This is a genomic window from Leptothrix ochracea (assembly GCF_041083635.1).
Classification (GTDB): domain Bacteria; phylum Pseudomonadota; class Gammaproteobacteria; order Burkholderiales; family Burkholderiaceae_C; genus Sphaerotilus; species Sphaerotilus ochraceus.
Map to the genome: position 1 here is coordinate 1 of NZ_JBFPHB010000010.1, position 55,477 is coordinate 55,477.

At 61.0% G+C, this 55,477-nt stretch carries 61 protein-coding genes and 1 tRNA gene (1 of these 62 cut by a window edge); 34 read left to right on the forward strand and 28 right to left on the reverse strand.

Features of this window, described 5'->3' with window-relative positions; all coding sequences use genetic code 11:
- Positions 1-30: 30 nt before the first annotated feature.
- Entirely contained in the window at positions 31-1,110 is a 1,080-nt protein-coding gene (locus AB3X39_RS04885; protein ID WP_369416243.1) for a pilus assembly protein PilM, read from the reverse strand.
- 307 nt (positions 1,111-1,417) lie between these two features.
- Here AB3X39_RS04885 and AB3X39_RS04890 point away from each other — a divergent pair, with 307 nt between their 5' ends.
- Positions 1,418-3,790: a penicillin-binding protein 1A gene (locus tag AB3X39_RS04890; RefSeq protein WP_473964889.1), complete on the forward strand. Its 2,373-nt coding sequence runs from the start codon at positions 1,418-1,420 to the stop codon at positions 3,788-3,790.
- Here the strand turns inward: AB3X39_RS04890 and cyaY are convergent.
- Positions 3,777-4,130, reverse strand: a complete 354-nt coding sequence (gene cyaY / locus AB3X39_RS04895) for an iron donor protein CyaY (RefSeq protein ID WP_369416244.1) — start codon at positions 4,128-4,130, stop codon at positions 3,777-3,779. The genes AB3X39_RS04890 and cyaY overlap by 14 nt on opposite strands.
- Before the next feature lie 234 nt (positions 4,131-4,364).
- On the opposite strand from cyaY, the gene lysA reads away from it, so the two are divergent.
- Positions 4,365-5,642 (forward strand): diaminopimelate decarboxylase, encoded by a 1,278-nt coding sequence (gene lysA / locus AB3X39_RS04900; protein WP_369416245.1) that lies wholly within the window; start codon positions 4,365-4,367, stop codon positions 5,640-5,642.
- 25 nt (positions 5,643-5,667) lie between these two features.
- Here the strand turns inward: lysA and AB3X39_RS04905 are convergent, their stop codons facing one another.
- The gene (locus tag AB3X39_RS04905; protein ID WP_369416246.1) at positions 5,668-6,306 is read right to left on the reverse strand and encodes a DUF3047 domain-containing protein; all 639 of its coding nucleotides are present in this window, start codon (positions 6,304-6,306) and stop codon (positions 5,668-5,670) included.
- A gap of 158 nt (positions 6,307-6,464) precedes the next feature.
- Entirely contained in the window at positions 6,465-7,640 is a 1,176-nt protein-coding gene (locus tag AB3X39_RS04910) for a porin (RefSeq protein WP_369416247.1), read from the reverse strand.
- 258 nt (positions 7,641-7,898) lie between these two features.
- Here AB3X39_RS04910 and coq7 point away from each other — a divergent pair, with 258 nt between their 5' ends.
- Positions 7,899-8,573 carry a 2-polyprenyl-3-methyl-6-methoxy-1,4-benzoquinone monooxygenase gene (gene coq7 / locus AB3X39_RS04915; protein ID WP_369416248.1) on the forward strand — a complete coding sequence of 225 codons (675 nt, stop codon included), beginning with the start codon at positions 7,899-7,901 and terminating at the stop codon, positions 8,571-8,573.
- A 7-nt stretch (positions 8,574-8,580) separates the two neighbouring features.
- On the opposite strand, the gene AB3X39_RS04920 is transcribed toward coq7, so the two are convergent.
- Entirely contained in the window at positions 8,581-9,003 is a 423-nt protein-coding gene (locus tag AB3X39_RS04920) for an OsmC family protein (RefSeq protein WP_369416249.1), read from the reverse strand.
- A gap of 247 nt (positions 9,004-9,250) precedes the next feature.
- Between AB3X39_RS04920 and ilvA the strand changes: the two genes are divergently transcribed.
- On the forward strand, positions 9,251-10,804 hold the full coding sequence (gene ilvA / locus AB3X39_RS04925; protein WP_369416250.1) for a threonine ammonia-lyase, biosynthetic: 1,554 nt from the start codon (positions 9,251-9,253) through the stop codon (positions 10,802-10,804).
- A gap of 65 nt (positions 10,805-10,869) precedes the next feature.
- Positions 10,870-11,916 (forward strand): nicotinate-nucleotide--dimethylbenzimidazole phosphoribosyltransferase, encoded by a 1,047-nt coding sequence (locus tag AB3X39_RS04930; RefSeq protein ID WP_369416251.1) that lies wholly within the window; start codon positions 10,870-10,872, stop codon positions 11,914-11,916.
- A 12-nt stretch (positions 11,917-11,928) separates the two neighbouring features.
- Here the strand turns inward: AB3X39_RS04930 and AB3X39_RS04935 are convergent, their stop codons facing one another.
- Entirely contained in the window at positions 11,929-12,546 is a 618-nt protein-coding gene (locus AB3X39_RS04935) for a hypothetical protein (RefSeq protein ID WP_369416252.1), read from the reverse strand.
- Between the two features lie 79 nt (positions 12,547-12,625).
- Between AB3X39_RS04935 and gspG the strand changes: the two genes are divergently transcribed.
- The 12 genes from gspG to AB3X39_RS04995 all read left to right on the forward strand — a co-directional run bounded on the left by gspG (position 12,626) and on the right by AB3X39_RS04995 (position 24,202).
- Positions 12,626-13,066 (forward strand): type II secretion system major pseudopilin GspG, encoded by a 441-nt coding sequence (gene gspG / locus AB3X39_RS04940; RefSeq protein WP_369416253.1) that lies wholly within the window; start codon positions 12,626-12,628, stop codon positions 13,064-13,066.
- Positions 13,063-13,539, forward strand: coding sequence for a pilus assembly FimT family protein (locus tag AB3X39_RS04945; RefSeq protein WP_369416336.1), 477 nt, complete (start codon positions 13,063-13,065; stop codon positions 13,537-13,539). The genes gspG and AB3X39_RS04945 overlap by 4 nt, the downstream gene beginning before the upstream one ends.
- Positions 13,540-13,545: 6 nt before the next feature.
- Complete coding sequence (gene gspI / locus AB3X39_RS04950) at positions 13,546-13,908, forward strand: type II secretion system minor pseudopilin GspI (protein ID WP_369416254.1); 363 nt, start codon at positions 13,546-13,548, stop codon at positions 13,906-13,908.
- Positions 13,905-14,531 carry a PulJ/GspJ family protein gene (locus AB3X39_RS04955; protein ID WP_369416256.1) on the forward strand — a complete coding sequence of 209 codons (627 nt, stop codon included), beginning with the start codon at positions 13,905-13,907 and terminating at the stop codon, positions 14,529-14,531. The genes gspI and AB3X39_RS04955 overlap by 4 nt, the downstream gene beginning before the upstream one ends.
- Positions 14,528-15,511 carry a type II secretion system minor pseudopilin GspK gene (gene gspK / locus AB3X39_RS04960; protein WP_369416257.1) on the forward strand — a complete coding sequence of 328 codons (984 nt, stop codon included), beginning with the start codon at positions 14,528-14,530 and terminating at the stop codon, positions 15,509-15,511. Before AB3X39_RS04955 ends, gspK begins: the two co-directional genes overlap by 4 nt.
- A 69-nt stretch (positions 15,512-15,580) precedes the next feature.
- Positions 15,581-16,825: a type II secretion system protein GspL gene (gene gspL, locus AB3X39_RS04965; protein ID WP_369416258.1), complete on the forward strand. Its 1,245-nt coding sequence runs from the start codon at positions 15,581-15,583 to the stop codon at positions 16,823-16,825.
- On the forward strand, positions 16,822-17,364 hold the full coding sequence (gene gspM / locus AB3X39_RS04970) for a type II secretion system protein GspM (RefSeq protein ID WP_369416259.1): 543 nt from the start codon (positions 16,822-16,824) through the stop codon (positions 17,362-17,364). The genes gspL and gspM overlap by 4 nt, the downstream gene beginning before the upstream one ends.
- Complete coding sequence (gene gspN, locus AB3X39_RS04975; RefSeq protein WP_369416260.1) at positions 17,361-18,242, forward strand: type II secretion system protein N; 882 nt, start codon at positions 17,361-17,363, stop codon at positions 18,240-18,242. The genes gspM and gspN overlap by 4 nt, the downstream gene beginning before the upstream one ends.
- A 15-nt stretch (positions 18,243-18,257) precedes the next feature.
- Positions 18,258-20,408, forward strand: coding sequence for a type II secretion system secretin GspD (gene gspD / locus AB3X39_RS04980; RefSeq protein WP_369416261.1), 2,151 nt, complete (start codon positions 18,258-18,260; stop codon positions 20,406-20,408).
- A 27-nt stretch (positions 20,409-20,435) separates the two neighbouring features.
- Positions 20,436-21,854, forward strand: a complete 1,419-nt coding sequence (gene gspE, locus AB3X39_RS04985) for a type II secretion system ATPase GspE (protein ID WP_369416337.1) — start codon at positions 20,436-20,438, stop codon at positions 21,852-21,854.
- 25 nt (positions 21,855-21,879) lie between these two features.
- Positions 21,880-23,097: a type II secretion system inner membrane protein GspF gene (gene gspF / locus AB3X39_RS04990; protein WP_369416262.1), complete on the forward strand. Its 1,218-nt coding sequence runs from the start codon at positions 21,880-21,882 to the stop codon at positions 23,095-23,097.
- Between the two features lie 106 nt (positions 23,098-23,203).
- Complete coding sequence (locus AB3X39_RS04995; RefSeq protein WP_369416264.1) at positions 23,204-24,202, forward strand: AAA family ATPase; 999 nt, start codon at positions 23,204-23,206, stop codon at positions 24,200-24,202.
- Between the two features lie 28 nt (positions 24,203-24,230).
- Here AB3X39_RS04995 and AB3X39_RS05000 read toward each other — a convergent pair whose 3' ends face one another.
- Positions 24,231-24,458, reverse strand: a complete 228-nt coding sequence (locus tag AB3X39_RS05000) for a hypothetical protein (protein WP_369416266.1) — start codon at positions 24,456-24,458, stop codon at positions 24,231-24,233.
- A 22-nt stretch (positions 24,459-24,480) separates the two neighbouring features.
- Here AB3X39_RS05000 and AB3X39_RS05005 point away from each other — a divergent pair, with 22 nt between their 5' ends.
- Positions 24,481-24,636, forward strand: coding sequence for a hypothetical protein (locus AB3X39_RS05005; protein ID WP_369416267.1), 156 nt, complete (start codon positions 24,481-24,483; stop codon positions 24,634-24,636).
- A 22-nt stretch (positions 24,637-24,658) separates the two neighbouring features.
- Here AB3X39_RS05005 and AB3X39_RS05010 read toward each other — a convergent pair whose 3' ends face one another.
- Positions 24,659-25,078 (reverse strand): TPM domain-containing protein, encoded by a 420-nt coding sequence (locus AB3X39_RS05010; protein WP_369416269.1) that lies wholly within the window; start codon positions 25,076-25,078, stop codon positions 24,659-24,661.
- A gap of 198 nt (positions 25,079-25,276) precedes the next feature.
- On the opposite strand from AB3X39_RS05010, the gene AB3X39_RS05015 reads away from it, so the two are divergent.
- Positions 25,277-26,200 (forward strand): 5'-nucleotidase, encoded by a 924-nt coding sequence (locus AB3X39_RS05015; RefSeq protein ID WP_369416270.1) that lies wholly within the window; start codon positions 25,277-25,279, stop codon positions 26,198-26,200.
- An 81-nt stretch (positions 26,201-26,281) separates the two neighbouring features.
- Here the strand turns inward: AB3X39_RS05015 and AB3X39_RS05020 are convergent, their stop codons facing one another.
- From AB3X39_RS05020 to AB3X39_RS05035, 4 genes are all read right to left on the reverse strand, one after another.
- Complete coding sequence (locus tag AB3X39_RS05020) at positions 26,282-26,485, reverse strand: hypothetical protein (RefSeq protein WP_369416271.1); 204 nt, start codon at positions 26,483-26,485, stop codon at positions 26,282-26,284.
- Positions 26,486-27,178: 693 nt separating this feature from the next.
- Entirely contained in the window at positions 27,179-27,871 is a 693-nt protein-coding gene (locus tag AB3X39_RS05025; protein ID WP_369416272.1) for an Nmad2 family putative nucleotide modification protein, read from the reverse strand.
- Between the two features lie 13 nt (positions 27,872-27,884).
- Positions 27,885-28,739, reverse strand: coding sequence for an Nmad3 family putative nucleotide modification protein (locus tag AB3X39_RS05030; RefSeq protein WP_369416273.1), 855 nt, complete (start codon positions 28,737-28,739; stop codon positions 27,885-27,887).
- Positions 28,740-28,969: 230 nt separating this feature from the next.
- Complete coding sequence (locus AB3X39_RS05035) at positions 28,970-29,704, reverse strand: Crp/Fnr family transcriptional regulator (protein ID WP_369416274.1); 735 nt, start codon at positions 29,702-29,704, stop codon at positions 28,970-28,972.
- Positions 29,705-29,861: 157 nt separating this feature from the next.
- Here AB3X39_RS05035 and AB3X39_RS05040 point away from each other — a divergent pair, with 157 nt between their 5' ends.
- The 7 genes from AB3X39_RS05040 to AB3X39_RS05070 all read left to right on the forward strand — a co-directional run bounded on the left by AB3X39_RS05040 (position 29,862) and on the right by AB3X39_RS05070 (position 38,320).
- Positions 29,862-31,808, forward strand: coding sequence for an AMP-binding protein (locus AB3X39_RS05040; protein WP_369416275.1), 1,947 nt, complete (start codon positions 29,862-29,864; stop codon positions 31,806-31,808).
- Positions 31,809-31,914: 106 nt separating this feature from the next.
- A complete protein-coding gene (locus AB3X39_RS05045) occupies positions 31,915-32,712 on the forward strand; it encodes an ABC transporter ATP-binding protein (RefSeq protein WP_369416276.1) in 798 nt (265 codons plus the stop codon).
- Positions 32,713-32,743: 31 nt separating this feature from the next.
- Positions 32,744-33,673: a branched-chain amino acid ABC transporter permease gene (locus AB3X39_RS05050; RefSeq protein ID WP_369416277.1), complete on the forward strand. Its 930-nt coding sequence runs from the start codon at positions 32,744-32,746 to the stop codon at positions 33,671-33,673.
- Between the two features lie 10 nt (positions 33,674-33,683).
- Positions 33,684-34,748, forward strand: a complete 1,065-nt coding sequence (locus tag AB3X39_RS05055; RefSeq protein WP_369416278.1) for a branched-chain amino acid ABC transporter permease — start codon at positions 33,684-33,686, stop codon at positions 34,746-34,748.
- A gap of 41 nt (positions 34,749-34,789) precedes the next feature.
- Positions 34,790-36,121 carry an ABC transporter substrate-binding protein gene (locus AB3X39_RS05060; protein ID WP_369416279.1) on the forward strand — a complete coding sequence of 444 codons (1,332 nt, stop codon included), beginning with the start codon at positions 34,790-34,792 and terminating at the stop codon, positions 36,119-36,121.
- Between the two features lie 13 nt (positions 36,122-36,134).
- Positions 36,135-36,950, forward strand: coding sequence for an ABC transporter ATP-binding protein (locus AB3X39_RS05065; protein ID WP_009453543.1), 816 nt, complete (start codon positions 36,135-36,137; stop codon positions 36,948-36,950).
- A 59-nt stretch (positions 36,951-37,009) separates the two neighbouring features.
- The gene (locus tag AB3X39_RS05070; protein ID WP_369416280.1) at positions 37,010-38,320 is read left to right on the forward strand and encodes a phenylacetate--CoA ligase family protein; all 1,311 of its coding nucleotides are present in this window, start codon (positions 37,010-37,012) and stop codon (positions 38,318-38,320) included.
- A 146-nt stretch (positions 38,321-38,466) separates the two neighbouring features.
- On the opposite strand, the gene AB3X39_RS05075 is transcribed toward AB3X39_RS05070, so the two are convergent.
- Together AB3X39_RS05075 and AB3X39_RS05080 are read right to left on the reverse strand one after the other, a co-directional pair.
- A complete protein-coding gene (locus AB3X39_RS05075) occupies positions 38,467-39,066 on the reverse strand; it encodes a rhomboid family intramembrane serine protease (protein WP_369416281.1) in 600 nt (199 codons plus the stop codon).
- Positions 39,067-39,144: 78 nt separating this feature from the next.
- Positions 39,145-39,229 (reverse strand) — tRNA-Leu (locus tag AB3X39_RS05080).
- Positions 39,230-39,341: 112 nt separating this feature from the next.
- On the opposite strand from AB3X39_RS05080, the gene cysM reads away from it, so the two are divergent.
- The 3 genes from cysM (at position 39,342) to AB3X39_RS05095 (ending at position 41,901) form a co-directional block, all read left to right on the forward strand.
- Complete coding sequence (gene cysM, locus AB3X39_RS05085) at positions 39,342-40,247, forward strand: cysteine synthase CysM (RefSeq protein ID WP_369416282.1); 906 nt, start codon at positions 39,342-39,344, stop codon at positions 40,245-40,247.
- A gap of 144 nt (positions 40,248-40,391) precedes the next feature.
- A complete protein-coding gene (locus AB3X39_RS05090) occupies positions 40,392-41,321 on the forward strand; it encodes a CysB family HTH-type transcriptional regulator (RefSeq protein ID WP_369416283.1) in 930 nt (309 codons plus the stop codon).
- 22 nt (positions 41,322-41,343) lie between these two features.
- A complete protein-coding gene (locus AB3X39_RS05095; RefSeq protein ID WP_369416284.1) occupies positions 41,344-41,901 on the forward strand; it encodes a DUF924 family protein in 558 nt (185 codons plus the stop codon).
- A 13-nt stretch (positions 41,902-41,914) separates the two neighbouring features.
- Here the strand turns inward: AB3X39_RS05095 and AB3X39_RS05100 are convergent, their stop codons facing one another.
- Together AB3X39_RS05100 and cysK are read right to left on the reverse strand one after the other, a co-directional pair.
- Positions 41,915-42,931 (reverse strand): sulfate ABC transporter substrate-binding protein, encoded by a 1,017-nt coding sequence (locus tag AB3X39_RS05100; RefSeq protein WP_043909847.1) that lies wholly within the window; start codon positions 42,929-42,931, stop codon positions 41,915-41,917.
- 19 nt (positions 42,932-42,950) lie between these two features.
- The gene (gene cysK, locus AB3X39_RS05105) at positions 42,951-43,928 is read right to left on the reverse strand and encodes a cysteine synthase A (protein ID WP_369416285.1); all 978 of its coding nucleotides are present in this window, start codon (positions 43,926-43,928) and stop codon (positions 42,951-42,953) included.
- Between the two features lie 200 nt (positions 43,929-44,128).
- Between cysK and AB3X39_RS05110 the strand changes: the two genes are divergently transcribed.
- The 3 genes from AB3X39_RS05110 to AB3X39_RS05120 are packed head-to-tail and all read left to right on the forward strand — an operon-like array spanning position 44,129 to position 45,689.
- Positions 44,129-44,905 carry a class II glutamine amidotransferase gene (locus AB3X39_RS05110; protein WP_369416286.1) on the forward strand — a complete coding sequence of 259 codons (777 nt, stop codon included), beginning with the start codon at positions 44,129-44,131 and terminating at the stop codon, positions 44,903-44,905.
- Between the two features lie 47 nt (positions 44,906-44,952).
- Complete coding sequence (locus AB3X39_RS05115) at positions 44,953-45,312, forward strand: thioredoxin domain-containing protein (RefSeq protein ID WP_009453551.1); 360 nt, start codon at positions 44,953-44,955, stop codon at positions 45,310-45,312.
- Between the two features lie 5 nt (positions 45,313-45,317).
- Positions 45,318-45,689: an SMR family transporter gene (locus tag AB3X39_RS05120; RefSeq protein ID WP_043909853.1), complete on the forward strand. Its 372-nt coding sequence runs from the start codon at positions 45,318-45,320 to the stop codon at positions 45,687-45,689.
- A 12-nt stretch (positions 45,690-45,701) separates the two neighbouring features.
- On the opposite strand, the gene orn is transcribed toward AB3X39_RS05120, so the two are convergent.
- Entirely contained in the window at positions 45,702-46,265 is a 564-nt protein-coding gene (gene orn / locus AB3X39_RS05125; protein WP_369416287.1) for an oligoribonuclease, read from the reverse strand.
- 78 nt (positions 46,266-46,343) lie between these two features.
- On the opposite strand from orn, the gene AB3X39_RS05130 reads away from it, so the two are divergent.
- On the forward strand, positions 46,344-47,612 hold the full coding sequence (locus AB3X39_RS05130) for a M48 family metallopeptidase (protein ID WP_369416288.1): 1,269 nt from the start codon (positions 46,344-46,346) through the stop codon (positions 47,610-47,612).
- 28 nt (positions 47,613-47,640) lie between these two features.
- Entirely contained in the window at positions 47,641-48,549 is a 909-nt protein-coding gene (gene rsgA, locus AB3X39_RS05135) for a ribosome small subunit-dependent GTPase A (protein ID WP_369416289.1), read from the forward strand.
- 10 nt (positions 48,550-48,559) lie between these two features.
- Here rsgA and AB3X39_RS05140 read toward each other — a convergent pair whose 3' ends face one another.
- The 11 genes from AB3X39_RS05140 to pcnB form a co-directional block, all read right to left on the reverse strand.
- Positions 48,560-49,567, reverse strand: a complete 1,008-nt coding sequence (locus AB3X39_RS05140; protein ID WP_369416290.1) for a CobD/CbiB family protein — start codon at positions 49,565-49,567, stop codon at positions 48,560-48,562.
- A 64-nt stretch (positions 49,568-49,631) separates the two neighbouring features.
- Positions 49,632-50,312 carry a CoA pyrophosphatase gene (locus AB3X39_RS05145; RefSeq protein ID WP_369416291.1) on the reverse strand — a complete coding sequence of 227 codons (681 nt, stop codon included), beginning with the start codon at positions 50,310-50,312 and terminating at the stop codon, positions 49,632-49,634.
- 49 nt (positions 50,313-50,361) lie between these two features.
- On the reverse strand, positions 50,362-50,715 hold the full coding sequence (gene rplS / locus AB3X39_RS05150; RefSeq protein ID WP_009453627.1) for a 50S ribosomal protein L19: 354 nt from the start codon (positions 50,713-50,715) through the stop codon (positions 50,362-50,364).
- Positions 50,716-50,783: 68 nt separating this feature from the next.
- The gene (trmD, locus tag AB3X39_RS05155; RefSeq protein ID WP_369416292.1) at positions 50,784-51,563 is read right to left on the reverse strand and encodes a tRNA (guanosine(37)-N1)-methyltransferase TrmD; all 780 of its coding nucleotides are present in this window, start codon (positions 51,561-51,563) and stop codon (positions 50,784-50,786) included.
- 7 nt (positions 51,564-51,570) lie between these two features.
- Positions 51,571-52,143 (reverse strand): ribosome maturation factor RimM, encoded by a 573-nt coding sequence (rimM, locus tag AB3X39_RS05160; protein WP_009453625.1) that lies wholly within the window; start codon positions 52,141-52,143, stop codon positions 51,571-51,573.
- A gap of 34 nt (positions 52,144-52,177) precedes the next feature.
- Positions 52,178-52,438, reverse strand: a complete 261-nt coding sequence (rpsP, locus tag AB3X39_RS05165; RefSeq protein ID WP_009453624.1) for a 30S ribosomal protein S16 — start codon at positions 52,436-52,438, stop codon at positions 52,178-52,180.
- Between the two features lie 196 nt (positions 52,439-52,634).
- A complete protein-coding gene (locus tag AB3X39_RS05170) occupies positions 52,635-53,645 on the reverse strand; it encodes an inorganic phosphate transporter (protein WP_369416293.1) in 1,011 nt (336 codons plus the stop codon).
- A 24-nt stretch (positions 53,646-53,669) separates the two neighbouring features.
- Positions 53,670-54,314 carry a DUF47 domain-containing protein gene (locus AB3X39_RS05175; RefSeq protein WP_369416294.1) on the reverse strand — a complete coding sequence of 215 codons (645 nt, stop codon included), beginning with the start codon at positions 54,312-54,314 and terminating at the stop codon, positions 53,670-53,672.
- Positions 54,315-54,374: 60 nt separating this feature from the next.
- Positions 54,375-54,725, reverse strand: a complete 351-nt coding sequence (locus tag AB3X39_RS05180) for a DMT family protein (RefSeq protein ID WP_369416295.1) — start codon at positions 54,723-54,725, stop codon at positions 54,375-54,377.
- Positions 54,722-55,231: a 2-amino-4-hydroxy-6-hydroxymethyldihydropteridine diphosphokinase gene (gene folK / locus AB3X39_RS05185; RefSeq protein ID WP_369416296.1), complete on the reverse strand. Its 510-nt coding sequence runs from the start codon at positions 55,229-55,231 to the stop codon at positions 54,722-54,724. The genes AB3X39_RS05180 and folK overlap by 4 nt, the downstream gene beginning before the upstream one ends.
- 13 nt (positions 55,232-55,244) lie before the next feature.
- On the reverse strand, positions 55,245-55,477 hold the 3' end of the coding sequence (gene pcnB, locus AB3X39_RS05190) for a polynucleotide adenylyltransferase PcnB (protein WP_369416297.1). Its footprint extends 1,471 nt past the window's final position; the window shows 233 of its 1,704 coding nt (coding positions 1,472-1,704); its start codon lies off the right edge, out of view — the gene reads right to left on this strand; its stop codon occupies positions 55,245-55,247.

Genomic DNA, 55,477 nt, shown 5'->3' on the forward strand with positions numbered 1-55,477 from the left:
CTTCCCGGTGAGGTAGCAGATTGATCAAAATCATTGTTTGAATCTCCGCAAGGCCAATCCACAGGCCGTCAAATACGAGGGAGCCTCACGGCGCATCTTGCTTTCGCGCACCGCACTACCCACGGCCATGCCATCAAAAGGATTGACGATCTTGGATTCAACACCCGTACTTTCACGGACCTGATCAGTCAGGCCTGGCAGAGTCGCCGTACCCCCAGCGAGCATCACGTAATGGACCCGATGATGCGGGGTGCTGGTGTAGAAATATTGAAGTGCTCGGCCAATTTCTTGGGCCATGATTTCCATAAATGGAACAAGCACATCCTGTTCGTACCCATCAGCAACATCGCCCGTGATCTTCTTCTGCTCAGCCTCTTCGAAAGACCAGCTGTACTGCCTAGAAATCATTTGTGTGAGCTGCGAGCCTCCAAATGCTTGCTCACGGTCGTACAAAATTTCTTCATTTCGAAGGACTTTAAATCCAGTCGTTTCCGTTCCAATTTCGAACAAGGCCACCAACGAATCCAGCCCCTTATTCGGCAAATTCTCAATCACGCGACTCATGGCCATACGCGACGCGTTGGACTCAATATCAAGCACCACGGGCTTGAGGCTCGATGACTCAGCGAGGCCTTGTCGATCCTCGACCCGATCCTTACGAGCCGCCGCGATCATGACGTCCACATCCCCGACGGCTTCCGAACTCGGTCCAATGACGCAAAAGTCCAGACACACCTCGTCCAAGGAAAAAGGAATGTACTGATTGGCTTCTGACTCTACTTGAATCTCAAGCTCATCATCCGTCAGACCACCGGGGAGGACGATTTTCTTGGTGATGACCGCAGACTGCGGCATCGCCATCGCGACAAACTTCGTTTTGGTACCGCTCTTTGTCACCACCCGTCGGACAGCTTCAGCGACCTCATCGAACTTTTCAATTTGCCCGTCAGTGATCCATCCTTTACCAAGAGGTTCACTGGCGAATCGCTCCACGGCGTACTCACCAGCAGGCGTCATTGATAGCTCAACCAGCTTCACACTTGAGGTGCTGACGTCCAATCCAATCAGGGGTGGGTGCCGACGGCGTAACAAACGATCAAGAATGCTCACGGGGTTCCCCTGCAGCAGGCACTGTCTGCTTCGGACTGTTAATAATTCACTTCAATCCTAGCAACAAAGCCCAGCAGACACAAAGACTTTCTGGCGCTGACGGCCCGTCACATGTTGCAACCAAGACACGCTCAGCGGTGAACCGACTTCTCCACGATCATCTGAATGATTGTGGTCGATTCGGGGTCGCCACCCTATCACATTCTGCGCAAACACCGCAGTCGCCGACTCGCAATTGACCCCCGAAATGGGTTCCTATAATCCTCCCCCAAACCCATCACGATGACCACACCGCGCCTTCGACACTATGAGTGCTACTGATCCCCTTGCCGCACCCATCGCCGAGATGCAGGAGCCGTGGGTCTTGCGGGCTAGACGATGGCTGGTGGTGACGCTGGGGCTCGTGATGGGAGGCGCCTTGGCATTGCTGCTGCTGCTCGGTATTGCCCTAGCATCAGCGTACCCTCACCTACCCGATATCAAAAGCTTGGTGGACTATCGCCCCAAGCTTCCCATGCGAATCTATTCCGCTGACGGTGTTCTCTTGGGTGAATTTGGGGAAGAACGGCGAAGTTACTTGCCGATTGCCGAAATCCCTAAGGTCATGCAAAACGCAGTTTTGGCCATTGAGGATGCCCGCTTTTATCAGCACGGCGGCGTTGACTACGTTGGTGTCATGCGGGCCGGCTTCGAAAATCTGCGCGAGGCACGTAGCCAAGGTGCATCGACCATCACCATGCAGGTGGCTCGCAATTTTTACCTTTCATCTGAAAAGACTTTCACCCGAAAAATCTATGAAATTCTGCTCTCGCTCAAAATCGAAAGCGTCTTAAGTAAAGAGAAGATTCTTGAGGTTTATATGAATCAAATCTTCTTGGGGCAGCGTGCCTACGGCTTTGCTGCGGCCAGTGAAGTTTATTTTGGCAAACCACTTAAGGACATCAGCGTGGCTGAAGCTGCCATGTTGGCCGGACTGCCTAAAGCGCCATCTGCTTATAACCCCATCGCAAATCCCAGTCGGGCGAGAGTGCGCCAGCGCCACATCATTGAGCGCATGTATGAGAACGGGTTCATCACCAACCAACAGCGAGAAGCCGCATTGGCCCAAGAGCCCAAAGTTAAGACGGCCCAAGAAGTCCCAGTGCACGCGGAATACATCGCTGAAACAGTCCGGCAGCTTGTCTTCAACCAGTATGGCAATGCCACCTATACCCGTGGCTTGAACGTCCACACCTCCATTCTGTCCGGCGATCAATCGACAGCGTATCGCGCACTGCGCCATAGCGTGCTTGAATATGAGCGCCGTCAGTTTTTCCGCGGCCCCGAGGCCCATGTGGATCTCCCCCATGATCCCAAGATCATCGACACCCGTATTGCCGAAGCCCTCGAAGATCACCCAGACAACGGCGAACTCAAGGCCGCCGTTGTGCTTGAGGCCAGTACGCGCAAGGTCGTCGCTGTCCTCCAAAATGGCGAAAACCTGACCGTCAGCGGTGATGGTCTTAAACCGGTGGCATCGGGCTTGGCGGACAAAGCCGCACCCAATATTCAGATTCGTCGGGGTTCGATCATTCGTGTTCTCAAGGGACCCAAGGGCGACTGGACCATCACTCAACAACCAGAAGTTGAGGGCTGCTTCGTCGCCATGGACCCCAAGACAGGTGATATTCGTGCGCTGGTTGGCGGTTTCGACTACAACAAAAACAAGTTCAATCACGTTCTCCAAGCTTGGCGCCAACCTGGATCAAGCTTCAAGCCATTCATCTACTCAGCCGCCCTAGAGAAGGGATTCACGCCTTCGACCGTCATTGATGACGCTCCCTTGTTTTTTGACGCAGGCACCACGGGTAGCCAACCATGGGAACCGAAAAACTACGATGGCAAATTTGAAGGCCCGATGCCCTTGCGCAAAGGTCTGGCCAAATCGAAAAACATGATTTCGATTCGCGTGCTTAACGCGATCGGTCCCAAATACGCTCAAGGCTGGGTCAGTCGCTTTGGTTTTGACCCTGAGAAACATCCTGCTTATCTGACCATGGCGCTGGGTGCGGGTTCGGTCACACCGATGCAAATGGCTGTCGCGTATTCGGTCTTTGCCAACGGCGGCTACCGTGTCAACCCCTCCTTGATCACCCATATCACCGATTCATCGGGCCGACCCATCTTGCAAACCAAATCGCATCCGCTGAATGAGTCGATGCGAGCCATTGAGCCGCGCAATGCTTTTTTGATGACAAGTCTCCTCCAAGAAGTCACCCGCAGTGGCACGGCAGCCCGTGCCCAAGCCATGCTCAAGCGGCCGGACATTTACGGTAAGACGGGGACCACGAACGACTCGATGGACGCGTGGTTTGCTGGCTACAACCCCAACCTGACCGCTGTTGTCTGGATTGGCTACGACACGCCCAAGAAGTTGGGCGACAAGGAAACCGGCGGCGGTCTGGCCCTGCCCGTCTGGATCGATTACATGAGCTATGCCCTACGCAGTATTCCAATCCGAGAACCCGAGCCCCCTGAAGGGATCGTCAATCTCGGCAACGAGTGGTATTTTGAAGAGTTCACGCACAGTCACCACGCGCCCCTCGCTGAAGAAGGGACGGCGGCTGACAGTCCAGGCATTCCAGCCGTGCCGCCTGCCGAAGAGCGTAAAGGGCTGCTGGATCTGTTCAAAACAAACTGAGTGGCGGCCACGCCAGCGGTTGCCCTGCTTGGCGGCTCGCTTGTTGCGATAGCACGGCGAAGAACTCAGCACCTGTTCGGGTATCACACCAGCGACCATCGGCATATTTGTAGTGCGACCCCCCAGCTTGGGCCGCCAACCAGAGCTCATGCAAGGGTGGCTGCATGTTCAGAACCATCTTGCTACCGTTGGGAAAAGACAACTCCAACAAGCCACCCGTGCGATGCGTATCGATATCAATCACATCTGCATCAAGCCACGCATCGATGGTGGCCTCCACATGAGTCAGCGTCTTGGTTGCAAGCGCAAGGTATTCGGCATCACTGAGATTCGTCGTCATCGTCATCCTCGATAATTCATCCATGTCTATTCGATTCAGTGTATCCAGCCGAGGGCTGGTCGTGCTTGGCGGGCTTGTATGCCTGACCATGCTTCTCCCCAACCTGAGCGGCTGTGGTCAAAAGGGTGCTTTGATGCTTCCGAGCGCCATCAAAGTCGCCCCCAACATGACACCCGCGTCATCAACGACAGCGACGTCGGCGCCAGCCGCCATCCGCGCCACGGAGGCGCATTGATGTTGCCCGGCAGCCCTTTTCTCCATCGCGATGCAGCCGGCAGCCTCCATCTCGAAGCGCTTGAACTGAACGAGCTGGCCAGCCGCTTTGGCACGCCGCTCTATGTCTACTCCCGTAGCGCCATGCAAGCTGCGGTGGCCGCCTACCAACGTGCCTTGGCTGGGCGTCAGCATCTGATCTGCTACGCCATGAAGGCCAATGCCAACTTGGCGGTGTTGCAGACCTTCGCCCAAGCGGGCTGTGGTTTCGACATCGTCTCAGGCGGTGAGTTAGCCCGTGTGCTGGCAGCAGGTGGCTCGGCCGACAAGGTGGTGTTCTCGGGCGTCGGCAAAACCCGCGCCGAGATGGCCCAAGCCTTGGAAGCTGGCGTGCGCTGCTTCAACGTTGAGAGCATTCCTGAGTTGGCGGTGCTGGACGAAGTCGCCCGCGCCCACGGCGTGCGCGCCCCAGTCAGCCTGCGCGTCAACCCAGACGTGGACCCAAAGACGCACCCCTACATCTCGACCGGTTTGAAGGGCAACAAGTTCGGCATCGCCCACAGCGAAGCTCTGGTCACGTATCAGCGGGCCGCTGAGCTGCAAAGCTTGCACATCACCGGCATCGACTGCCACATTGGCTCGCAGATCACCGAGGTCTCACCCTACCAAGACGCCCTGGACCGGGTCTTGGATCTGGTCGAAGCGCTCGAAGCGCAGGGCCTCTCGATCCATCATCTCGATTTGGGTGGTGGCTTGGGTATCACCTACACCGATGAAACCCCACCCACGCCTGAGCAACTGCTGGCGCCCTTGCTGGCGCGGATCGATGCGCGCGGCCACAGCCAGCGTGAGATCGTGCTGGAGCCGGGGCGCTCACTTGTGGGCAACGCGGGGGTGATGCTCACCGAAGTGCTGTTCCTCAAGCCCGGCGAGCAAAAGAGCTTCTGCATCGTCGATGCGGGCATGAACGACCTGATGCGCCCGGCCATGTACGAGGCCACCATGGGCATCGTGGCGTGCCAAACCAACACCGAAAAAGCCAAGACCGCGCACACATGGGACGTTGTGGGCCCGGTCTGCGAATCAGGCGACTGGCTGGGACGAGACCGCGACTTGGCTGTGGCCCCCGGCGACCGTCTGGCGGTCTTGTCCGCTGGCGCTTACGGCATGAGCATGGCCAGCAACTACAACGCCCGAGGCCGCGCCGCTGAGGTCATGGTCGAAGGCGATCAAGCACGCTTGATTCGTGAACGCGAATCGGTCTCTGACCTTTATCGCCTCGAAAAGCGCTGGGACTGAAGCCCCGCTCCTCTGAGTGCACCGCTTAGCGCAGCACCAAATCGACATCCCGGTACAAGGCTTGGGCTTGTGTACCGGTGTTGTCGCTGTCGGTCATGATGGCCAGCCCGATCAAGCGCCCGGGCTCTTCGCCAAACACCCGGCGGTAATCGGCCGCCACATCACGCTCGTAGCTGAGCCAGCGCCCCAAGCGGGCCGTGCCGCTTTCCACCACCAGATCACGGATCCGGTCAGTGCGAGGATTCACGACCACGCTGTCCGTGGCGGCCTTGTGATCCCAGACATACATCAAGGTGGCATAGGGCGGACGCTCACCCGACATCAACTCAGCCATCTCAAACAACGCTTGGTTGCGCATCGACAGCTTGGCATGGTCGCCATCGAAGGCGAGGATGACACGCACCGACGCATCTTCTAAATCCGACTGACTCACGTCCGCCAACAAGTTGGCTTGATCCAAACGCCAAGAAAAGCGTACCTTGGCCTCACCGCAAGCATCGATCTTCAAGGTGCGGCGCAGCATGCTGGCCGACTTGTCCGCGGTGGCCTCAATGACGCGCGCGCCGTTCTGATCCATCCAGCGGTACGTGGTCGGGCGCTTGCCCGGCAAGTTCACCGGCACCCAAGCTTGCTCCGCCGACAACGAGGTTTCTGTTGAAGTCACCGTTGACACAGATGATGCTTGGTAAGCACAACCTGCCAACGATAGGCATGCGATGGCTATCGATCCCAAACGCCGAAACATCATTTGAAAAACCCATGAAAAAACCCTGCCGCAAGCGGCAGGGTTTCGATCAGACAGAAAAACCGTCGCGTCAGGACTTAGAACGTGTGTGCCACGCCAAAGCCGACATCGGTCTTATCCTTGGCCGAATCGCCATTCTTGTAAGTACCGTAGTTGCCATACAGCGACGTACGAGCGCTCAGCTTGTGCTGATAGCCCAAGCCCAAGACGGACACGTTCGACGGCACGGTTGCACCGCCTGTTGTATCGATGTAGGTGCTGGCTTCAGCAGCTGTACCGATATGTGCCCAAATCGAACCAGCCGCGCCAATCGGTGCGCGCAGACCAACGAGGTAAGCACTGGTCTTCGTTGCCGCTGCAGAAGCACGCACTTGACCATTCTCAAAGTTCGCAAACAGCTTGACGGCACCCAGATCCACCGAAGCACTCAAGAGCACCAAATCCTTGTCTTTGCCCAAACCGCGATCGACAGCGGTACGAACATCCACCGGACCGGCCACATACTTCAAACCGAAGGTATGACCATGTTCAGGCGTGGTCGTGGGGTTGGGCGTGTTGACGAAAGTTTCCGGGAAAACCACATCCAACGAAGCCGACAGGCCACCGATGCTCGGCGAGTTGTACTGCACGGTGTTACGCGAGAACACGTGTGCGCAGCTGGTCGCAGCCGCAGTGCCAGCAGCGCCCGGATCGCAAGCATCAAACGCCAGAACCTTGTAAGCATTCGAGTTGCTACCGCCCTTGGTACCGTTCGGAGTTTGGTGGTTCTTGAACGTGGTGGTGAACACTGTGCCCACATCCAAGGAACCGTAGCTGGCGTTGCTCAGGCCAACCCACGAACCAAAGTTACCAAAACCGGTACCGCCAGCAGGGGCTGCTGCGGTGTTCGGCGTGGTGGTGGTGGTGGTGGTGGTGGCAGTGATCGGCGCAGTGGTCGCTGTACCGTTGATGACCGTACCTGTTGGGATGGTGGTGGTCGATGTCGACGTCACAGCGTTGGCACCCGAGTCACCGTTGTCACCGGTAAATTCGTGCGAAAGGGTGAAACCAGCCTTCCAGCCATTGCCCAAGTCTTCCACACCCTTGAAGGTGAGGTTGCTGGTCGCCATCTTGCTGGCTGCCATTTGCAGAGCCGTTGCGGTGGACTTTTCCAGACCCACGTCGATCACGCCCGAAATGGTCACGGAAGATTGGGCCGAGGCGGCTCCAGCGATAGCGGACAGCGCAGCAAGAGCGAGCAAAGACTTTTTCATGGAATGATCTCCTAGGTTGAACAGGGGTTCAGGTAGGCTTTAGAAGCCAACGAGGGCGACCTTGACTGAACCGGTTTCTCTTGAAGAAACTGACGCAATTCCACCAGAGCGCCCCAGAATTGCAAAGCCAATTGAGACAAATCGCACAAAAACGTTGTTGTAATGCAACAAAATGCCGAAGAATCATTGATTTCATGACAAATCAGTGACATGCAATCACGGGTTTTCCCTCCCAAAATCTTGCCAACGACTTACATCATGTCGCCCACCCCATCTTCAGCCCATCGCACACCTGTTGAACCGCGTCTGTCCGGATCCGATCGGTTCTTTGAATTGCTCGATCAGAGCTTGCGCACACTCTGGGCTCGCCCACAAGCGGAGCGTCAGGCCCCGGCACCCGAGCAAGCCGATGGAGAACTCAGCGACACGGAACGCAAAACCTCAGCAGCGCTGATGCGCGTCAATCATGTGGGTGAGGTGTGTGCTCAAGCGCTCTACACCGCCCAAGCCTTCACCACGCGTGACGAGAAACTGCGTCAGCACTTGCGCCGGGCGGCTCAAGAAGAAACGGATCATTTAGCGTGGACGGAAGATCGCGTTCATGCGTTGGGTGGACGAACCTCTTTGCTCAATCCCTTGTGGTACGGCGGGGCTTTGGCCATCGGTTTGGTTGCCGGCCGTTTGGGTGATCGCACCAGCCTCGGCTTTGTCATTGAAACCGAACATCAGGTCGAACAGCACCTCAATAGCCACTTGGCACGTCTACCAGCGCAAGACCAAAGCTCGCGGGCCATCGTGCGCCAAATGCGCGATGACGAAATCGCCCACGCCGATGCAGCGCAAGCCGCAGGCGGCATCCCTTTACCGGCGCCTGTGCGCTGGCTGATGAAGACTGCGGCCAAGGTCATGACCACCACCGCCCACCGCATCTGATCCGCCTTCAGGCGGCCTTGATTTCAACACTGCTGGTGATGGATGCTGTCTTTGCCAGCATCGCCGTGGCTGAGCAGTACTTGTCAAACGACATCTGCACGGCCCGCTCAACGGGTGCCGGGCTTAAGTTGTGGCCGGTCACCACAAAGTGCAGGTTGATGCTTGTAAAGACCTTGGGCTCAGTTTCGGCTCGCTCAGCCTGAACCTTGACTTGGCAACCCGTCACGGCGTGGCGACCGCGCTTCAAAATCAGCACCACGTCATACGCTGTACAAGCGCCAGCGCCAGCCAGCAAAGTTTCCATCGGCCGAGGGGCCAAGTTACGGCCACCACCCTCGGGGGCGCCGTCCATGGTCAACAAGTGACCACTGCCGGTTTCGGCGGAAAAAGCCATGCCGGAAGCCGGCATCCAGTTGATCGTGCATTCCATCGAAGAGGATCCTCATCGCTTCAAAGTCGGGAACGGCATTGTGACGGGATCTCACCCCCAAGTCGGGGATACGGCGGAAATGCAAGTTACGTTGCAGTGCAGCAATGGCTCATCTACAATCGATCGCATTGGGCTCCGCCAAAAGCAAGCCCTGCTCCTTGTCTCCTCCACCCTCCTCAAAAAAAGGTGGATTCAGCCCGGCACCTTCTGGTTCCGGGCTTTTTTTCGGCTCCGCGATAATCAAGGCATGACTTCCTCACCCATGCCTTCGCCCGACGACCGAACCCTGATGCTGCGCGACTATCTGCAACGCATCCTCACTGCACGCGTCTATGACGTGGCCCTTGAATCGGAACTTCGACCTGCGCCCAACTTGTCGAAGCGACTCGGCAATCGAGTTTTGTTGAAGCGTGAAGATACCCAGCCTGTTTTCAGCTTCAAGCTGCGCGGGGCCTACAACAAGATGGCCCGACTCAGTCGCGATGAATTGGGGCGCGGCGTGATCTGCGCCTCCGCCGGCAATCACGCCCAAGGCGTGGCGCTCGGGGGTCAACGTTTGGGCTGTCGCGCTGTCATCGTCATGCCGACCACCACCCCTCAGCTCAAAATCGACGCGGTGCGCGCCCGAGGCGGTGAGGTGGTTCTAAGCGGCGAAAGCTATTCCGATGCCTACGACCATGCCTTGACCTTGGCGGTCCAAGAAAAAATGACCTTTGTGCACCCTTTCGATGACCCTGACGTCATCGCCGGGCAAGGCACCATCGGCATGGAAATTCTGCGACAGCACCAAGGCCCGATCGACGCCATCTTTGTGGCGATCGGCGGCGGTGGCCTGATCGCCGGGGTTGCAGCCTACATCAAGGCCGTTCGCCCAGAGATCAAGATCATCGGCGTGCAAACCACCGACTCCGACGCCATGATTCGCTCCGTCGAGGCTGGCGAGCGTGTGCGCCTCAATGATGTGGGCCTTTTTTCGGATGGCACGGCCGTGAAACAAGTCGGCGAGGAAACCTTCCGCGTCGCTCGCACCCTGGTCGATGACTTCATGCGCGTCGATACCGATGCCGTCTGCGCCGCGATGAAGGATGTCTTTCAAGACACGCGCGCCATCCTTGAGCCCGCGGGTGCCTTGGGCGTGGCCGCCATCAAACAGTACGTTGAGCGCACCGGCTGCCAAGATCAGACGCTGATTGCCATCACTTGCGGCGCCAACATGAACTTCGATCGGCTGCGCTTCGTGGCCGAACGCGCCGAGGTGGGCGAACAGCGTGAAGCTTTGTTTGCGGTCACGATTCCCGAAGAACGCGGCTCATTCAAACGCTTTTGCGAACTGATCGGCCCGCGCAGTGTCACCGAATTCAACTACCGCATCAGCCATGCACAGCAAGCTCACATCTTTGTGGGCCTGAGTCTGAGCCAGCGGGGTGAATCCGAACGCATCGCCGAGCATTTCCGCACCCAAGGCTTCGCGACAGTGGATCTGACGCGTGATGAGCTCGCCAGCTCACACCTGCGTCATATGGTCGGCGGTCGCTCAGAACTGGCACAAAACGAACGCCTGTTTCGCTTCGTTTTCCCGGAACGGCCCGGGGCGCTGATGCGCTTTTTGTCGAGCATGCATCCAAGCTGGAACATAAGCCTGTTCCACTACCGCAATCAGGGCGCGGATTACGGCCGCATCCTGATCGGTGTACAGGTGCCAGAAAACGATGGGAGTGCGTTCAAGGATTTCTTGGCCACCTTGGCGTATCCCTGCGTCGAAGAAACAGATAACCCCGTTTACCGTTTATTTCTTCGCTGATTGGGCCCAAGAACCTTGCGTCTGATGCTTGTTTGAGTCCCTGACGGCAGCCACAATCAGCGGCAATGACAACACACCCGATTGATGCACAGCCGATGGTGGTGCCCATCGCTGATGCGGCTTTAGAAGAATCGATTCGCTACCGTCTGGGGCAGCGACGCTTGGCTCACGGCACACCCGGTCCCCTGGCCCCCTTGGAAATGCTGGCTTTGCGCTTGGCACTGATCCAGAAACAGCCTCATCCACGCATCAAGCAAGCACAGTTGGTGATTTTTGGCGGCGACCACGGTTTGGCGGTGGATGTGGTGGCACCCAGTCACATTCAAGACAGCATTGGACTGATTGATGACATTCTGGCGTCCAGAGTCCCCCTGCCTGTGTTGGCGCATCAGCGTGGCATGACGACCCGGATCGTGGATTGCGGCTTGGCCACCGATCTGGCGGCTCAGCCCGGCGTGCTCGCGCGCAAGATTGCCCACGGCACCCGCAATTGCCGCATGGCCGCAGCGATGACCGTGGCCCAAGTTCAAGCCGCCATCCGTGCAGGCCAAGACATTGTTGAAACCCTGCCGGGTAATCTGCTGGCTTGTGTCGGCTTGGGGACCGGTTCGCATGCCGTGGCGGCGCTGACCCTTGCGCAGGTTGCTGGATTTCCCTTGGTGGAACTGACGCATACCGATGGCAATGCGGGCATCCAAGAGTCTCATCTGAAGAAGCTATCGCTGATTCAAAAAAACCAAAACCGTCACGGCCTGATCGAAGACCCGATAGAAGTGCTGGCCGCCTTTGGCGGTTTTGAAACAGCCATGATGGTCGGAGCCATGCTGGCCGCCGCGAAACAGCGCCACACGCTGATGGTGGAAGGTTTGAATGCCTGCGCCGCCATGCTTGTGGCTCATCGGTTGAGTGGTCATGCCATGGGTGATTACTGCTTTGTGGCCAGTCCACCCTCCCAACCCTCATGGATCGAAACCCTCATCGGCAAGGTGGGTGCGCAAGGCTTACCCAGCATCGGTTTGGACGGTATCGATGGCACCCAATTACCACTGACACTGCCACTGCTCGAAGCGGCATCGGCCTTGCTCAGCGACGTGCAAGACGTCGCATCCTAAAGGTCACTGCGGCTAACGCGCCGCCGGCATGGCCGCAGCGATGGGACGTCCCAACGTACTGGGCATGTTGGCCGCAGCAGGAGGCGTGGCCCCAGGCACTGCGGCGGCAGCCGGCACCGTCGTCGGCACCTTCAGCCAATCAGCCGCACGTTGAGCGGCAGCCGAGAGGGTTCCGGTTGCCGGAGGAGGCAGAGCGGGCAAGTCAAGCACCGTGATCGCTGCTTGCCCCACGGGTCCAAGCCGAACCTGTCGGGCGCTGACCGACTGCAACACCCAATCGCCATCGACCAGATCTCCGACCTCAAAGGCACGAGCGGGCTTACCGTCGATGGACAACAGCGCTAGCCCTTGACGATCTGAGGTCGGCGATGAGGCAGCAGCAGCCATGCCCACCAAGCGAAAGCGACCCACCGTCGCACTACCGCCAGCACCGGCAGAAGCCGACGAAGTCACAGAAGCCGCCGCCACAGCAAAGAGCCGCAGGGGGTCACCCTTCAACGTTTGCTCCATCGTCACCATGCGGGCATGTGCCGGCACCGGTTCCGGACGAACAAAGAGTTTCAGCCCCCAAGCGACCGCGCAGACCGCTAGGAGCGTCCAAACCATCCATGCTGTGATTCGAGCCACCATGGGGCGATTATCATGGATCCCCCTCTCCTCTTCACGGTGCTACCCGATGCATTTTTCCTGTCCATCGTTCGTCTTGCGCATGATCGACACGCGTCATGCCGCCCACCGGGCCGTGCAACGCGGTTTTACCTTGATCGAGTTGATGGTGGTGCTGGTCATCATCGGCGTCTTGGCCGCCTTGGTGGTACCCAGCGTACTGGACCGAGCCGATGACGCCCGAGTCACCGCCACGCGCACTGACATCGCCAACCTGATGCAAGCCCTGAAGCTGTACAAGCTGGACAACCAACGCTACCCCACCGCCGAGCAAGGCTTGCAAGCTTTGGTGATCAAACCTGCGGCAGGTCCAATTCCGAACAACTGGAAGCCCTATCTTGAAAAGATGCCCAACGATCCTTGGGGGCGGCCATATCTGTACGTTTACCCGGGCGTCAAGGGTGAGATTGACGTCTTCAGCTACGGCGGTGATGGTCAAGCCGGGGGTGAAGGCAAGAACGCCGATATCGGCTCTTGGCAGTGACATCCCTTCGGGGCTTCACGCTGCTGGAGTTGCTGATCGTGGTCATGCTGATCGGTGTGGCCAGCGCGGTGGCCTCCTTGGCCCTGCGCGACAGCGGCGACACCCGGCTTGAGCGTGAAGCTCTGCGGCTGGCCTCTTTGTTTGAATCCGCACGAGCCCAAGCCCGAGGCTTTGGCACCGTGGTGCGCTGGCAGCCCCGCAGCACCAAACCCGAGGCAGATTTCGAATTCACCGGTTTGCCCGAGATCGCCAAGTTACCCGAGCGCTGGCTGGAAGACGAAACCCGAACCAGTGTGCAGATCTGGCTCGACGACCGCCGCGAAACGGTGGTACTCGGCCCTGAGCCAGTGATTCCCGCCCAAGCGGTCATCTTGGCCGATGAACATCACCGCATCATCTTGCGAACCGACGGTTTGGGGCCCTTCCTGATCAGCCATGAGATGGCTGATCCTGCGGCTTCAGCAGCGAAGTAGTCCAGCATGCACAAGCAGCGTGGCATGACGCTCATTGAAGTGATGGTGGCCTTGACCATCGTCGCCATCGGTCTGACCGCTGGCCTGAAGGCCGCGAGCGCCTTGGCGCGCAACACCGAACGTCTGGCTGATGTGCTGGCTGGGCAGTGGTGTGCTGACAATCAGCTCACCGGCCTGCGCATGACCAAGCAGTTTCCCCCTGTGGGTGACAGCGATGTGAGTTGCGTCCAAGCGGACCACACCTATCGCATCCATCTGATCGTGCGTCCGACCCCCAATCCGAACTTTCGCCGCGTCGATGCTCAAGTGCATGATGACCTCGATCAGCCGGTCCTGACGCTCTCCACCATCCTGACGAGGTTCCCTTGAGATCGCGTCGTGGTGGCTTCACCCTGATCGAGGTGCTGATCTCGCTGTTCATCATGGCGTTGATGGCGGCCATGTCTTGGCAGGGGGTGGATATGGTGATGCGCACCCGTGATACAGCGCAACATCGCCTCGACGATTTACTGCGCATGCAATCGGTGCTGGCGCAATGGGAGATCGATTTACGCAGCATTGACCTCAACGCACCTGTGCCCAATTTATCCTTTGACGGCGCTCATTTGCGATTGATCCGACATCAGCCGGATGGCATTCAAGTGGTGGTATGGAGCGTCCAAAAGGGTGAATTGCTGCGCTGGAGCGCCCCCCCCACGACCCAAGCAAATACGCTGCAAGAACATTGGTTTCGGAGCCAGCAATTACGCGGCAACGAACCCGGTACCCTGCATGCGCTTTCGGGCATCGCTTCTTGGCAATTGCAATACTTCTACGGCATCAGCAACGCATGGAGCAACGCCCAATCGACGGGTGAAGCGGAAGGGACCGACGGTGCAGCTTCTGGGACACGCCCGGCCTTGCCCGATGGCGTGCGCCTGATCCTCCTTCTCAGTCCGACCAGTGGTCGTAGCGGCAGCATCACCCGCGACATTCGCTTGATTCACCCATGATGAACGCCTCTCGGCAACGTGGTGCCGCTCTGCTCACCGCCATGGTCATCGTGACGCTGGTGACCACGGTGGCCTCAGCCATGATCTGGCAGCAGTGGCGGGCCATTCAGGTCGAAGCTGCCGAACGCACCCAAACCCAAGCGCAGTGGATTCTGAACGGTGCTTTGGATTGGGCCCGGTTGATTCTGCGTGAAGACAAGCGAGCTGCTTTCACCCAAGGGCAAATTGCCGATCATCTGGGCGAACCTTGGGCCATGCCCTTGGCGGAGGCACGTCTTTCAACCTTTTTGGCCGCCGAACGCAACACCACCGAAGATGCGGGCCCGGATGCCTTTCTCTCTGGCGCCATCAGCGATGCCCAAGCACGCTACAACCTGCGCAACTTGGTGCAAAACGGCAAGGTGGTGCCCGACGAGAAGGCCAGCGTGCTCCGCCTGTGCGAATTTGTCGGTGTCTCGACCCAAACGGGCACCCAGTTGGTTGAGGCTGTGGCGGCGGCGTTGCTCAACCAACCGCAGACCCCCGGTGGTCATGTGCCTTTGATGCCCCCCCGCGTCGAACAACTCGACTGGTTGAAGATCGATGCCAGTGCCGTCAAACGTTTAGCGCCGCATTTGATCTGGCTACCTGAGGTCACCCCCATCAATCTCAATACGGCCAGCAAAGAAGTGATTGCTGCGGTCATCCTTGGTCTGGATCTCGCCACCGCCGAACGCGTGGTTCAAAGCCGTCAACGCAAACACCTGCGCATCACCGAAGATCTCTTCCCCATCATTGGCTTCAGACCACCGTCGCTCAACATGACCCGTATTGAGACCAAAACTGATTTTTTTGAAATCGTTGGTGCCTTACGTTTAGATGAACTGATCGTCAGCCAACGCTCGTTGGTCAAACGCGTGGGTCTGGAAGTGCGTATTCTCTCGGTCGAACGCGTCGGACCAGGGGTCTTGCGGCCACCCGCCGCCGCCCCGTCTTTTTGATGGGCCCGTGTGTAACCACACCCCTACAATCGACCCCATCTTCTTGTCGGCTTTCACCACCTCGACTGCATGAGTTTGCTTGTTGTTCAACTGCCAGCACGTCTGCGCCTGCATCCCAGCATGCCGGTCGGTGTGACTGTGCCAACGCCCAACAACACTGCGGTCTACGGCTATGTCTACTCAAGCAACGGCATCTTGGTCGATCAGGGCCAGTGCGTGGCCGCCTTGCTACCCAAGGCCACCAGCACCGTGGCGGTGCTGGCCGAAACCGATCTGAGCTGGCATCGCATCACCTGCCCCAAAGCGCCGGCCTCCCGACTACGCGCCGCCTTGGCCGGCACGCTCGAAGAGCAGCTGATGGATGAACCCGAGTCGGTGCATTTCGCTTTGGAGCCCGGTGCCCGCGCCGGCGAGCCCGCCTGGGTGGCGGTCACCGATCGGAGCTGGCTGGCCGAGCAGATTGAGCACTTGGAACGATCCGATTGCATCGTTGATCGCGTCAGTCCACCGATGTGGCCCGGAGAAATCCCACGGGGTCATTTTGGGCAAGACTACGACAGCCCAAGCGACGCCGTGCTCCTGACGTGGGCCCACAGCGAGGGGGTCGCAAGCTGGCCGCTGAAGGGAGGTCTGTCTCGGGCCCTGCTGCCCGACCGGCTACCGGCCAATTCGCTTTTCAGCGCCAACCCAGCCATGGCAGCCGCCGCTGAGCGCTGGCTTGGGCAACCCGTCCACATCGTTTCAGCCGCCGAACGCTTGCTGAAAATCGCTGAGTCACGCTGGAATCTGCGCCAGTTCGACATGGCCCCGCGCCACCGCACCGCCGCATGGCTGCGGGATGTCAGTCGGGAGTTTCGCTCCCCCGCTTGGCGCGCCACCCGCCAAGGTTTGATCGGCTTGGTGTTGATCAATCTGATCGGCCTGAACGCTTGGGCGTGGATGCTCAAAGAGCAAGTCAGTGCTCAACGACAAAAAATCGTGACGCTTCTCCAACAAGCCCACCCCCAAGTTCGGGCCATTCTGGATCCCGCCGTACAAATGCGCCGTGAAAACGAGACCCTGCGCGCCATGGCGGGCAAAAACGGCGACACCGATCTCGAAACCCTGCTGACGATCGCCGCCAGCGCTTGGCCCGAGCAAAGTTCCGTCCAAGCCTTGCGTTACGACGGCCAACAGCTGCAACTCGACGCACCCACCTTGGCTCCCGCACAGGTCGATCATCTACGCAACACCCTGCGCGCTGCCGGCTGGCAGGTCGAAAGCGCCGCATCAGGCCAAGTCACACTGCGTCACGGCTCAGGAGCAGCACGATGAGCCGCCGCGTTTTGCCCGCACACTTGGGCAGTGTTTTTGCACCCTTGGTCGAACCCTTGCTGAAACAAGGCATCACCCGCTGGGATGCCTCTTCTAAACGCGAGCGCGCCGGTCTGGTGTTGGCCCTGCTCAGCCTCAGTGGCTATCTCCTTTGGAGCATGGGACTGCAACCCGCGTTGAAGACCCTCAAGTCCGCCCCTGTCCAGCTTCAAGAGCTCGACGACCAAGTCCAACAGATGCAGCGTCTGGCGGCCGAAGCTCGCGATCTGCGCGCGTTGCCGGCCGTGTCCGCCAATGAGGCAGAAACAGCCCTGATGGCTGCCAGCGCGCGCCTTGGCACCACGACACGCGTCACGCCCTCGGGAGATCGCGCCACGGTCACGTTCAGCGACGTCAGCCCCGTTGCCTTCCAAGCTTGGTTGGGTGAAATTCGCGGCGCAGCACGCGCCCGGGTGCTGGATGCGCAATTGCAGCGCAGCCCCAACAATCCCACGTACAGCGGTACCGTCACGCTGGGCTTGGTCCGAGCCCCCTCATGATCAAGCTGCGCGTTGCCCCTTTGGCCCCTCGCATCACCCGACGATCGCGGGCCCCCGGAGGAGGAGGGCCAACACCCGCCCCTCAACGCGGCATCCGGCGCTGGGCGTGGATCGGCACGTGGATGGGTTTGGTGATCGGTTTGTGCCTCTTCGCACCAGCCACTTGGTTGGCCAACGCCGTGCAATCGGCCACCCAAGGTCGCCTGCAACTGGCTGAAGCCCAAGGTACGCTTTGGGCGGGTAGCGCCTTGTTGGTGCTGACCGGCGGGCCCGGCAGTCGCGATGCCCGCTTGCTACCGGGTCGTTTGAACTGGACCTTGGCGCCGTTGAGCGTCTTGTCGTGGCGCCTGAGCCTGAACCATGAGCAGCATCTGCACAATCCGGTGCAAATCGATTTGCTTCCTGGCTTGGGTCGGCTGCGCGTCGAAGTGCACCACCCCCATGAAGGCATCGGCCACTGGCCTGCTGCTTGGCTGGCCGGCTTGGGCACACCGTGGAACACCTTGCAAATGGGTGGAGCGGTACGACTGGACAGTCAGAACCTCGCTTTTGAATGGGCCCAAGGCCGTCTGGCACTTCAAGGCAGCTTGACGTTGGAATTGCGGGATTTGTCCTCCCGCTTGGCGACGTTGCCGCGTTTAGGCACCTACCACATTCAGCTGCAAGGCGATGCCGCCGGAGCCGGTACCGCCCAAATCAATCTCAGCAGCGCCGAAGGCTCGCCCTTGCGTCTGTCTGGCTCGGGCAGTTGGAGCGCCAGCGGCCTGCGTCTGCGTGGTGAAGCCGCAGCCGCCGACGAAGACGCGCCAGCCTTGGCCAATTTGCTCAACATCATCGGGCGACGCGAAGGCACGCGTACCCTGCTCACGATCGGATGATCCATGATCCCGCCCATGATCCTGCGCCTGACCCCTTCCCCCTTGACCTGCCAGCGTGTGCTGCTCAGCGTGCTCAGTAGCTCCTTGGCGCTCGGCCCCATGGCGACCCTTGCTGCCCCCAAAGCCATCACGGCCGCCCGTGAACCGGTGACGCTGAACTTCGTCAACGCCGAAATCGATGCGGTCTCAAGGGCCATGGCCACCATCTTGGGCCGCCCCATCGTGGTCGATCCGCGCATCAAAGGCACGATCACGCTGTACAGCGAACAGCCCCTCACCCCGCGCGAGGCCTTTCTCAACTACATGGCCGCACTGCGAGGCCTCGGCCACACCGTCATCGACGTGGCCGGCTTGCTCAAAGTGGTGCCTGAGGCCGATGCCAAGGTGCAGACCGGCACCGTCTCGGTGGGTGCGGTGACTCGCGCGGGCGATCAGATCCTCACGCAGATCTTTCGGCTGCAACACGAAAACGCCAACAACTTGGTGGCCGTGCTGCGCCCGCTGATCAGCCCCAACAACACCATCAACGCCAACCCGGGCAACAACAGCCTGGTGATCACCGATTACGCCGACAACCTCAAACGCATCGCCACGATCATCGCAGCCACCGATGTACCCGGTGGCACCGAAGTCGAAGTGATTTCGCTCAAGCACGCTGTGGCGGCCGATTTGGCCCCGGTGGTGCAACGTTTTGCGGACACCGGGGCTGCCGCAGCCATCGCGGGTCAGCCTGGGGGCAGCAGCGGTAGCGGCGTCACGATCAGCGCTGACTCCCGCACCAACACCTTGCTGGTGCGGGCCCCCAATCCGACCCGCATGGCCATGATGCGCAGCACCATCGAACGCCTTGACCGCCCAGCCGCAGGCAGCGGCATCGGCGGCAACATCTACGTGGTGCACCTCAAAAACGCCGACGCGGCCAAGCTCGCCACGGTGCTGCGAGCGGCTTACGGTGCGGGCGGCGGCGCGGCCTCGGGGGGCAGCGGTGGCGCCAACCTGCCCGTGCCGGGAGCACCGGGCGGTGCATCGCCTCAAGCCACCAGCCCCGTGTCGGCCTCAGCCAGCCCTTCGACCGGCGGTTTTATCCAAGCCGACCCCGCCACCAACACCCTCATCATCACGGCGCCTGAGCCGGTTTATCGCCAACTGCGCGCCGTGATCGAACAACTCGATGCCCGCCGTGCACAGGTTTACGTCGAGTCGATGATCGTCAAGATGGATGCCCAGCAAGCGGCGGAATTTGGCTTTCAGTGGCAAAACCTGATTGGCAACAACGGCGACAAGACCGGTGCCTACATGGGCACTAATTTCAACAACGGTGCCAGCCCGAACATCGTGAGTCTTTCGGCCGCCGCCGCCGCCGGTGGCACCGCAGCGGCCAACATCACCTTGGGCACGGGCTTCAACGTCGGTTTGCTGCGCAACATCAACGGCATTTACACCTTGGGTGGGCTGGCGCGCTTTCTGCAAAACAACACCGACAGCAACATCCTGTCCACGCCAAATTTGGTCACGCTCGACAACGAAGAAGCCAAGATCGTCATCGGCCAAAACGTGCCCTTCGTCACCGGCAGCTTCACCAACACCGGCACCAGCAACGGCTCGGCCAATCCGTTCCAGACCATCGAGCGCAAGGACGTTGGCCTGACCCTGCGCGTCAAGCCGCAAATCGGCGAAGGCGGTACGGTGCGGATGGCGATCTACCAAGAGAACTCCTCGGTCAACAACTCGACGACCTCAGGCTCCTCCGGTCCGATCACTGACAAAAGTTCGATCGAAACCACGGTGGTGGTCGATGACGGTCAAATCATGGTGCTGGGCGGCTTGCTCAAGGACGAATACGCCGACGGCGAAGACAAGGTGCCCTTCTTGGCCAGCCTCCCGCTGATCGGACACTTCTTCCGCAGCGAAACCCGCAAGCGGGTCAAAAGCAATCTGTTGGTCTTCCTGCGCCCAGTGGTCATGCGCACCCAAGACTCGGCGGATCGGCTGACGATGGACCGTTACGAAAAGATCCGGGCTCAGCAACTCAACCAGCAACCCCGGCCCTCGTCCCTGACACCCATCCAAGAGTCCCCCGTGCTGCCGCCCCTGAAACGCTCGGTCCGCATTCAGCGCGCCAGAGATCGGGCGGCCGAGGTCTCGCCCACCGACGCCCCGTTCTGAGCAAGAGGCTGGCTGATCATGGCTGTGCTGCGTCACCCCCTGCCCTACGCCTTTGCCAAGGCGCATAACCTTCTGATCGAAGACGACGGTCACCGCTTGGTGCTCTACGGCGACCCGGAGGTTTCCAAGGACGCCTTGGGCGAGGTGCTGCGCCATTTTGTGGTCGATGCGCTAGAGCGTGAACCGATCGAGAGCTTGGGGCGGCGCATCGCCCAAGCCTATGCTGGGGGTGAATCCAGCGCCGCTGCGGTGGTCGATGAGGTCGAAAACACGGTCGATTTCTCGCAGATGATGCAAGACCTGCCCGCCGTGGAAGACTTGCTAGAGAGCGCCAACGACGCGCCCATCATCCGCATGCTCAACGCCTTGCTGACCCATGCGGCCAAAGACGGGGCCAGCGACATCCACATCGAACCGTACGAGCGCAACTCCTCGGTGCGCTTTCGTGTCGATGGCACCTTGCGCGAGATCGTTCAACCCAATCGCGCCTTGCACGCCGCCCTGATCTCGCGCCTGAAGATCATGGCCGAGCTCGACATTTCTGAAAAACGCCTGCCGCAAGACGGCCGCATCAGCTTACGGATCGGCGCGCGCGCCATCGATGTGCGCGTCTCGACCCTGCCTTCGGTGCATGGGGAGCGCGCGGTGCTGCGTTTGCTCGACAAGGGCGACGCCAAGTTCTCGCTTGAAGGCTTGGGCATGGCGGGTGAGACCTTGGCGCGCTTTCACCGCATGGTTCATCAGCCGCACGGCATCGTCTTGGTCACGGGCCCGACCGGTTCGGGCAAAACCACCACGCTCTACGCCGCCTTAGAGCGGCTCGACACCAGCACCACCAACGTGCTGACCGTTGAAGATCCGGTCGAATACGAATTGGCCGGTATCGGCCAAACGCAGATCAACGCCAAGATCGACCTCACCTTTGCCCGGGCCCTGCGCGCCATCCTGCGCCAAGACCCCGACGTGATCATGATCGGCGAAATCCGCGATTTCGAGACCGCCCAAATCGCCGTCCAAGCCTCGCTCACCGGCCACTTGGTGTTGGCGACGCTGCACACCAACGACGCTGTCAGCGCCGTGACCCGTCTCACGGACATGGGCATCGAGCCCTTCTTACTCAGCTCCAGCTTGCTGGGCGTGCTGGCGCAACGCTTGGTGCGCCAGCTCTGCACCCACTGCAAGGTGCAAGACGCCCCAACCGGCCGCTGGCGCGCGGTGGGTTGCGACAAGTGCGGCCAAAGCGGCTACCGGGGCCGCAGCGGTATTTATGAATTGATGGTCTGCGACGACCCGCTGCGCGCGCTGATCCATGGTCGTGCGCCCGAGTCGCAGCTCTTGGCCGCCGCCCGCGCGGGGGGCATGCACAGCTTGCGTGAAGACGGCGAGCGCTTGGTGCGCAGTGGCCAAACCTCGCAAGAAGAGTTGCTGCGCGTGACGCGCGATTGATTGGCATCCCCCACCGACACGCACCATGCCCGCCTACCGATTTGAAGCGCTGGACGCCGAGGGCAAGACCAGCTCCGGCTTGCTCGAAGCCGACAACGCCAAGGCGGTGCGGGCCCAATTGCGCGCGCGGCAACTGGTGCCACTGGACGTGCAGCCGGTGGCGTCCAGCGAAGTCAGCGCCGCCAGCCGCAACTTCGGCTCCAAACGGGTCTTCTCGGCCACCACCTTGGCCATCTGGACCCGCCAGATCGCTGGTCTGGTCAGCGCCGGTTTGCCGCTGGAGCGCGCCCTCACCGCCCTGAGCGAAGACGCCGAGGCCACCAGCCTGCGCGAGTTGATGGCGCAGCTCAAAGCCGACGTCAACGCCGGCTCCTCCTTCGGCAGCGCCTTGGCCAACGCGCCCAGCGAGTTCGACGAGGTCTACCGCGCCGTGGTCGCGGCGGGTGAGCAAAGCGGCCAACTCGGCAAAGTGCTCGAACGTCTGGCCGACGACTTGGAAGAGCGTCAAGCACTCAAGGCCAAACTGATCGGCGCCGCGCTCTACCCGGCCATCGTCTCGTTGGTGGCGGTGGTGATCGTGATCTTCTTGGTCACCTATGTGGTGCCGCAAGTGGCCCAAGTTTTTGCCGGCGGCAAGCGCAGCCTACCTTTTTTGACCGTGGCGATGCTGGCCATCAGCGGCTTCATCCGCCAATGGGGCTGGCTGCTGGCCTTGGGTCTGGGCGGCGGCTTCGGCATGCTGGTCTTGGCGCGACGCAACGAAGTCACCCGCGAGCGTCTGGACGCGTTCTGGCTCACCCTGCCGTTGGTGGGTCGGCTGGCGCGGGGCTACAACGCGGCGCGCTTTGCTGGCACGCTGGCCATGCTGGCGGGCTCTGGGGTGCCGATCCTCAAAGCCTTGCAAGCCGCCGCCGAAACGCTCTCGAACCGCGCCATGCGCAGCGACGCCATCGATGCCTTGGCCCGGGTGCGCGAAGGTGCGCCGCTGGGCGCAGCGCTGGCGGCCAAGAAGCGTTTCCCCGGACTGCTGTCGATGTTTGCCCGCTTGGGCGAACAAACGGGTGAGCTGCCACGCATGCTCGACCGCGCTGCCGCCCAGCTCTCGGCCGAAGTCCAACGTCGCGCCATGCAGCTGGCCACGCTGTTGGAGCCCTTGCTGATCGTCGTCATGGGCGCGGTGGTGATGGTGATCGTGCTGGCCGTGCTGCTGCCCATCATCCAAATCAACACGTGGGTGAAGTGACACTGAGGGGCGGTTCAGTGACATCGTCCGCAGAACGCGTTCTGCGGCGTCCTGCAAAACCGGCACGGATCATGCATGCTTGAGGTACCGACTTTCAGGAGCAGGCATGAGCACCGATCTGGTTCCCTCCCGCACCCCGTCCCAAGCCATTCCGGTGGCCAAGATGCGCCCGGTCTATCAACTCGGCGAGGTTGAAAAGCGTCTGGGTAAGCTGCCGCAGCGTGATCACGAAAGTCTGCGCAGCACCTACGAGCGCATGCTCGAAAAAGGCCCAGACCGCTTCCAAGTCAAGCCCTCCGGCCTGCCCGCCATGGCGCACCTCTACGAGGAGCTGCCCAATTTCCACAACGTGCTCGACGACGTGCGTCGCCAGCTTGCCCTGTGCGAAGACAGCCTCGATGCCCTCGAAATCACCCCGATCCTGCTGCTGGGCCCGCCCGGCGTGGGCAAAACCCACTTCGCCCGCGAGATCGCCAATTTGCTCGGCACTGGCATGGGCTTTGTGTCGATGAGCTCACTCACCGCTGGCTGGGTGCTGTCAGGGGCGTCAAGCCAATGGAAGGGCGCGCGCGCTGGCAAGGTTTTCGAAACCTTGGTGGACGGCCAGTACGCCAACCCGGTGATGGTGGTCGATGAGATCGACAAAGCCAGCAGCGAACACGCCTACGACCCGCTGGGCGCGCTCTACAGCTTGCTGGAGCACGACACCGCGCACCACTTCATCGACGAATTTGCTGAAGTCGCCATCGACGCCAGCCAAGTCATCTGGGTGGCCACCGCCAACGACGAACGCAGCATCCCCGAGCCGATCCTCAACCGCATGAACGTCTTCGAAGTGAGCAGTCCAGACTTCGACGCCGCCCGCACCATCGCTTTGCGGCTCTATCAATCGATCCGCTCAGCCCACCACTGGGGCGAACGCTTCGAGCCCGAACCGCATGAAGCGGTCTTGGCCGGCATGGCCCGACTCGCCCCACGCGAAATGCGCCGCGCTTGGCTCTGCGCCTTCGGCAACGCCAAACTCGCCGGTCGCGATCACCTTGAAGCCGCTGACTTGCCCGGCAACAACGCCCCCAAGCGCAACACGATCGGGTTTGTGCACTGAGCTTGTCGCCATCGCTGGGTCGGACAGCTCAGTCATCCCCAGGATTGCTGTCGTCCACCCGCTCTTCCATCAACAGCCACTCAGCCTGCAACTCGGTTTCGCTGTGCATCAGCTTGATGCGGCTACCCGACGGCAACGTGGTGCTTAAACGCAAGGCCTTGGCGGCAGCACTTGCCAGCTTGAAGCTCGCGTGGGTTTGCAGCAAGCGGACATAGCGCACCGGCTGGGTGTGGAGTTCGAACAGGAAGTAAGGCATCGACAACTTTCGTGGGCCAGCCATGCTAGCAAAGGCCCGCTCTGGCACGAACTACCCTCTCGGGGTGCCCCATCGACCCTTTTTGGGCGATCAAACACCCACTCACCAATCCCCCGAAGCCCCGCCTCCGCCGCCACTGTCCGAACTGCTGCTGGAGCTGCTGTCGGAACTGCTGTAACCGGACGAGCTGAAACTGTTGCTCAATGACGGAGGCCCCGAAGGCGCATCGGCAGGAAGAAAAACATCCATCCAAGCGGCACCGTCATGCTTCCGAGGCGAGCCATCACGAGGGACAGCACGATGGTTCCCACAAACAAGCCCAGCACACCCCAGAACAGTGTGAGCGGATTGATATGGTGATCAAGCCCGTCAGCCGCAGGAACCGTACGCAGCATCTCCCCGATCCGCCCCACCGCTTCCAACAAGCCACCGGCAAAGTGACTCCCGCGAAAAGCAGGTTTCAGTTGCTGATTGATCACGCTTTGCGCGGCGGCGTCTGAGATCACTGGGCTGAGGGCACGGGGCACTTCGATACGCATCTTGCGGTCTTCAACCGCCACCACCACCCGCACATCCCGCCCCGGCCCGGAGGCCGCCAACTGGGCCAGACGCTCTTCCAAGGTTTGGCGCTACTGGGCCGACAACACGCCCGCCACATCGGTCACCGAACCCGTCAGCGTGGGCACCGGCTCTTGCCCAGCCCACGCCACACCAGCCCAAAAAAGTAACCCAAGAACGCCAAGAGCCCGAAACCAGTTTGTCAGATATCGCTTCACATCCATCCCCCTTTGCTGACCTTGGATCACTATGATCCGGTCATGGCTGCAAACCTTGACGGACGTCTAATCGTCGCCATTTCCTCGCGCGCGCTCTTCGACTTTGAAGAGGAAAACCGGCTGTTCGAGGCCACCGACGACACCGCCTACCGCCAGCTTCAGCTGGCCCGGCTGGATCAGCCTGCGGCGCCAGGGGTGGCGCTGTCGCTGGTGCGCAAGCTGCTGGCGTTCAATCAAGGCGACGAGCGGGCGCAGGTCGAGGTGGTGATCCTGTCGCGCAACGATCCGGTCTCAGGGATGCGGGTGTTTCGCTCGGCGCAGCACTACGGCTTGAACATTGAGCGCGGCGTGTTCACCCGGGGCACCAATCCGTGGCGCTACCTCAAGCCGCTCAATGCGCACCTGTTTCTCTCGGCCAACGAAGACGACGTGCGTCAAGCCTTGGCAGCGGGCATTCCGGCCGCCAAGGTCTATCCCCAATCGGCCCACGCCAGCGCCGCGCACCCGCATGAAGTGCGCATTGCCTTTGACGGTGACGCCGTGCTGTTCTCCGACGAAGCCGAGCGCATCTACCAAAGCGACGGCCTGCAAGCCTTTCAGCGCCACGAAGCCGCCCAAAGCCGCCAGCCCCTGCCGGCCGGTCCCTTCAAGCCGCTGCTCGAAGCCCTGCACCGCCTGCAACACGAAGGCAGCGCCAGCCCCAAAGCGATGCGCGTGCGCACCGCCTTGGTCACCGCCCGCAGCGCCCCAGCCCACGAACGCGCCATCCGCACCCTGATGGACTGGCACATCGACGTCGATGAAGCCATGTTCCTCGGCGGCCTACCCAAGGGCGATTTCCTGCGTGAATTCGAACCCGACTTCTTCTTCGACGATCAAACCGGCCACGTCGAACACGCCGCCGCCCACGTGCCCTCAGGGCATGTGGTGGCGGGGGTGAGGAATGTGGCGGGGGGGAATCGGTAATTCTTGCACTCAGAAGTACGAAAGGCTGATGAGCCTCACAGCTCATCAGCCCTTTATGACGCTTCTCGCGCTGGGGTACCGCTACCCTTTGGTCGGCACGACCTTGCCGGATGCTTCGGCTACAGGCCAGTTGCCAAACGTGGCGACCAAATGCTCCAAGGTCTGCACACCACCCACACGCTGCACGCGAGCACGCGCATCGGCGAGACGCTGCTGTTGAAGATCCCCTAGGCTGCTGTTATGGCTGTGGCCAGCAGCTGACTTTTGCTTGGTAAGCGTCTTCATGACTAGGCCTCGACAGGTGGTTGGATGACGATGTACGAAAGTTTCTTCTCTTGTACGAGGTCAGTGTAGCCATTACGGCTATAGCAGTCCAACGCGTCGGGCAAGGGGTTCAGAATTCGACGACCCATTCGCCGGGCCTTGTCCTCTGTACTGACTTGGGCCCTGAAAAGACTCATTCCAAGCACAGCGAGGGGAAGAATCAGCCCATTCAATGGGTGCTTATGGGGAGCACCTTCCAAATGAGTCAGAGACACCCATCGCATATGAGGCGACACCTGTACCGCAGCTATGCCACACAGTTGCGGTCGCTCGGGATAGCCAGCATAAAAAGCCAGATCCAAGGTGCGGGGACCGTAGGTGTCGAGCTTGCGCTTGATGTGTCCCCAATCCCAGTTGACGTGTCGTTCATCCAATGCCCATGTTCGGCTATCACGTAGCACATCTTCGGTGATGGCTCGCACCTCGACACGCATGCGCCACTCTTACAAAACGGCATCAGACACCAGCCAACGAACGTCAGCGCGAATATTGCTGTAACGCCTGCATGTCTCCGCAAAACCACGACCGAACACTGCCTCCACACCGACTCCCCTTTTATGAGCCGGGCATTCTGCCTTACCCAACCTGCTGGCTTACGCTGACAAACACGACGGAAGCCGAGTGTTCACCCCCGCCCACCCCTTGGATGTTGAGTCAGCAGATGGAGCTGCAAGAGCCCCCTTGGTGGGCGCAATCACCCTCCCACAGGCAAGGGTCGCCGAGGATACCGGCACGGATACCGTCCAGCGCCAGCTGAGCGCTGACCTTGCTGGCAAAGTTGTCCGGGCACCAGAAGGTTCGTGCCTCGGAAAGATGGGCATCCCCCAGCAGCCGGTCCCATCCGCCCTTGGGAACCCAGCACTTGCGGCCGAAGTACCAGAAGTGGCTGGATACCAGCACACGCTCGCCGCTCAGATCGTGCTGCATGTGGCTGTGTTCCACCGGGGTCTGGGGCTCATCGAAATGGAAGTCGTTCAGGATCTGGTGGAACCGGCCATCACCCAGAGGCTCATAGATGTTGTCGCCGCAACGTTCGATGGCCTTGGGGCTATCGGGCTTGGGCTTTTTGGCCACAAAGCGTGCGTCGTTGAAGTAGTCGCCCGTGGGAATCGGCGCCTCGGTGATCTCCATCAGGTAGATCAAGCCCATGTAGGGGATCGCCACCCCCTGCTCCCGGGCTGAATGGCACAGCGCTTGTGAAGCAAAGCCCGCCACCCATTCGCCCTTGCCACGATTGCGGCGCAGGGCTGGCTTACAGGTCGCTAGCGTCAGGTAGCCGTGGAACGGGTTGGGTGCAAAGCCGTGGTCATGGGTCATCTTGTAGCCCATGGTGTGTCCTGCTGACATGGTGTGATCTCCCTCAGGGTTGAAGAAACAGTGAATCGATCCATTGATGGGCTTCGGCGGAGTTGTTGCCAACATCCATGACGAACTCCTGGCCCTTGGCGACCGATTGCAAGGTGGTGTGCTCGCCGTCCTTGCGCCAGCGCGCCGGGTTGCGGTGATAGGACATCGACAGCCCTAGGGGCGATGTTGGGTCCATCCAGCCAGGCAACCGCCAGACCGACCGGCTCTCGCCGGGCGCTGTCAGCTGGCGCTGAGGGGTCCAGCACGGGAACTGCCCGCCCCCGGCTTGATCGCTCCCGGTCCGCTGCTCAGAGGCCACATAGAGCGTATTTCCAGAGCCCATCGCACCGCGAAGCTGTACGTGAGGGTGGTCATGCCAACTGCGCAACGCATCTTCGGAAGTCCCTTCGTCCTCCAGCCGCAGGATCTGCCCGATCTGCAGCCAGCCGAACAGGCAGTGCAGTTGCGGTGCATCGGCCACATAGCGCCAGTGCTGCTCGTGCAGCTCTACGCGCCTGAACCAGCCGAAAAACAGGAACAGGTCGCCCTTATCCACGTGCTGGCGGTCCAGATGGCCCTGCGCGGCATGGGTCTGACCGAAGGCCGGGCGCCAGTTCGGGTGGCGCGTGACCAGCGACTGCGCTCGCAGATCTGGGTCCAGATGCACCCACTGATCCGAACTCAGCCCGCGCGCCCCAAGGTCATTGACCAGCTGACTCAGCGATCCGGCCGGCGAGTAAATCTCGGCCAGCGGTCGACCCGAGTCCGAAGGAATCGGCAAAGGCACCAGCGTGCCATCAGGCAGGATCGGACTGGGGATACCGCCGTTTTCTGCGTCGAATCCTTTTCGACTAAGAATAATTTTCATAGCCATCCCTTGAAGATTTTCAGCCGTAAAGCACCAGCTCCAAATCACGAACGTCTCGATGGTATTGAGCCTTACCACCAAAAGCATAGATCAGCGCGCTCGTCAGTCGTCCACGCACGATGGATGACACACCCCTTGGTAAAGCTGATTTGCTCGGACAGCGCCGTTTTGTCTGTTTTGTCCATGTCGCCTCCATACCCCCCGAATCGCAGCCTTAAAACTCAAGGGACCTAGAACTCGTCTTCACCTGCGGCCTTGGCGGCGACGCACATGCGCAGGCCGTCCAAGTCGAGCACGCGCACGCCGCCGTATTCGATGCGAATCAGGCTTTGGTTTTGCAGGGTGTGCAGGGCCTCGTTAGTGCGTTGGCGTGACAGACCCACCAAGTACGCCAGTTCTTGCTGCGTGATGCGCAGCAACTCGCCCACGCCGGGGTACAGCACCGGATGAAACAGGGCTGCCAAGCTGCGTGCCACGCGCGAGTCGGGGTCGTTGAGTCGATCAATCTCGCGCGCAGCGATGAACTGGCCCAAACGTTCGTTGAGCTGATTGAGCACAAAGCGGTTGAAGGGGATGCTGCGCCCGAGCAGGACATGAAAGGTCTCGACCGGCAAGCCCACCACGGTGCTGCGGCGCAGGGCCTCGATGTTGTAGCGATAGGCCTCGCGCTTGAGCAAGGTGCCTTCGCCAAACCAAGCCCCGGGGGGCACGCCGGTGAAAGTGATGGGAGCCCCGCCAGCGCTGTCGTTGCTCATCTTGAGCAAGCCGTCGATGACACCAAACCACCACGTCACGGGTCGGCCGATGCGGCACAGGATGTCGCCGGCCTCGGCGGTGGCCACGCGCAAGGCGTCGGTGGCAAAGCGCTGATCGGCGCCGTCCAAGGTGCTGAGCCAAGGAATGCCCGCCAATTCGGCCGAGCTGAGGGTTCGGGCACGATCGCGTAAAGGTAGATGCATGGGCATGGCAGCGCACCAGGTTGGGGAAATCACGGGGGGTGAAGACCCCTAAATTGTCGTCAAGCCGACAACATAACGTCAAACATGGGCCTACGATCCGCCCCTATCCCACCCATGGACCCATCCATGGCCCGATCCAGGGACGGTTTTCAGGAGACCCAAGATGCAGGCGACGTTCCCACGTCTGATGCTAGACCACCGCGCCCAGCGCCCCCACGCCAGCGCTTTGCGCGAGAAGGTGTACGGCATTTGGCAAACGCTGACGTGGCTTGAGCTGAGCGAGTTGGTGCGCCATCTGGCCAGCGGCTTGGCTTTGGCCGGCGTCAAACGCGGCGACCATCTGGTGGTGATTGGCGACAACCGCCCGCGCCTGTCGGCCACCTTGCTGGCTGTGCAAGCACTGGGTGCGGTGCCGATCCCGCTTTATCAAGACGCCGCCAGCAGCGAATTCGTCTTCCCGATCCACAACGCTGACGTGCGCTTTGCGGTGGTCGAAGACCAAGAGCAAGTGGACAAGATGCTCGAAATCCGCGAGCAGTGCCCCAAGCTCGCACAGATCTGGTTCGACGATCCACGCGGCCTGCGTCATTACGACGAACCCGGTTTGGGCTCGCTCGACAGCTTGATCGACACCGGTCGTCAACATGCTCAGCAACACCCCCTCTTTCTTGAGCAAGCGATCGAGGTGCTGAAGACCGAGGATGTGGCGGCGATGTTCTTCACCTCGGGCACCACCGGCCACCCCAAGGGCGTGGTCCACACCCATGCCAGCTTGATCGACCGAGCCGGTGCCGGGGCAGCGTTCGATCACCTCAACGCCCACGAAGAAGTGCTGGCCTACCTGCCGCCGGCGTGGATTGGTCAGAACATTTTTTCCTACGCCCAATGGCTGGTTTGTGGCTACGTGGTCAATTGCCCCGAATCGGCCAGCACCGTCACCATCGACTTGAAAGAAGTCGGCCCGACCTATTACTTCGCCCCGCCGCGCATCTTTGAAGGCTTGCTCACCAGCGTGATGATCCGCATGGAAGACGCCAGCCGCCTTAAGCGCGGCCTGTTCCAACACTACATGGCCGTGGCCCGGCGCGTGGGCCCGGCGCTGATGGATGGCAAACCCGTGGGCCTGCTCGACCGCTTGAACTACGCCTTGGGCAACGTGCTGATGTACGGCCCGCTGCGCAACACCTTGGGTCTGAGCCGGGTGCGCGTGGCCTACACCGCCGGTGAGGCCATCGGCCCGGATCTGTTCAGCTTTTACCGCTCGATCGGCATCAACCTCAAGCAGCTCTACGGTTCGACCGAAACCGCCGTGTTTGTCTGCCTGCAACCTGACCACGAGGTCAAAGCCGACACCGTGGGCGTGCCGATCTCGGGCGTCGAGATCAAGGTGAGTGAGACGGGTGAGTTGCTGGTGAAGTCGCCGGGTTTGCTCAAGGAGTACTACAAAAACCCGGCCGCCACCGCTGAAGTGCTCGACGCCGAAGGCTGGTATCACACGGGGGATGCGGGCTATCTGGACGAAGGCGGGCACCTGAAGATCATCGACCGCGCCAAAGACGTCGGTCGGCTGGTCGGTGGCCCACATCACGGCGGCATGTTTGCGCCCAAGTATGTCGAGAACAAGCTCAAGTTCTTCCCGTACATCAAGGAAGCAGTGGCCTTGGGTGATCGGCGTGAGCAGGTCTGCGCCTTCATCAACATCGACATCGAAGCCGTCGGCAACTGGGCTGAAAAGCGCAACCTGCCCTACGCCGGCTACACCGATCTGGCCCAAAAACCCGAGGTTTACGCCCTGATCCGCGACTGCATCGAGCAAGTCAACGCCGATCTGGCGCTCGACGAAAAACTCGCCGGCTGCCAGATCCACCGCTTCTTGGTGCTGCACAAAGAGCTCGACGCCGACGACGGCGAGATGACCCGCACCCGCAAGGTCAAGCGCGGCTTCATCCACGACAAATACCACCTGCTGGTGGAGGCGCTTTACAGCGGCAAGACCGAGCAATACATCGAAACGGCCGTCAAGTTTGAGGATGGTCGCAGCGGCAGCGTCGCCGCCACGCTCAAGATCCTTGACGCCAAAACATTTGGCACGGTGAAGGTCGCGGCATGACCATCACCACGTCCACCCCCACCCCCGTTCGGGCTGAGCTTGTCGAAGCCCCTCGGCCCCACATCGCAAGAGCCCTTCGACAAGCTCAGGACGAACGGATGGCTGTATGACTCAGAAAAAGATCGGCGACGTCATCCTTGACGTCAGCAACATCTCCCTGCGCTTCGGTGGCGTCAAGGCGCTGACCGACATCAGCTTTGACGTGCGCGAGCACGAGATCCGCTCGATCATCGGCCCCAACGGCGCAGGCAAGAGCTCGATGCTGAACTGCATCAACGGTGTCTACACCCCGCAAGAAGGCCAGATCACCTTTCGGGGGCAACGTTTTAGCCACATGAACAGCCGACAGGTGGCCGAAATGGGCGTGGCCCGCACCTTCCAGAACTTGGCACTGTTCAAGGGCATGAGCGTGATCGACAACATCATGACCGGGCGCAACCTGCGCATGAAAAGCAACCTGTTCTGGCAAGCGCTGCGCAACCCCTTCGGCATCGGTCCGGCCGAGCGCGAGGAATGCGAGCACCGCGAGAAGGTGGAAAAGATCATCGACTTCCTCGAAATCCAGGCCCACCGCAAAACCCCCGTCGGCCGGCTGCCCTACGGCTTACAAAAGCGCGTCGATTTGGGCCGCGCCTTGGCGATGGAGCCGCAAGTGCTGTTGCTTGATGAGCCGATGGCCGGCATGAACGTCGAAGAAAAGCAGGACATGTGCCGTTTCATCCTCGACGTCAACGACGAATTCGGCACCACCGTGGTGCTGATCGAGCACGACATGGGCGTGGTGATGGACATCTCGGACCGCGTGGTCGTGCTCGACTACGGCAAGAAAATCGGTGACGGCAGCCCCGCCGAGGTGCGCGCCAACGACGACGTGATCAGCGCCTACCTCGGCACCAGCCATTGATTTGCCACTGACCTCACGAGGCAACGACACCATGGGATTTTTCCTCGAAACACTGATCGGCGGCCTGATGACGGGCATGCTGTACTCGCTCGTCGCGCTGGGCTTTGTGCTCATCTTCAAGGCCTCGGGGGTGTTCAACTTCGCCCAAGGCGCGATGGTGCTGTTCGCGGCGCTGGCGATGGCGCGCTTTGCCGAGTGGCTTCCAGCTCTGACTGGCTTGGACAACAAGCTCATCACCAACGCCTTGGCCTTCACCGGCGCGATGGGCGTGATGATCGCGGTGGCGTGGGTGATCGAGCGCTTTGTGCTCGGGCGGCTGGTCAATCAAGAAGGCATCACCTTGCTGATGGCCACCTTGGGCATCAGCTACTTTCTCGACGGCGCGGGCCAGACCCTGTTCGGCTCGGCGATCTACAAGATCGATGTCGGCATGCCCAAAGACCCGATCTTTCTGTTCGAGTCCCTTTTTCAAGGCGGCATCCTCATCAGCCAAGAAGACGTGGTGGCCACGCTGATCGCGGCGGCGTTGGTGGTGGTGCTGAGCGCGTTTTTCCAATACACCAGCACCGGCCGGGCGCTGCGCGCGGTGGCTGACGACCATCAGGCGGCGCAATCGATCGGCATTCCCTTGAACCGCATCTGGGTGATCGTCTGGTCGGTGGCGGGCTTTGTGGCCTTGGTGGCCGGGATCATCTGGGGCTCCAAGCTCGGGGTGCAGTTCTCGCTTTCACTGGTCGCCCTCAAGGCCTTGCCGGTGGTGATTCTGGGCGGGCTCACCTCGGTGCCGGGCGCGATCATCGGCGGCTTGATCATCGGCGTGGGCGAGAAGCTCTCTGAGGTCTTCATCGGCCCGATGCTGGGCGGCGGGATTGAAATCTGGTTCGCCTACGTGCTGGCGCTGCTGGTGCTGTTCATCCGCCCCCAAGGCTTGTTTGGCGAAAAAATCATTGATCGGGTTTGAGGGACACACCATGCTCTACCGCGAGAACGGCCAGTTCAAAACCACCTACAGCGCCGATCAGCAGATCTTCACGATCCGCCAAGACCGCATCGCCATCAGCTTGCTCATGCTGGTGGCCTTCGTGGCGGTGCCGCTGCTGGCCAGCGAGTACCTCTTCCGGGCGGTGCTGATTCCCTTCCTGATCTTGTCCTTGGCCGCTTTGGGCTTGAACGTGCTTGTCGGCTACTGCGGGCAAATCTCGCTCGGCACCGGCGGCTTCATGGCGGTGGGGGCCTACATGGCCTACAACGCGTTTGTACGGGTCGAGGGCATGCCGCTGATCGTGGCGATTTTGCTGGGCGGCGTCTGCGCCACTGGCGTGGGCGTGCTCTTTGGCATCCCCAGCTTGCGCATCAAAGGGCTGTATCTGGCCGTGGCCACGCTGGCCGCGCAGTTCTTCACCGACTGGGCGTTCCTGCGCATCAAGTGGTTCACCAACGACTCATCCTCGGGCTCCGTGAACGTGGCTGACTTGCAAGTCTTCGGCTTTGCCATCGACACCCCGGTGCAGAAGTACTTGTTTTGCCTGAGCTTTGTGGCGCTTTTTGCCCTGCTGATCAAAAACTTGGTGCGCAGCCACATCGGCCGCGCTTGGATGGCGATGCGCGACATGGACGTGGCAGCGGCCGTGATCGGCATCCGCCCGATCCACGCCAAGCTCAGCGCGTTTGCGGTCAGCAGCTTTGTGGTCGGCGTGGCCGGTGCGCTCTGGGGCTTTGTCCATCTGGGCTCGTGGGAGCCCGCTGCCTTCGGCATCAACCGCTCCTTCGATCTGCTGTTCATGGTGATCATCGGTGGGCTGGGCTCGGTGATGGGCAGCTTCTTCGGCGCGGCCTTCATCGTCTTGCTGCCGATCCTGCTCGACCACCTGCCGCAATGGTTCGGCATCGCGCTCGACACCGCCTTGGCCGCGCACCTGACCTCGATGATCTTCGGCGCGCTGATCGTCTTCTTCCTGATCAAAGAACCCCACGGCTTGGCCCGACTCTGGTCCACCGCCAAGGAAAAGCTGCGTCTGTGGCCATTCCCGCACTGACCCCATCCTGAATTTATCCCCCGCCCCCCAAGGAGCCCTCCATGAAGTTGAAGTCCCTCACCCTCGCCGCCGCCCTGAGCGTGGCCAGCGTGGCTGGTCTGGTCGCATCCCCCAGCGCCTTGGCCCAAGCCAAGGAACAGTTCTTCCCGGTGCTGGTCTACCGCACCGGCGCGTACGCGCCCAACGGCGTGCCTTGGGCCAACGGCTATGTCGATTACCTGAAACTGGTCAACGCCCAAGGCGGTATCAACGGCGTCAAGATCAGCTTTGAAGAGTGCGAAACCGGCTACGCCACCGACAAGAGCGTCGAGTGCTACGAACGCCTCAAGGGCAAGGGGGCAACGGTGTTCCAGCCGCTCTCGACCGGCGCGACCTTCGCCCTGACCGAGAAAGCTCCGGCCGACAAGATCCCCTTGATCACGGCCGGTTATGGCCGCTCAGAGTCGCAAGACGGCGGTGTTTTCAAGTGGAACTTCCCGCTGCTGGGCACGTACTGGATCGCGGCGGACGCGCTGATCCAGCAAATCGGCGCCAAAGAAGGTGGGCTCGACAAGCTCAAGGGCAAGAAAATCACCTTGGTCTATCACGACAGCCCCTATGGCAAGGAGCCGATCCCCTTGCTGCAAGAGCGCGCCCGCATGCACGGCTTTGAGCTGCAACTGCTGCCCGTGACCGCGCCGGGCGTCGAGCAAAAAGCCACTTGGTTGCAAGTGCGCCAAAGCCGCCCGGACTACGTGCTGCTCTGGGGCTGGGGCGTGATGAACTCGACCGCCATCAAAGAAGCCCAAGCCACCGGCTATCCGCGCGAAAAGATGTACGGCGTCTGGTGGGCCGGGGCCGAGCCGGACGTGAAGGACGTGGGTGAAGGCGCCAAGGGCTACAACGCCGTGACCATGCAGCACGGTGCCGAGCCGGGCTCGAAAGTGGTCAAGGACGTCTTGGCCCAAGTGCATGCCAAGGGCCAAGGCACGGGCCCGAAGGACGAAGTGGGCTCGGTGCTCTACATGCGCGGCCTGATCTCGTCGATGTTGGCGGTCGAAGGCGTCAAGCGCGCCCAAGAGAAGTACGGCAAGGGCAAGGTCATGAGCGGCGAGCAAGTGCGCTGGGGCCTGGAAAACCTGGCGCTGGAACAAAAGAAGCTCGACGGCATGGGCTTTGCCGGCGTGATGCGCCCGGTTTCGACCAGCTGCTTTGACCACGTCGGTGCCAATTGGGCGCGGGTCCACACTTGGGACGGCAGCAAGTGGAAGTTCACCTCCGACTGGCTGCAAGCCGACCAGCAAATCATCAAGCCGCTGGTCAAGGCGGCCTCTGAGAAATACGCCGGTGAGAAAAAGCTGATCCGCCGCACCTCGGCCGACTGCCAATCCTGAGAAAGACCCTGCCATGAGCGCCTCTGACCACATCCTCCTCAACGTCAACGGTATCGAGGTCATCTACAACCACGTGATCCTGGTGCTGAAGGGCGTGTCGTTGCAGGTGCCCGACGGCAAGGTGGTCGCCTTGCTGGGCGGCAACGGTGCGGGCAAGACGACCACCCTGCGCGCCATCAGCAATTTGCTGGCGGGCGAGCGGGGTGACGTCACCAAAGGCTCCATCGAACTGCGCGGTGAGCGCATCGACCAGCTCTCGACGGCCGAGATGGTCAACCGGGGCGTGGTGCAAGTGATGGAAGGCCGGCACTGCTTTGCGCACCTCTCCATCGAAGACAACCTCATGACCGGGGCCTACACGCGCCGTGATGGCAAGGCGGCAGTGGCCGAGACGCTGGAGAAGGTTTACGCCTACTTCCCGCGTCTCAAGACCCGCCGCACCAGCCAAGCGGCCTACACCTCGGGCGGCGAGCAGCAGATGTGCGCCATCGGCCGCGCGCTGATGGCCAATCCGAAGATGGTGTTGCTCGACGAACCCAGCATGGGCTTGGCGCCGCAGATCGTCGAAGAGGTGTTTGAGATCGTCAAAGACCTGAACACCAAGGAGAAAGTCACCTTCTTGCTGGCCGAGCAAAACACCAACATCGCCCTGCGCTACGCCGACTACGGCTACATCTTGGAAAGTGGCCGCATCGTCATGGACGGCGAAGCCAAAGCGCTGCGCGAGAACGAGGACGTCAAGGAGTTCTATCTCGGCGTGGGCGGCGGTGATCGGAAAAGCTTCAAAGACGTCAAGAGCTACAAGCGCCGCAAGCGCTGGCTGGCTTGAACCCATCCCCAAGAACACGACCCTCTACCCCAAGTCACGGCCCACGAGGAAAGCGCCCCATGACGATCTCCATCTCTGCCCTGGACCCCCTTGAGGTCCGTGCCCCGGCTGAGCGTGAAGCGGCCTTGTTTGCCGCCCTGCCCGGCCTGATCGCCCACGCGCAGGCCCACAGCCCAGCCATGAGCGAGCGTCTGGCGGGCATCGACCCAAGCCGCATCACCGACCGCGCCACGCTGGCCGCCTTGCCGGTGTTGCGCAAGTACGAGGTGCTGGAGCAGCAAAAAACGCAGCGCGCCTCAGATGTCTTTGGCGGCTTTGCCACCATCGGCTGGCGCGGCCAGCCCGCCCGTCATGGTCACAGCCAAAGTGACGGTGCGCGGCGGGTTTTTCAGTCGCCCGGTCCCATTTATGAGCCCGAAGGCGAAGCGCTGGACTACTGGCGCATGGCGCGCGCCATCCGCGCTGCCGGGTTTGAGCGCGGCGACTTGATCCACAACAGCTTCAGCTATCACCTCACCCCCGCTGGCTCGATGATGGAAACTGGCGCGCACGCCCTCGGCTGCACGGTGTTTCCGGGCGGGGTCGGCAACACCGAACTGCAACTCCAAGCCATTCAGGAACTGCGCCCGCATGGCTACATCGGCACCCCGAGCTTTTTGAAAATCTTGGTCGAGAAAGCCGCCGAAGCCCACACGGGGGGTGGCACGGGGGGTGGGGGCTTGGGCCAGATTTGCAAAGCGCTGGTCAGCGGCGAAGCCTTCCCACCCTCGCTGCGCGACTGGCTGATCGAGCGCGGCGTGCAGGCGTACCAGTGCTACGCCACCGCCGACGTCGGCTTGATCGCCTTCGAAACCTCGGCCCGCCAAGGTTTGGTGGTCGATGAACACGTCATCCTCGAAATCGTTCGCCCCGGCACCCACAACCCCGTGCCCGACGGCGAGGTCGGCGAAGTGGTGGTGACGGTGCTTAACCCCGATTACCCGCTGATCCGCTTCGGCACCGGCGATCTCTCCGCCCTCCTACCCGGCCCCTGCCCCAGCGGCCGCACCAATCAACGCATCAAGGGCTGGCTGGGCCGGGCTGATCAAACCACCAAGGTGCGCGGCATGTTCGTCCACCCCAGCCAAATCGCCGAAGTCGCCAAACGCCACCCCGAAATCCTCCGCGCCCGCTTGGTCGTCGAAGGCGAGATGTCCGCCGACCGCATGACCCTCCACATCGAAGTCGCCTCCGCCTCCGAAAACCTCCCCACCCGCGTCGCCGAAACCCTGCGCGACATCACCAAACTACGCGGCAACATCACCCTCCTGCCCCCCAACACCCTGCCCAACGACGGCAAAGTCATCGAAGACGCCCGCTCATACAAATGATCGGGAAACCCGATCAGCCCGTTCGGGTTGAGCCTGTCGAAACCCATGCTCAGGGCGAACGGGGGATGGCACTCAAACCGCCCGGTCCACCACCACAAAGTGCTTGCGCACAGGTTCGAGGCGATCAGGGTGCGAGTGCATCGTTTTCAGCGACGCCGGGGCGGGAACGGCGGCAGGCCGCGCCAGTAGCGCAACATCAGCCAGCCGCCCAACATGCCGCCAAGGTGAGCAAAGTGCGCCACGCCGCCACGCATGGAGGTCATGCCGAAAAAGAGTTCGATCGCACCGAAGACCAGCACGAAGTACTTGGCCTTCATGGGGATCGGCGGGAAGAGCGGCATGATGATGCGGTCGGGAAAGAGCGTGCCAAAGGCCAGCAGCAGCCCAAACAAGGCCCCTGAGGCCCCGATGGTGGCCCCCATCGTCCCAAGCAAGGGCGAGATCAGCAACTGAATCAACGCCCCCGACAAGGCACTGGCTGCCAAATACTGCATATAGCGCTTGGGGCCAAAGATCGTCTCGATCTCAGCCCCGAACATCCACAGCCCGAGCATGTTGAAGAACAAGTGGCCCATGTCGCCGTGCAAAAAGGCGTAGCTGAGCACCTGCCACGGCAAGAAATGCCCCGAGCCCAAGGGCCAAAGCGCAAACCAAACCTCGATCCAGTCGCCGAGCAGCATCTGCGCACAAAACACAGCTGTACAGATCAGCAGCAAAGCGCGGGTGATGGGAGGAAGCTGCGGCATGGTCGGGTCCGGGGAGAGATCCGGTAAAAAAAAACCGCTGCGAACCTATTCAGTGCGCAGCGGGGCTTTTTTGATCAGTGGTGCCGAAGGCCGGACTCGAACCGGCACACCTTGCGGCGGGGGATTTTGAGTCCCCTGCGTCTACCGATTTCGCCACTTCGGCCATGTGGTTGCGCTGATCGGGCGCGGTCCAAGATTATGGCACGATTTTTTAGAGGAATGCAACCTCTATTCCACCTTGCTGCCACAATTCGCTTCAAGGAGATTGATTGCCCATGCCTACCTACTTCACCGTCGAAGATGTGATCGGCCACACCCCTTTGGTGCGCCTGCAACGCCTGCCGGGCTTGAACGGCGTGAACGCGTCCAGCGTCGTGCTGGGCAAGCTGGAGGGCAACAACCCGGCGGGTTCGGTCAAGGACCGCGCCGCCATCAGCATGATCCGGCGCGCCGAAGAACGCGGCGAGATCCACCCCGGCGACACACTGATCGAAGCCACCTCGGGCAACACCGGCATCGCCTTGGCCATGGCCGCCGCGGTGCGCGGCTACCGGCTGGTGCTGATCATGCCGGAGGACCTCTCGATTGAGCGTGCCCAAACGATGAAAGCCTTCGGCGCCGAGCTGATCCTGACGCCCAAGTCGGGTGGCATGGAATACGCCCGCGATCTGGCCGACACCATGGCCGCCGAAGGCAAGGGCCGGGTGCTGGATCAGTTTGCCAACAGCGACAACCCACGCATCCACTTTGAAACCACCGGCCCCGAGATCTGGCGCGACACCGATGGGCGCATCACCCACTTCGTCAGCGCCATGGGCACCACCGGCACCATCACCGGGGTGAGCCGTTACCTGAAAGAGCGCAACCCCAAGGTGCGTATCGTCGGTGTGCAGCCCTCGGAAGGCTCGCGCATCCCCGGCATCCGCAAGTGGCCCGTGGAATACCTACCGCGCATCTATGAACCGCAACGGGTCGATGAGCTGGTCTATGTGAGCCAGACCGATGCCGAAGAAACCGCCCGCCAGATGACCCGCACCGAAGGCATTTTTGCCGGCATCTCAGCCGGTGGTGCTTGCTGGGCCGCGATGCAGATCGCCCGACAGCAACCCAACGCCACGGTGGTGTTCATCGTCTGCGACCGAGGCGATCGCTACCTCTCGACCGGGGTCTTTCCGGCCTGAGGAGTGCGCCGAAGAGTTATATGAAAAGCGAGGATGCTTAGGACTTCATCGTCGTTGTCTTCATAAGCAGCGGTACGGACAATGCAGTCCTGTTCCGCTGCCCTCGGGTTCGACGGCTCCCTTCGTCGTGACCGCAAAGACCCCATGAATTTTCAGCAACTCCGCGCTGTGCGCGAAACCACCCGCTCCGGCTTCAACCTGACCGAAGTAGCGGGGGTGTTGCACACCTCGCAGCCCGGCATCAGTCGCCAGATCCGTGAGCTGGAAGAAGAACTCGGCATCGAGATTTTTGTGCGCGCCGGCAAACGCCTCACCGGCCTGACCCAACCGGGCGAAGCGGTGCTGCCCATCGTTGAGCGCCTGCTGCTTGACGCCGAGAACCTGAAGCGTGTGGGCGAAGATTTCACCGCCCAAGACAACGGGCGACTGTCGATTGCCGCCACCCACTCCCAAGCCCGCTACGCTCTGCCCGCTGTGGTGCGCGACTTCCGCCAGCTCTATCCCAAGGTCACACTGCACTTGCAGCAAGGCTCACCCAAGCAAGTGGCCGAGATGCTGCTCTCGGGCGAGGCGGACATCGGCGTGGCCACCGAAGCCTTGGCGCACTACGACGCCCTGATCGCCCTGCCCTGCTACCGCTGGACCCACAGCGTGGTGGTGCCACCTGGGCATGCCCTGCTCGACAGCCCCGAGCCGATCACCTTGGCGCAGTTGGCCGAGTACCCGCTCATCACCTATGAGCCCGGCTACACCGGCCGGGCACACATCGACGAGGCCTTCGCCAACGTCGGGCTCCAACCTGAAATCGTCTTGGGGGCGATGGACGCCGACGTGATCAAGACCTACGTCGAGTTGGGCTTGGGTGTGGGCATCGTCGCCTCCATGGCTTTTGACGCCGAACGCGACCGCACCTTGCGGGCGCTGGACGCCCGGCATCTGTTCGAGATCAACCTGACCCGCCTCGCCATCCGCCGTGGCACATGGCTGCGCGGTTATGTCTACGACTTCATCGCGTCGTTTGCGCCCACCTTGACCCGCTCGGTGGTGGAAGAAGCCCTAACATCCGTCCCCTAGGCCCCAACAAGGAGTCAGCGCCATGGATACCTCGGTCTTGCCCGGCCCACACGTCGTGCTCAACTTTTGGTTCAACGAGCTCCGCCCCCAGCAGTGGTGGTCCGCGTCCGAAGCCCTTGACCAAGACATCAAGGCGCGCTTCAAAGCCTTGCATGAGGCTGCACGGCAAGGTGAGCTGGACGATTGGCGCACTTCAGCCGAGGGTCGGTTGGCCGAAATCATCGTGCTGGATCAGTTCTCCCGCCAGATCTATCGCGGGCAGCCCGAAGCGTTTGCCTGTGACGCCATGGCGCTGACGCTGGCCCAAACAGCGGTGGCGCTCCACGCCGATGCTGAACTTGCTCTGGGGCAGCGCACGTTTCTCTACATGCCCTACATGCACAGTGAGTCGCGCCAGATCCACACCGTGGCCGTCAAGCTGTTCAGCGCACTGGGCGTGAGCAACAGCCTCGATTTCGAACTGCGCCACCAAGCGATCATCGACCGCTTTGGTCGCTTTCCACACCGCAACGCCATCCTCGGCCGCCCCTCGACAGCGGAAGAGCTGGCCTTCTTGCAAACGCCAGGGTCGTCGTTTTGATGAACGTTTGTGATCAGCGCTTCGTATAAACCTTGTCGAAGCTGCCGCCGTCGGCGAAGTGGGTCTTTTGCGCCTTGGTCCAGCCCCCAAAAACGTCGTCGATGGTGAACAAACTGATCTTGGGGAACTGCTTGGCGTACTTGGCAGCCGCCGCCGGCTCGATCGGGCGGTAGTAGTTCTGACCGGCGATGTCTTGGCCTTCGGGCGAATAGAGATATTCCAGATAGGCCTGAGCCACCGCACGGGTGCCGCGCTTATCCACCACCTTGTCCACCACCGCCACCGGTGGCTCGGCCAAGATCGACACGCTTGGGGCGACCACGTCAAATTTGTCCGGACCCAGCTCCTTGAGCGCCAAGAGGGCTTCGTTTTCCCACGCCAAAAGCACATCGCCCACGCCGCGCTCCACAAAGGTGGTGGTCGCGCCGCGTGCGCCGCTATCGAGCACCGGCACGTTGGCCAGCACCTTGGCGACAAAGTCCTGCGCCTTGACCTCCGAGCCGTATTTTTTGAGGGCATAGCCCCACGCGGCCAGATAGTTCCAGCGGGCACCGCCTGAGGTCTTGGGGTTGGGGGTGATGACCGCCACGCCCGGTTTGATCAGATCGTCCCAATCACGGATGCCCTTGGGATTGCCCTTGCGCACCAAAAACACGATGGTCGAGGTGTACGGCGCGCTGTTGTGCTTGAGGCGCTTTTGCCAGTCGGCGGGCAGCAGTTTGGCCCGCGCTGCCACTTCGTCGATGTCATACGCCAGCGCCAGCGTCACCACATCGGCGTCGAGGCCATCAATGACCGAACGCGCTTGCTTGCCCGAGCCGCCGTGCGACTGCTTGATCACCACGCTGTCGCCGGTCTTGGCTTTCCAATGGGCCGCAAACGCTTTGTTGATGCCCTGATAAAGCTCACGCGTCGGGTCATACGAGACATTAAGCAAGGTCAGATCCTTGGCCGCCAAGCCAAAGACGCTTGTGCCCAAAACCAAGGCCAGAAGGGTTGAACGGATGAAGGAGCATCGTGAAACAGACATACACATGGTGGGGCCACGTTTAGATTCTTGGCAGTCCCGAGGCATCAAACAGATCCTCGAACAGCACTGAACTGAGATAACGCTCGCCAGAATCTGGCAGCAACACCACGATGGTTTTGCCTTCGTGGTCGGGTTTGTGGGCCCAGCGCAGGGCAGCGGCCACGGCAGCACCGCTGGAAATGCCGGAAAGAATGCCCTCCTCCAACGCCAAACGGCGGGCAAAGGCGAACGCGTCGTCGTTGCTGACCGGTTCGATGGCATCGATCAACGACAGATCCAGCACCTGCGGCACAAAGCCCGCGCCAATGCCTTGGATCTTGTGCGGACCGGGGCGGAGGGTGTCGCCATTGCGGTACTGGGTCAGGACGGGGCTGGCACTGGGCTCCACCGCTACCGAGGTGATGGCTTTACCCCGGGTGTGCTTGAGGTAGCGCGACACGCCGGTGATGGTGCCGCCGGTGCCCACGCCGGCAACAAAAATATCGACCGCCCCATCGGTCGCATCCCAAATCTCAGGGCCGGTGGTGGCCTCGTGGATCGCAGGGTTGGCTGGATTTTTGAACTGTTGCAGCAGCACGTATTTGGGATCTGAAGCCGCGATGCTTTCGGCTTTGGCGATCGCACCACTCATGCCCTTGGCCCCTTCGGTCAGGACCAACTTGGCCCCGTAGGCCAGCAACAACTTGCGCCGCTCAAGACTCATGGTATCTGGCATGGTCAGCGTCAGCGGAATACCCCGTGCAGCGGCCACAAAGGCCAAAGCGATGCCCGTGTTGCCGCTGGTCGGCTCGACCAACTCCTTGCCCGGCCCCAGCAGACCGCGCTTTTCTGCGTCCCAGATCAGGGCAGCACCGATACGACATTTGACCGAATACGCCGGATTGCGCCCCTCGATCTTGGCCAGCACCGTCGCTTTGGCCCCTTGGGTGATGCGATGGAGCCGAACCAACGGGGTGTGACCGATGGACAGCGAGTTGTCTTCAAACCAAGTACTCATCAACGTCTCTCTTGCGTCTTAAAACTCAACCATGCGCATCAGCGTAACGACGGTTCCCATCAAGCGGAACGAATGATTCCGACGTTGGTTATGCGGAAAGCGTCGATACCCCCTCACCTGCGCGTTGAGGCGTGGCCCGGATAAGCAAGCGCGAAATGCTTCCTTGTTCAGGGCCCTTGGCGCGATTTATCGTCCATCCCATGTGCCAACTCTTCGCCATGAACAGCAACCGGCCGATGACCGTTCAGGCCGCTTTGCGGACCTTCACCGCGCGCGGTGGTCGCACGGGTGAACATGTGGACGGCTGGGGCATGGCCTTCCACGACGGTGAGGGCTGCCGCCTTTTCATCGATCCCCAACGGGCGGCGGATTCGGCGTTGGCCGATTTCCTCTGCCTCTACCCCATCCAAGCCACCACCGTGCTGGCCCATGTGCGCAAGGCCACGCATGGCATTCCGGCCCCGGTGAACTGCCACCCGTTCCAGCGCGAGTGGCGCGGCCGACGCTGGTCGTTTTGCCACAACGGCAAGCTGCTTGACTTTGCCCCCGCCCTGTCCGGTGACTACGTCCCGGTGGGTCAGACCGACAGCGAATACGCTTTTTGCTGGTTGATGGAACAACTGCGCCGCCAGCTCAAGGCCCAAGCCGAACCGCATTGGCAAGACATTGCCACCCTCTTGGCCGAGTTGGCCAGCCAGATCGGTCGCCATGGTGAATTCAATCTGACCTTCACCGATGGTCAGGCGCTCTACACCTTGTGTGCCACCCGCTTGACCTGGACACAACACACACAGCACCACGGCCGAGACACCCCCCGAATGGTGCAAATCGCCACCGAACCCCTCGGCGGCGCGCATCCCTGGCACAGCTTTGTGCCCGGCGAGATGAAGGTGTTTGTGCGAGGTGAGGAAGTCTGGTCACATCAAATTCAATCACAGCCAATCACATCACGGGCTGTTCATGCTCTTGCTGCTTGATCCGCCTATGCTCGGCGTGTTTGCACCTGCCGTTCAGAACCTCACCCATGACATTCGCCCCGCTCCCGGAACCTTCCCCAGCACTGCTGGTCGCCTGCCTGTGCGCGGGTTGGTGCCGTACCTGCGACAGTTACCGCCAAACCTTCGACGATTTGGGGCGTGAATTCGCGGCCCAAGCACGCTTTGTCTGGCTGGATGTGGAAGACGATGACGAAGCGCTGGGTCGCATCGATGTGGTCAATTTCCCCACCTTGCTGATTGCCCACGGTCTGGACGCCCGCTTCTTCGGTCCGGTCACACCCCACGCTCAAACCGCCCGCCAACTCATCCAGCGCGGTCTGCAAGGCAGCTTGGGTCTTATCGATGACGCCGCTGTCAAAACGCTGCTGGGCACATTCATGCCATGAACACCATGAGTCTGGTCTCTTTCACCCTGATCTTGGCCGGTGTGCTGCTCAACGCGGTGGCGCAGTTGCTGATGAAAGCCGGCACGCAGGTGGTGGGCGCGTTTGCGTTCAGCGCAGCCAACATCGTGCCCATCGGCTGGAAGTTGCTGACGCAGCCCACCATCCTCACGGCGCTGGGCTGCTATGGCTTGAGCGTGGTCCTCTGGATCTTGGCCCTGAGCCGCGTGCCCGTCAGCATCGCCTACCCCATGCTCTCGCTGGGCTACGTGGTCAACGCCTTGGCGGCGTGGTGGTGGTTGGGTGAGTCCCTGAACCCGACCAAGATCGCTGGCATCAGCCTCATTTTGATCGGCGTGGGCGTGGTCTCAAGGGCTTGAACCACGGCGGGATCAGAGCGCGAGGAAGTGCTCGCGGTAATAGATCAGCTCATCGATCGATTCTTGAATGTCGGCCAAAGCGGTGTGGGCTTGGCGCTTCTTGAAGCCGTCCATGATGCTGGGCTTCCAGCGGCGCGCCAGCTCTTTGAGGGTGCTGACATCCAAGTTGCGGTAGTGAAAAAAGGCTTCGAGCTGCGGCATGTAGTTGGCCATGAAGCGCCGGTCTTGGCAGATGGTGTTGCCGCACATCGGCGAGGTGCGTGTCGGCACGTAGGCTTGCAGAAACGCCAGCAGTTGCGCTTGGGCGGCCGCTTCGTCAAGGGTCGAAGCCTTGACGCGATCGATCAAACCGCTCTTGCCGTGGGTGCCCTTGTTCCAAGCGTCCATGCCATCGAGCACGGCGTCCGACTGATGGACGGCGATCACCGGGCCTTCAACGCGCACGTTGAGTTGAGCGTCGGTCACGACCACCGCCACTTCGATGATGCGGTCGGTTTGCGGGTTGAGCCCGGTCATCTCCATATCGACCCAGATCAGGTTCTGGTCGTTGCGGGCAAGCAAGATCTCTTGGTTCATGGTGTTCTCTCCGATACCAATGGCTAAAGCGGCGGCGATTCTCCCAGACCGCCCGCCATCGGCGAGAATCGCGCCCCTATGAGCGCCTTGTTTTTCACCCTTGCTTTCGCGGTGGCCTTGGCCACGGTCCTTGTGCTGCGCATGATGCTGGTCACGCGCCAGATCCGCCACGTGGCCAAACATCGTGGGGCGGTGCCGCCCGACTTTGTCGGTGCGGTGAGTTTGGCAGCGCATCAGAAGGCAGCCGACTACACCATCGCCCGCCAGCGCTTTGATCTGCTGACCGCCGCTTGGAGCGCCATGGTGCTGGTAGGCTGGACCCTGCTGGGCGGGTTGGACGCGCTCAATGTGTCGCTGCGGGAGGTGCTGCAACCACGCTGGGGCGAGCTGGCCTACGAGGTGGGTTTGATCGCAGCGGTAAGCGCCATCGGTGGGCTGCTGGATCTGCCCTTTGAAGCGTGGCGCACCTTCAAGCTGGAACAACGCTTCGGCTTCAACCGCAGCACCCCGGCGCTGTGGTGGCGCGATCAGCTCGTGCAAAGCCTTGTGGGCATGGTGATCGGCCTGCCCTTGGCCGCACTGGTGCTGTGGCTCATGGCGTCGATGGGGACCCTGTGGTGGCTCTGGGCTTTTGCGGCGCTGGCGGCCTTTATCTTGCTGATGCAGGGCCTCTACCCCACCGTGATCGCACCGCTGTTCAACAAGTTCACCCCGCTTGACGACCCGGAACTGAAACGCCGCGTGGAAGGCCTGATGCAGCGCTGCGGCTTTCGCGCCCAAGGCTTTTACGTCATGGACGGCAGCCGCCGCTCCGCCCATGCCAACGCTTATTTCACCGGCTTTGGGCCCGTCAAACGGGTGGTGTTTTTTGACACCTTGCTCAAGCGCCTCACACCCAGCGAGGTCGAAGCGGTACTGGCGCACGAGCTGGGGCACTTCCACCACCGCCATGTGCAGCAGCGCATGGTCACGATGCTCGGCCTGTGGCTGGGCACGCTGGCACTGATCGGCTGGCTGATGGATCAACCCAATTTCTACCTCGGCTTGGGCGTGGTGCCCAACATGGTGGCCCCGAATCACGCCGTGGCCCTGTTGCTGATGATGATGGTCGGGCCGGTGTTCAGTTTCTTGCTCGGGCCGCTGATGTCGGCCGCTTCGCGCCGCCATGAATATCAGGCCGATGCCTACGCCGGCCAGCAAAGCAACCGGGGCGATCTGGCCTCGGCACTGGTGAAACTCTTCGACGACAACGCTTCCACCCTGACCCCTGACCCCCTCTACGTGCGCTTTTATTACTCCCATCCCCCAGCCAGCGAACGACTCGCGGCCCTGGGTTTGCGGCGCTGATCCACCGCCACACCCCGAGGACGCCTTGATGTCAACTTCTCCTGAACTCCATACCGGCTTGGTTTTGGCAGGCCACGGCCGCCACTACTTGGTGGAAGCGCAAGACGGCAAGCACATTCGGTGCAGCCCGCGTGGCAAGAAAAGCGACTGCGTGGTCGGCGACCAAGTGCACTGGCGCTCCACCGATACGCGCGGTGAGGAAGGCGTGATCGAAGCCATCCTGCCACGCAAGAATTTGTTCTATCGCCAAGACGAATGGCGCACCAAATCCTTTGCCGCCAATCTGGACCACATCTTGGTGATGGTGGCGGCAGAACCCGTGTTCAGCGAGAGCCAACTCAGCCGCGCCTTGATCGCTGCCGGCCAAGCGCGCTTGGCCGTGACCATTTTGCTCAACAAGATCGACCTGCCCGAAGCGGCTGCGCTGGCGCGTGAACGCTTGGCGCCCTACAAGGCGATGGGCTACGACGTGATCGAGACCTCGCTGAAAGGCGCGGATATCGCACCGCTTGAGGCCAAGCTGGCCCAAGGGGCGACGTTGGTGCTGGGCCCGAGCGGCACGGGGAAAAGCACCTTGGTCAACCGGCTGCTGCCGCAGGCCGAAGCGATCGTGGGCGAGATTTCCACCGCGCTGAACTCGGGCCGCCACACCACCACACACACGCGCTGGTATTGGCTGAACCGCGATCAAGGCAGCGCCTTGCTCGACTCACCCGGTTTTCAAGAATTTGGTTTGCAGCACATTCCCCTGGCCGATTTGGCGGCGTGGATGCCCGATTTGCAGCGTCACGCCGAGCACTGCCGCTTCAGCAATTGCAGCCACGATCACGAACCGGGCTGCTCGGTGCTCGCCGCCTTGGAGCGCGGTGAGATCAGCCCCTCAAGGCACCGGATTTATCTGGAGCTGCGCCAAGAACTGCAACGCACCGTGTGGTGACAAAGAAGCTTTAGCCCAGCAAATTGGCCAGCGAGAGCTGTGCCAAGAGCAGAAGCCATAGCACCACCGAACGCCACACCAACCCCACCACCGAACGCAGATGGGCAAACTGCGGTGGGGCACCGGCGGTGCTGGACTGCTCATCATCCGGAGCAAGGGGTGCCGTGATGGGGTGCAAGGGCATCATGCCCGTGCTATGCGCCGGGGAGGCCTGAGCTTGCTGCGGGCGCTGCCCACCCAAGGCCACGCCACATGCGCCAGAAGCGGCTGCCAGCAACACGCCGACATTGCGATCGGCCCAAAGATTGGCGTATTGCCGCCAAGAGCCGACCGACTCCTCAAAATTACCTACCACAGCAAAACCAGCGGCAGTCAGGCGTACAGGCACAAAATCGATGATCTCGAAAAGCTGCACAAAACGACGCATCAAACGCTCGGACGTCGGTGCCGCTTCACGCGCTTGCTTGTGGCCCCAATAGCGCGAACCAAATTCAGCCATACGGTACAGCACCGCTCCAAGCGGTCCCAACCCACACGCTGAGCCCAAGACAAACCAGAAAAACACGCCAAAAACGTGTCGATGCGCGGCCAAAAGGGCATGCTCAATCACATGGCGCAGCAGTTCGGTACGGGGTAATTCACTGGCATCCAGATGACGCCAATCCCGCAACAACGCCCGGGCTTCATCCTCACGCCCTTGCTCCAAGGCATCACGGATATCGGTGAAGTAATGGCTGAACTGCCGAAAGCCCAAGGTGAAATACAGCACCACCAGATCCCAGCCCAAGGCCAGCACCACGCTGTAGTGATCGAGCAGCACGAAAATCATGCCGACCATCAGAGCCGGAGCGATCACCGTCACCGACCAAACCACCCACGCATGGCGCTCTCGACCAGCGTCGAAGTTCACGCCGGCCCAGCGTGCCCATGCGAGAAATCCTGCGTGCACCGGGTTGGCCAACTGCAAGGGTCGGATCTGCTCAACAATCAAAGCCAATAACACGGCGAGGAAGCTCATGGTGTGATGATACCGGGGCAATGTCGCTTAAAGGAGACAACCAAACCCTGCGTCTCAGGGGCTCTCAGGCGCGCAGGAAATGGTAAAGGTTACGCAGCATCCCTGCTGTCGCCCCCCAGATAAAGTGGCCCTGATCATTCGGCCAAGGCATGGAGAAGAAGCTGCGGCGAGCGCCTTGATCCTCAAAGCCGTGCTGCTGGTGATGCTCTGGCGCCATCAGAAACGACAGCGGCACTTCAAAGATCTCAGCGACCTCCTGAGGATCGGGTTGCCAGTGCAAAGGCGGGGTCACCAAGGCCACCACCGGAATGACGCGATACGCGGTGATCGTGGTGTAGCTCGGCAAACAACCGAGAACTTCCACGCGATCCGCCGACAAACCGACTTCTTCTTGGGCTTCGCGCAAGGCGGTCACCACCGCATCCGCATCCTCCGGCTCACTTCGCCCGCCCGGAAAACTGATCTGCCCGGCGTGATCACGCAAATGGGCGGTTCGCTGGGTGAGTAAAACGGTCAGGCCCTCGGGACGCAGCATCAAGGCGATCAACACCGCCGCTTGTGCCAACGGCCGATCTGGCAAGACGCGCCCATCCCCGTGAAGATTGGGCTGCCAAGCAAAAGTCTGTGCAAAACGCTCACGCAGCGCCTGTGGACGCAAACGTTCAGGCGGCACCGACGGTTGTCCCGCCCCCGTCGCGATGACGGGAATCAGGCGCGGATCACGGATCAAAGCAGGACGAGGCATGGAAAAAAACCGCCCGAAGGCGGTTTCATCAGCGGCTGAATCAAACGGATCAAGCCAGCTTTTCTTTGATACGTGCCGACTTACCGCTGCGTTCACGCAGGTAGTACAGCTTGGCACGACGCACATCACCGCGACGCTTGACTTCGATCGAAGCGATCAGCGGGCTGTACAGCGGGAAAGTCCGCTCAACGCCTTCGCCGCCAGAGATCTTGCGCACGATGAAGCTGCTGTTGAGGCCGCCATTGCGCTTGGCAATGACCACACCTTCGTAAGCCTGAACGCGCTTACGGGTGCCTTCAACCACGTTGACATTCACGATCACGGTGTCACCGGGAGCGAATGCGGGAATAGTCTTGTTCAGACGAGCGATTTCTTCTTGCTCAAGCTGACGAATCAGATCCATGGAAACTCCTAGGCGATCGTGGCGGCATCCAATGACACATTGACCCGCCAGAGGATCAAAACCGAGCATTATAAACCCAGCTTTGACAAGAGCTTCAGATCCTGCCGACTGAGCAAGCCTTCGCGTCGAGCCTTTTCCAGCAAATCAGGCCGGCGACGCGCGGTCGCCGTCAATTGCTGCTCACGACGCCAGCGGGCAATCTCAGCATGATGGCCGGACATAAGCACCGATGGCACACCTTCGCCCGCATGAACCTCTGGCCGGCTGTAGTGTGGACAATCCAGCAGCCCATCGGAGAAGCTGTCTTGCTGATGCGATTTTTCGTCATTCAGCACCCCAGGCATCAGCCGCGCCACGGCGTCCAAGAGCGTCAAGGCAGGCAGCTCACCGCCTGAGAGCACAAAGTCGCCCAAGCTGATTTCTTCCGTGACGTGTCGATCGACAAAACGCTGATCCAAGCCCTCATAGCGCCCGCAAATCAAGATAGCGCCCTCGGTGCTGCGACTGAAAGCCTGCACCCGCGCCTGCGTCAGCGGCCGGCCGGCGGGACTGAACAAGATAACGGGCGGCTGCGGAGTCGTTGACGGTGAGGCAGCAGCGATATCCGCCGCAGCGCGCGCCGCATGCACTGCGGCCAACGCACGCTCAAGCGGATCAATCAACATGACCATGCCAGGCCCACCGCCAAAAGGACGGTCATCAACACGGCGGTAAGCGTTGTCGGCAAAGTCGCGCAAACCCCAGAGATGTACATCGACTTGGCGCGATTCAAAGGCCCGGCGGGTGACACCGAGGCGCAAAGAGGGCTCAAAAAGCTCTGGAAAGAGCGTCAGGACATCGAAGCGCACGCAGGGCTCAGTAATCGAGGCCCCAATCGGCCACGATGCGCCGCGCTTGCAGATCGACCGAGTCGATGTAGGCGGCGACAAAAGGAATCATGCGTTCAACCGGCTCAGCCTCGGTGCCGGCACTCAGGCGCAACACACTATGCGGGCCGGTGGCGATCAGATCGGTGACCACCCCCAAATCAGCACCCTCGCGATTGACGACCGCCAAGCCGATCAAATCGACCCAGTAGTACTCGTCGGGATCAGCCGTGGGGAAGCTGTTGCGCGACACAAAAACGCGCGCACCCTTCAGGGCTTCGGATGCATTGCGGTCTGGCACTTCTTGGGCCGTGGCGACCACGCCATCACCGTGCTCTTTGGCTTGCGTGATACGCAAAACCTTGGGCAAAGCCGGTGCATCTTTGGGGCGGGGCTTGCCTTCGGGCGGCAGGATAAACCAGCGCTTGGAGGAGAAAACCGCCTGTGGATCGGCGGCATAGGGCTGAACGTGAAACCAGCCCTTCAGGCCCCAAGGCTCAAGGATGCGAGCGACTTCGATCGCATCCTCGGGCCAGGGCAAGTCTTCACCGATATGAATCACTGGGACACTCCCGGTCAAGACATCTGCAGCCGGCTTAGGCCGCCGGAGCGACCTTGGCCTTGGCTTGGCCGATCAGGCGAGCCACGGTCGGGCTAGGCTGAGCGCCATTGCCAACCCAAGCTTCGACACGGTCGAGCGCCACGCGCAGGGCTTCGTCCTTGGCTGAGGCAACCGGGTTGTAAAAACCCACACGCTCCAGATAGCGACCATCACGGCGCTCGCGGCTATCGGCCACGACGATGTTGTAGAAAGGACGCTTCTTGGCGCCGCCACGGGCAAGTCGGATCACGACCATGTTGTTTCCTTGAACCAGTTTGTCAGTGATCCACTGCACCCCGGACACTCAGGATCAGCAGATCGAAAAATAGCTATAAGCCGTCGTATGCATTCTCGGCCCCGTTAGATCGCGCTGCGTGGTTTTCAACCGGTCAGCCGTCACCGAAACCCGCCATTATAGGCGGTGAATCCCGCATATCAACCGGGATTCACGCTTAGAACAACCAAAGGCTCAGCTCGTAGGACAGCGCCGCCACCAAAGCTGCTGCCGGGATCGTGAAGATCCATGCCCAGACGATGCTGCTGGCCACCCCCCAACGCACCGAAGAAGCCCGGCGCGTCGCACCGACGCCGACGATGGCTCCGGTGATGGTGTGGGTGGTGGACACGGGCACGCCCATGGCGGTGGCGATGAACAGCGTCATGGCCCCGCCTGTTTCGGCGCAAAAGCCACCCACCGGTTTGAGCTTGGTGATCTTCTGACCCATGGTGCGCACGATGCGCCAGCCACCAAACATCGTGCCCATGCCGATGGCGATGTAGCACAGCCAAATCACCCAAGCCGGCGGCATCGTGCTGTCAGCTGCGGCATAGCCCGTGGCGATCAACAACATCCAGATGATGCCGATGGTTTTTTGGGCATCGTTGCCGCCGTGACCCAAGCTGTAGAGCCCGGCTGAAACGAGTTGCAAGCGCCGGAACCAGTTATCGATCTTGAGCGGTGCGCGTTTGCGAAAGATCCATGCCACCGCCACCATCATCACCGAGCCCAGCAAGAACCCCAGAGCGGGCGAGACGAAGATAAAGATCACCGTGCGCCAGATGCCAGCACCGATCAAGGCTCCTGCGCCTGATTTGGCCATCACAGCGCCCACGATGCCGCCGATCAAGGCGTGCGATGAGCTCGACGGAATACCGTACCACCACGTGATCAGGTTCCAGACCACCGCGCCGATCAAGGCGCCAAAAATGATGTGATGGTCCACCACCCCCGGCAGAACAATGCCTTTGCCGATGGTGGCCGCCACTTTGAGCTGGAAGATGAACAACGCCAGCACATTGAAAAAGGCAGCAAACAAGATGGCCTGCTGCGGCTTGAGCACCCCGGTGGAGACCACCGTGGCAATCGAGTTGGCGGCGTCATGAAACCCGTTCATGAAGTCGAAGGCCAGCGCCAAAAGCACCAACAGCGCCACCACCCAAAAACTGACCTGGACTACCTCCATGATGTCTCCGTCCGGGTGCAGGCTTCAGGAATGTTCGAGGACGATGCCCTCGATCAGATTGGCCACGTCTTCGCAGCGATCCGAAATCGATTCAAGCAACTCGTAAATGGCTTTGAGCTTGATGAGTTCGCGCACATCCGCTTCCTCGCGGAAGAGCTTGGACATGGCTGAGCGCATCACCCGATCGGCATCGGATTCGAGCCGATCAATTTCTTCGCAGGTCTTGAGCGCCGCCTCATGAGCCGTCGGCTCAGAAAGACGCGCCAACAGCGACACCGCATGCTGGACACGCTCGCAGCACTTGAGCGACAAATCGCTCAGTTGCAGCACCTCGTCGGTGACGTTGCGCACGTCGTAGAGCGCCATGGTTTCGGTGGCGTCTTGCACCAGATCGACGATGTCGTCCATCGAATTGATGAGCGAGTGGATCTGATCACGGTCGATCGGGGTGATGAAGGTCTTGTGCAGCAGCCGATTCACCTCGGTGGTGATCTTGTCAGCCGCGTGTTCGGCCTCATCCACTTCATGGCCGTAACGCGCCCTCAGGCTGGTGTCGTCATAGTTCTGCACCAACGATTGGAAGGCGCGCGCGCCCTCGACGATCTTGGCGCCATGGGCGTTGAACAACTCGAAAAAATTGCCTTCACGCGGCAGCAGCTTGCCGAACATGGGAACTCCGATCCACTTGAAACGGCGCGAGTGTACCCGCGCCAAGCCCCAGTTTCGCGCTCACTCGCGGAAGATGAAATAAACCGCCCCCAGCAAGCACAAACCCGCCCAGACAAAGTCCCAGCGAAAGGCTTGTTTCATGTAAAGCATGGCAAAGGGCACAAAGACCACCAAGGTGATGACTTCTTGGGTGATTTTGAGTTGCGCCAAAGACACCCCGGCCGCATGACCGATGCGATTGGCGGGCACTTGCAAGAGGTATTCGAACAATGCAATGCCCCAACTGACCAAGGCGGCGATGTACCAAGCACGGCCCGATAAATTCTTCAGATGCCCATACCAAGCGATGGTCATGAAGACGTTGGACAGCAACAGCAGCCCCACGGTTTGCCACAAGGGGGACGGCGTCATGGCTGCGGACCGCCAAGCCGTTCGATGCCCTGCTGCACCGCCAAGCTCATGCATAAAGCAGCCACATCCGTCACCCCCGGCCAAGACAAGGTTGGCAGCAACTCCAGCAACGGATGCAGCACAAACGCCCGCTCCATCAGGCGTGGATGGGGCAACTGCAAACGCGGTGTGTTCAAGCAAAGGCCGGGAGGAAGCTCGGCGTCATAGAGCAGCAAATCCAAGTCCAAGGTGCGTGGCGCGTTGCGATAACTGCGCTGACGCCCGAAATCCCGCTCCAGCACTTGCAAGGTGTCGAGCAGCCCCTCGGGTTCAAGGCTCGTTTCAAGCTGAGCCACACCGTTGACGTAATCCGGACCATCAGCATCGACCGGCACGCTGCGCCACCAAGACGACAGCGCCGTGACGCGACAACCGGGCGCTTGATGCAGCGCCGCGCACGCCTGCGCCAAAGTGAGTTGAGCCTGCCCAAGATTGGCCCCGAGGCCGATGAAAGCGATTCGCTGCACCCGCACCCCAGACTCAAGACCCCGACGAGGACCCCGGCGGCGTATCGCTCACCACGGCCACGGTCGAATCGCCCTTGGCCGGCCGACGTCGCCGACGCATCGGCCGGGGCTTGAGCGCCGGATCGATGCTCACATCGGGCCCAAGCGGCGCCTCGGCTGGATCCCCCAAGGCCGAAGCGTCGGCGATCACCAACGTGGAGGCAGAGACCGGTGCCCCGGCTGCACCGCTGGGTTTGCGCCGGCGAC

Coding starts and splice junctions, on each gene's coding strand:
- AB3X39_RS04890 (WP_473964889.1), top strand. CDS start 1,418: ATGAGTGCTACTGATCCCCTTGCCGCACCCATCGCCGAGATGCAGGAG.
- cyaY (WP_369416244.1), bottom strand. CDS start 4,130: ATGACGACGAATCTCAGTGATGCCGAATACCTTGCGCTTGCAACCAAG.
- lysA (WP_369416245.1), top strand. CDS start 4,365: ATGTTGCCCGGCAGCCCTTTTCTCCATCGCGATGCAGCCGGCAGCCTC.
- AB3X39_RS04910 (WP_369416247.1), bottom strand. CDS start 7,640: ATGAAAAAGTCTTTGCTCGCTCTTGCTGCGCTGTCCGCTATCGCTGGA.
- coq7 (WP_369416248.1), top strand. CDS start 7,899: ATGTCGCCCACCCCATCTTCAGCCCATCGCACACCTGTTGAACCGCGT.
- AB3X39_RS04920 (WP_369416249.1), bottom strand. CDS start 9,003: ATGGAATGCACGATCAACTGGATGCCGGCTTCCGGCATGGCTTTTTCC.
- ilvA (WP_369416250.1), top strand. CDS start 9,251: ATGACTTCCTCACCCATGCCTTCGCCCGACGACCGAACCCTGATGCTG.
- AB3X39_RS04930 (WP_369416251.1), top strand. CDS start 10,870: ATGACAACACACCCGATTGATGCACAGCCGATGGTGGTGCCCATCGCT.
- AB3X39_RS04935 (WP_369416252.1), bottom strand. CDS start 12,546: ATGGTGGCTCGAATCACAGCATGGATGGTTTGGACGCTCCTAGCGGTC.
- gspG (WP_369416253.1), top strand. CDS start 12,626: ATGATCGACACGCGTCATGCCGCCCACCGGGCCGTGCAACGCGGTTTT.
- gspI (WP_369416254.1), top strand. CDS start 13,546: ATGCACAAGCAGCGTGGCATGACGCTCATTGAAGTGATGGTGGCCTTG.
- gspK (WP_369416257.1), top strand. CDS start 14,528: ATGATGAACGCCTCTCGGCAACGTGGTGCCGCTCTGCTCACCGCCATG.
- gspL (WP_369416258.1), top strand. CDS start 15,581: ATGAGTTTGCTTGTTGTTCAACTGCCAGCACGTCTGCGCCTGCATCCC.
- gspM (WP_369416259.1), top strand. CDS start 16,822: ATGAGCCGCCGCGTTTTGCCCGCACACTTGGGCAGTGTTTTTGCACCC.
- gspN (WP_369416260.1), top strand. CDS start 17,361: ATGATCAAGCTGCGCGTTGCCCCTTTGGCCCCTCGCATCACCCGACGA.
- gspD (WP_369416261.1), top strand. CDS start 18,258: ATGATCCTGCGCCTGACCCCTTCCCCCTTGACCTGCCAGCGTGTGCTG.
- gspF (WP_369416262.1), top strand. CDS start 21,880: ATGCCCGCCTACCGATTTGAAGCGCTGGACGCCGAGGGCAAGACCAGC.
- AB3X39_RS04995 (WP_369416264.1), top strand. CDS start 23,204: ATGAGCACCGATCTGGTTCCCTCCCGCACCCCGTCCCAAGCCATTCCG.
- AB3X39_RS05000 (WP_369416266.1), bottom strand. CDS start 24,458: ATGCCTTACTTCCTGTTCGAACTCCACACCCAGCCGGTGCGCTATGTC.
- AB3X39_RS05005 (WP_369416267.1), top strand. CDS start 24,481: ATGCTAGCAAAGGCCCGCTCTGGCACGAACTACCCTCTCGGGGTGCCC.
- AB3X39_RS05015 (WP_369416270.1), top strand. CDS start 25,277: ATGGCTGCAAACCTTGACGGACGTCTAATCGTCGCCATTTCCTCGCGC.
- AB3X39_RS05020 (WP_369416271.1), bottom strand. CDS start 26,485: ATGAAGACGCTTACCAAGCAAAAGTCAGCTGCTGGCCACAGCCATAAC.
- AB3X39_RS05025 (WP_369416272.1), bottom strand. CDS start 27,871: ATGTCAGCAGGACACACCATGGGCTACAAGATGACCCATGACCACGGC.
- AB3X39_RS05030 (WP_369416273.1), bottom strand. CDS start 28,739: ATGAAAATTATTCTTAGTCGAAAAGGATTCGACGCAGAAAACGGCGGT.
- AB3X39_RS05035 (WP_369416274.1), bottom strand. CDS start 29,704: ATGCCCATGCATCTACCTTTACGCGATCGTGCCCGAACCCTCAGCTCG.
- AB3X39_RS05040 (WP_369416275.1), top strand. CDS start 29,862: ATGCAGGCGACGTTCCCACGTCTGATGCTAGACCACCGCGCCCAGCGC.
- AB3X39_RS05045 (WP_369416276.1), top strand. CDS start 31,915: ATGACTCAGAAAAAGATCGGCGACGTCATCCTTGACGTCAGCAACATC.
- AB3X39_RS05050 (WP_369416277.1), top strand. CDS start 32,744: ATGGGATTTTTCCTCGAAACACTGATCGGCGGCCTGATGACGGGCATG.
- AB3X39_RS05055 (WP_369416278.1), top strand. CDS start 33,684: ATGCTCTACCGCGAGAACGGCCAGTTCAAAACCACCTACAGCGCCGAT.
- AB3X39_RS05060 (WP_369416279.1), top strand. CDS start 34,790: ATGAAGTTGAAGTCCCTCACCCTCGCCGCCGCCCTGAGCGTGGCCAGC.
- AB3X39_RS05065 (WP_009453543.1), top strand. CDS start 36,135: ATGAGCGCCTCTGACCACATCCTCCTCAACGTCAACGGTATCGAGGTC.
- AB3X39_RS05070 (WP_369416280.1), top strand. CDS start 37,010: ATGACGATCTCCATCTCTGCCCTGGACCCCCTTGAGGTCCGTGCCCCG.
- AB3X39_RS05075 (WP_369416281.1), bottom strand. CDS start 39,066: ATGCCGCAGCTTCCTCCCATCACCCGCGCTTTGCTGCTGATCTGTACA.
- cysM (WP_369416282.1), top strand. CDS start 39,342: ATGCCTACCTACTTCACCGTCGAAGATGTGATCGGCCACACCCCTTTG.
- AB3X39_RS05090 (WP_369416283.1), top strand. CDS start 40,392: ATGAATTTTCAGCAACTCCGCGCTGTGCGCGAAACCACCCGCTCCGGC.
- AB3X39_RS05095 (WP_369416284.1), top strand. CDS start 41,344: ATGGATACCTCGGTCTTGCCCGGCCCACACGTCGTGCTCAACTTTTGG.
- AB3X39_RS05100 (WP_043909847.1), bottom strand. CDS start 42,931: ATGTCTGTTTCACGATGCTCCTTCATCCGTTCAACCCTTCTGGCCTTG.
- cysK (WP_369416285.1), bottom strand. CDS start 43,928: ATGAGTACTTGGTTTGAAGACAACTCGCTGTCCATCGGTCACACCCCG.
- AB3X39_RS05110 (WP_369416286.1), top strand. CDS start 44,129: ATGTGCCAACTCTTCGCCATGAACAGCAACCGGCCGATGACCGTTCAG.
- AB3X39_RS05115 (WP_009453551.1), top strand. CDS start 44,953: ATGACATTCGCCCCGCTCCCGGAACCTTCCCCAGCACTGCTGGTCGCC.
- AB3X39_RS05120 (WP_043909853.1), top strand. CDS start 45,318: ATGAGTCTGGTCTCTTTCACCCTGATCTTGGCCGGTGTGCTGCTCAAC.
- orn (WP_369416287.1), bottom strand. CDS start 46,265: ATGAACCAAGAGATCTTGCTTGCCCGCAACGACCAGAACCTGATCTGG.
- AB3X39_RS05130 (WP_369416288.1), top strand. CDS start 46,344: ATGAGCGCCTTGTTTTTCACCCTTGCTTTCGCGGTGGCCTTGGCCACG.
- rsgA (WP_369416289.1), top strand. CDS start 47,641: ATGTCAACTTCTCCTGAACTCCATACCGGCTTGGTTTTGGCAGGCCAC.
- AB3X39_RS05140 (WP_369416290.1), bottom strand. CDS start 49,567: ATGAGCTTCCTCGCCGTGTTATTGGCTTTGATTGTTGAGCAGATCCGA.
- AB3X39_RS05145 (WP_369416291.1), bottom strand. CDS start 50,312: ATGCCTCGTCCTGCTTTGATCCGTGATCCGCGCCTGATTCCCGTCATC.
- rplS (WP_009453627.1), bottom strand. CDS start 50,715: ATGGATCTGATTCGTCAGCTTGAGCAAGAAGAAATCGCTCGTCTGAAC.
- rpsP (WP_009453624.1), bottom strand. CDS start 52,438: ATGGTCGTGATCCGACTTGCCCGTGGCGGCGCCAAGAAGCGTCCTTTC.
- AB3X39_RS05170 (WP_369416293.1), bottom strand. CDS start 53,645: ATGGAGGTAGTCCAGGTCAGTTTTTGGGTGGTGGCGCTGTTGGTGCTT.
- AB3X39_RS05175 (WP_369416294.1), bottom strand. CDS start 54,314: ATGTTCGGCAAGCTGCTGCCGCGTGAAGGCAATTTTTTCGAGTTGTTC.
- AB3X39_RS05180 (WP_369416295.1), bottom strand. CDS start 54,725: ATGACGCCGTCCCCCTTGTGGCAAACCGTGGGGCTGCTGTTGCTGTCC.